Source organism: Adonisia turfae CCMR0081 (assembly GCF_011009555.1).
GTDB lineage: Bacteria > Cyanobacteriota > Cyanobacteriia > Phormidesmidales > Phormidesmidaceae > Leptothoe > Leptothoe turfae.
The window spans coordinates 5,210,286-5,254,849 of the sequence record NZ_QXHD01000004.1; the positions used below are offsets into that span (position 1 = coordinate 5,210,286).

Consider the following 44,564-nt stretch of genomic DNA (forward strand, 5'->3'; position numbering starts at 1 on the left):
AATAGGCCAGGCGATCGCTCGGGTAGCCTGGGTCAAACGGGACATAGGCGGCACCCGCTTTAAGAATGCCTAAAATGCCCACAATCATTTCCAGGGATCGCTCAATACAGATGCCAACTAAGGTGTCTGGAGTAATGGTGAGACGTTGTAAATAGTGGGCGAGTTGATTGGCACGTTGGTTTAGGAGGCGATAGGTTAGTTGAGTGCCTTCGAAACTAATTGCGATCGCATCAGGTGTTCGTTCTACCTGTTGTTCAAACAGCTGATGTAGGCAGACTTGAGGATAATCAACAGCAGTATTGTTCCAGGTCGCTAATAACTGATGTAATGATTGCGTTGTCAATTGATTTATCCTCCAAACCCTGAGAAATTCGCCCCTTCGGTCTATATTTTAGATGTAGGCATTTGACTGATAAGCAATGCCTTAACGTCTTCTGCAGACTGCTGTAAACATTGCGTAAATTGGTTGATCGACTCTGACCAACTGGTAACGACACAGAGAAAACAATCACCCATCAAAATATAACTAAAGCCATAACCGTCAGGGGTATCCGGTGCAAAGGAACCTGGATACATCCCCCTCTCTATATCTTCTTTCGCCCCCATAAACTTAGTTAGAAAAGACTCCATAAACCCAGTGGTGGCTACAACACTTTTGGTCAGAACTTGTGTATACGCCTTATCCTGAAAAATCTCAGGCATAAATTTTTGTTGTTTGGCTAGTTCATGAAGGGCGAATAAATGTCGATCCACTCCGTAGCCAGACATACAAAGAGATTTTCGCTGATCATGCTTAGCCATAGCCTGGCAAAGAGCTGCGTAACCGTCTTCAGCATTAGCCCCCTGTTCAAAACATTGAATCAAGTGCAATGACTCTGGGGTAACCGGACGTAAAACCTCTGTGCGCCCATAACGAAAATGTCGAGTGGACACGGGTTGATAAATATTATCCACCTGGCCATGGCAACGGGCATAGGCCAGCTGCAAAATCAGTTGAGCAATCGCCTCTGGATTCTTAAATTGATGTCGAGCAATCAAGTCCTCACCTAACCCTTCAATGGTTAAACTGCGAAACTGAAACGTCTGCGACAGTTTATCGAACTCCGATTTCGCCCGTTCTATGGATTGTGTCAGCTCGTTACTGAGCACCCATTCTAACCTGGTAGGTGACTGCATCAGTTTATCTTGTGCTTGTGCAGGATAAACTGATGCAACCAGTTGTTGATCTAGAAAAGTATCAATGTATTTGCTTATATCTCTTAGCAATCGAGCAATTAATAAACTATCCACAGGGGCATGATCCACATTTGCCCCCCATTTGCATCCAGGGGTAACAATTAATTGTAAGGTTTTATCAAACCAGCGATTGCTACCATTTCCATACAGAGTTTGCTGACTCCATGTTTCTAATGTATCTGGGATTTCATGGTCTAAACAAAGGATAAACAGGGCAGCATCTATTGCTTTCAGTGCGGTTGCATTAGATAAAGCCAATGCAGACCTAAAAACTGCCCATTCTGTACGATGTAGGGTTGTTAATAGCCCAACGGTTGGTATTTCTTCTTTGGGAGCACTCAGAATATCATCAATCTGTCTCTCCACTTGCTGAACTAACGTGTCAGCTTTATTTAAATCGATGGTGACAACATAGAACTGACTGTCATAGGCAACAATAAAATGCTCATTAGCTAACGGTGATAAAGTCTGGTGTTGGGTTGGAGTATAGAGGTTATCTTGGGCAATTTTAGGAATCCGATTGGTGCGGAAGAGCCTGGCGTACTGACACATACAGAGGTGGATATCACCTACTTTGTCGGGTTCTAAGGTACCATTTTTAATTTTCAGGTAAAAGTGGAGGACACCACTGCTTAATAATGCAATTTGTCGAGACCACTTAAGCTCTGAGACTTGTGGTGAAGCTTCAAACAATAAATTATAATTTTGGAAAACAGATAGGGGTTTTCGGATAGACAGAAACTCTTGTTCTCGGAAGTCATACATGTACCCCTTTGTTGTTGAGTTATGATGAATTTCCAGGAGCTTTTGTAGCTTAATGCCTCTGCCAGTGAGGAATTTCTCGACCGCTGCTTGGGTCTTTCTTTGTTCTGGTTCTGTTAAAAACGGTGTGACAATTTCCAGGTAGCGATCGCAGGTTTCCGCCAAAGAAGGTAATGGTATCTTAGGCAGATCAGCTACACTATCTGACTCACTGACTGCATTACTGTCATGCGATATGGGCGTTTTAGCAGAGTCAATGGAGAAAATCTTAAGGTTTAACTGCTGATGGGCAAATTGGGCCAACGCCAATACACTGGCTTTTCCCGTAAATTGAGTAACCGGAATATCTAACCGTAGCTGGACTTGTAATCGGTTACGGAATTCAACGGCCATGAGTGAATCCATGCCCAGGTCAAAGAAATTCTCATCTGGATTTGGCAACTGAGCCAGGCCGAGAATCCGTTGTAGCTCTCCTTGAATATGACGCAACAACAAGGAGGCGCGGTCAGATGGGAGGGCGTTTCGCAGTTGTTGAACCAGCTCACTCTGGCCAGTGAGCGTGGGTAGGGAGATCAATTGACTCAATATCGGAGAGCGCACTCCCCCCAAGTGGCGACCCATGCGATTCCAGTCGACATCCAGGACTATCCCGGTGGAGGTGTCGGTTGCCAGTAACTGTGCCATTGCCTGGTGGGCGTCCTGAGCTTGTAGGGGGACCAGTCCCCGTTTGACTACGTTGGCACGCACGTTGGCATTAGCGGCCATGCCAACATTGGCCCACGGTCCCCAGTTTATGCTGGTGCCGCAGCGCCCCAGCGCACGACGATGCTGGGCCAGACCATCGAGGAATCCATTGGCGGTGGCATAATTGCTCTGTCCTGCAGACCCCAACGTGGATGCTACTGATGAATAGAGGACAAAGAAATCTAAGTCATGGTGAACCGTGGCCTGGTGTAGATGCCAGGCACCTTGCACCTTGGGGGCAAGCACCCGAGCAAAGCGTTCAGGTGTTTGTTCACTGATGCTACCGTCATCAAGAATCCCAGCGGCATGGATCAGGCCAGCCAGATGTGGCCATTTTTGGCCAAAGCCGTTGATCAGTTCACTCACTTGCTCCGGATTGGTGACATCCGTTGCTTGGACTTCAATGGTGCCGTCATAGGTTTGTTCAAGTTCAGTAAGCTGTTGTCGAATGGCTTCATCAGCGTCCCGCCGACTGCTGAGCACCACATGCTGGGCTCCCTGTTCCAGAAGCCACTGGCAAGCCTGGAAACCTAAGGCTCCTAATCCGCCAGTAATGAGATAACTGCCATCGGCTCGGATATTCAGCGACTCAGCGACGTCGAGTTGAGTACGGTCGAGTTGAATGCGAGTGAGTCTCGGCACAAAGATCAGTTCTTCCCGCAGTACACACTGTGACTCCATGGAGTGCATTAAACCTGCAGACAAGGAGACAGTATCAAGGCTGTCAACATCCAGTAGCCGTAATCCGAGTTGCGGTTGTTCAATCTGGATAGTTCGGCCAAGGCCCCAGAGTGCAGATTGAGCCGGTGCTACATCGGCTGTGGCATCCACTGTTATGGCCCGTTGAGTTATCAGCGTTAGCCCATGGGGTAGAGGCACATCCTGAGTTAGCAGTGTCTGAACCACCTGAAGAATGGTATTAGCATTCTCCTCAACCTCAGCGGTCATATCGTCCATATTGACGGTACTGATCAGCACAATGCCTGTCAGGGCAGCATGCTCCGTGGGGTCTGGGGCTATCCCTTGAGTGAGCAACTCTGCCAATTGTTCAGGTAAACCACACAACACCGACTGTTCTTGGGCCGCTAACTGCTCACTCAGGGTGGCACAACCATCGACCTCGCCCAAGATAAGCCATGGTGCCATGGTGGTTTCAATATTGACTGTCTGATTGCGAACGACGGGTTGCCATTGGGTCTTATATAACAACTGCGTTGTTGATTGAACTTGCTCTCGCAGCAGGTTATCACTAGCTGCTCGCTTAATAACAAAGTTTTGGATGCCGCCGAATACGTTACCTTGCTCATCGACAAACGTGAGATGCGAGGTTATTGTCTGCTCCGTGGCATCAATTTCGCTGATCTGGGCATAGCAGAATAGATGGGAGGGGGCAGAGCGCTGTAGCTCAAGCTGGCCATATCGCAGGGGTAGATAGAGCCCACCATCTAAAGTCTCATCCATGGCACCAAAGAGGGTTTGGGTACAAGCATCTAACAAGGCTGGATGAATCGGCTCGATTTGTTCGGCAGCTACCAGTGCCTCAGGCAACATTACTTCAGCCAGGGATTCACCAGTTCTCCCCCATAGCTGTTGAATCCCTCGAAATGCAGGGCCGAATTCGAGGCCAGTGGCCCCTAAATGCTCATACATCTGATCCACTGAGTGAGATGGGAGATGAGATTGGAGTTGTTCAAGATCGATGTATTTATTGATGAATTCAGAACCTGAGGAGGCGAGACCAATACAGCCATAGCTATGGAGTTGCCAGGTTCCGGCTTGGGATAATGTGCGGCTATAAATGGTGAAGCGTTGCTGTTCACCCTCTCCTCCTGTTTCCAGGTGTAGCTGGAGTTCACAGAGTTCCGATACCAGCAGAGGCCGCTCAAAGATCACATCGTGCAGTTGAGTAGGATCTTGCTGCGAGGCCATTGCCATGACGGCAAAGGCAGCTCCGGGCATAATTGTGTTTTGGTACACCTGATGATCGGCTAGCCACCCTTGATTGGGTGCGAATTGCTGGCTATAAAGTGTTGCTCCGCTTGCAACTTCGGTTTTGATACCTAAGAGAGGATGCATTGCCTGGCCTGGCAGTGTGCGTTGTTTGGTGACCTCAACCCAATAGCGTTGACGCTGGAAGGGATAGGTGGGCAGAGTAACTTTTTGAGGGTCATACCCTTGATAGATTCCAGACCAATTGATCCTGGCTCCTTTGACATAGAGCTTACCCAGGCTTTGCAAGAGGATTTGCCAATCATTTCCTTGCTTTGGATATAAACTAGATAGCCAGAGATAGTCTCCAGTGGGTAGACATTGTTGTCCCATGCCCATGAGTATGGGTTTAGGGCCAATTTCTAAAAAGACTTTATGGCCCTGCCCTGCTAAGGTGGCCATGCCCTCCGCAAACCGCACGGGCGATCGCACATGGTTAACCCAATAGTCAGGTGTTGCCAGGTGTTCTGTGACGTATTGACCAGTCACATTGACAACCATGGGTAGCCGAGGTTTTTGGTAACTGATTTGCTCGGCGACAGAGCGAAACTCCGCCAGCATGGGTTCCATTAACACTGAGTGGAATCCATGGGAAACCCTCAGGGGGGTGACTTTGATTTGCCGGGCTACACACACAGCTGTGATCTGTTGCAGATCGGTTAGCGGACCTGAAATAACAGTATTATTGGGGCTGTTTAATGCTGCGATCGCAACAGACTCCAACCCCTCAGCCTGCAGCATAGCGTTAATCTTTGTACCAGAGGCCATAACAGCAACCATCCCCCCTTCCCTGGGCAGAGCTTGCATAAGACGGCCACGGGCTGCAATTAGCTTCAGACCATCGTCAAGGCTGAAAACCCCAGCAATACAAGCCGCTACATATTCCCCCACACTATGGCCCATGACGACATCAGGCTGAATACCCCAAGATTTCCAAAGTTGACAGAGAGCATATTCAATTGCAAAGAGGGCGGGTTGTGTAAAGGCCGTTTGATTGAGCAACGCTTTTATTGCTTCAGGATCGGTAGCCGAGTAAAGAATCTCCAGTATGGACCGGTCTAGATGAGGCTTTAAGATCGCATCACACTGCTCCATACTCTGACGGAAGATGGGTTGGGTTTTATAGAGTTGCTGTCCCATCCGAAAATATTGAGACCCCTGACCACTAAATAAAAACGCAACTTTGGGTTGAGATGCCGTGACTGCCAGCACACCCTCAGTAATGCCAGGAGCTGTTTCTCCAGCACGAAAATCTTGCAGTTTTTGTTGTAAATCACTGATTGAGTTTGTCGTTACCACCAGACGATGATCAAAATGCGATCGGCCTACGTTGGTGGTGTAACAAATATCTGTCAGATCCAACTCAGGATGCGTTTTCAAATAGCATTGATAGCTGGCTACCAATGCTTTAAGAGCTTGATCTGTTTTTGCCGATAGGGTGAGTAAATTGAGGGGCCGTTGCTCTGGTGGATGGTGCGACTGGAGAGAATCTGGTAGCCGTTTTCCAGATTGAACCGGTGCTGATTCTAAGACAAGGTGGGCATTGGCTCCACCAAACCCAAATGAACTGATACCCGCCAGGATGGGGCCGTCTTGGTCGGGTAAGTATTCTAATTCCTGTTGCACTCGAATCGGCAGCTTGTGAAATTTGATATGGGGATTAGGGGACTCAAAGAGTGCCTGAGGCGGAACTTCACGCTGCTTGAGTAACAGGGCGACCTTGATCAAACCCGCAATGCCAGCGGCAGCCTCTAAGTGACCAATATTGGCTTTTACCGCCCCAACACGACAGATATCACCTGGCTGCCGCCCCTCGGCTAGCACCTTGCCCAAAGACTTTAATTCAATATAGTCGCCGAGCTTGGTGCCGGTACCGTGGGTTTCGACATAGTGCACTTGACTGGGGAGTACATCTGCATCCCGATAGGCCGCCCGCAACACGGCCTCCTGAGAGACAGGGTTAGGGGCTGTAATCCCATTGCTGGTGCCATCTTGGTTGATGGCGCTGCCCCGAATGACGGCATAGATGCGATCGCCCTCCGCCAGCGCCTGACTCAAGGGCTTCAAGACAACAATCCCCACCCCTTCACTGCGGACATAACCATCTGCACGGGCATCAAACGTTTTACACCGGCCATCTGCCGCCATAAAACCAGCCTTCGAGAAGCTAACCGTACTGGAGGGAAGCAACAGAATATTAGCCCCTCCTGCGATGGCCAGGGGAGATTCACCCCTCCAGAGACTTTGACAGGCTAGATGAACTGCCACTAACGACGACGAGCAAGCCGTATCAATGGCCATGCTCGGACCTGTCCAATTAAAGAGATAAGACAGGCGATTTGCCACAATTGAATTAGCCGTGCCAATGGCGGCATGGGGTTCATTTTGAGTATGGCCCCAGGTCAACACAGAATAATCATGGGTACTAATTCCGGTAAAAACACCCACGGATTTCCCTGACGTCTGTTGTGGAATAATATTGGCATTTTCGAGCGCTTCCCAGGCCACCTCCAACAAGAGCCGCTGTTGCGGGTCCATGTTGATGGCTTCACGGGGAGAAATATTAAAAAATTGTGGGTCGAATTGATCCACCTGGGGCAAGAAACCACCCCAACGGGTATTCATTTTGTCAGGCTTGGCGGGATCTGGATCGTAGAATGCATCAATATCCCATCGAGAGTCGGGGATCTCGGTAATTGCATCTCCACCCCGCCTGAGTAACTCCCAAAAGGCTTCTGGATTTTCACTGCCTGGAAACCGGCAACTAAGCCCGATGATCGCGATAGGGTCTTTTCTGGTCTCAACACTCACTTAACAAGTACTCCCGATCTGATGTCCAAAATTCTTGTTCAACGGTGACTACGTTGACTGGCTGGCCTCAAATGTCACAGGCAATGACTTCAGTCCCCTCAAAACCAGGTTTTTTCGCCACTTCAAAGGTTCAGGAGCCAATTTAAGATGCAGTAATTTCTGAATCATTGTGTTAATCGCGATCTGACCCTGTATCCGGGCTAAAGCAGCACCCAAACAATAATGAATCCCCGATCCAAACGGAATGGGTTGGCCCTGATGACGGAGAAAATGCAATCGATCGGGTTCTGAGAATTGATGTGGATCTCGATTGGCAGCGCCAAGGGCTAAAAAGATTCTTTCGCCAGCTCTGATTGTCTTACCACCAATGTCTAGATCACTCGTAGCCATGCGCGCTAGGAATTGAACCGGGCTATCATAACGCAGTAGTTCTTCTACCCCCTTTTTGATCAGTGTTGGCTCCTGTTTAAGCTGTTTAAGCTGCTGAGGATGATTGAGAAGGGCTAGCATACTATTCCCAATCATGTTTTCCGTTGTTTCTTGCCCCACACTAAATAACATCAAACAGAACCCTAAGAAATCTTCCTCAGAAAGAACATTACTGTGGGTTTGCGTTCTCAAAAGCTGACTCAATAAATCAGAACCCGGACTTTTTTTTCTCTGTTCAATCAAGGTTTGAAAGTAACCTTTAAAGGCCTGAGCAGCCTCCTCCATACGACCATAGCCTCTTAAAGAAATGGGCTGATCAAAAACTCGAAACAAAGTGTACGACCATTGCGTAAGCTGAGTCTGGTCTTCTGAAGGGATATCAAGTATTGTAGAGATCACTAATGTGGGTAAGGGGGCGGCCAGGTCTGACATAATATCCATTCTCCCCTGATCTAGGACGTTAGCAATTAGCTGATCCACAATAGTTTGAATCTGAGTGCGAAGTTGCTCAACCGCAGCACTAGCAAAATAATTGCTCACCAGATTCCGAAAGTGGGTATGATCTGGGGGATTTTGGAAAAATAACCAGGCCCCAATCGTTTGTTGCAAATGGGCAAAGTTTTGTCCGGACTCTAGATAAGCCGCTTTCTGACCCAATCGATCTGGCAAATTGTCAACTTGAACCCGATGATCACTCAAAATAGCCTTGACATCAGCATAACGAGTGAGCACCCAGGCTCCCGTAAAACTGGCGGTTTGATGAACTGGGTCCTGCTCTCGTAATTGTTGAAAAAAGGGGTAGGGGTTAGCTCGAAACTCTGGTAAAAATGGATTAAACTCGATCACGGCCTAATCCCCCTCAACAAAGTATTCCGCTAGTTTCCTAATACTGGGATATCGCCAGAATACATCAGGTTCGATTTCATCATTCAGCCAGTCTTCTAATTCTCCTGTTAAGTTGAGGGCTACGGATGAATCTAATCCATAATCTGCAAATGGCAGGCGTGGGTCGATCGTGCTTGGTTCTACCTTTAAATATCGAGCTAAATTCTGGATTAACCAGTCTTCAATCGCTGCTTTTGTAACTGGTGCTTGGGCCGTCGCACTCTCTTTCACCTGCCGTTCCTCCTCTAAACAAGGCGTGGTTGATGTACTCTGCAAAGAGTTCACTGGAAAGTGAGATCGTCCAACAACATTTAAGGTATTCTCCAAAAAACGATCACGGCAGATGTAGCGTTGAATCTTGCCGCTGGATGTTTTCGGTAAACTTCCAGCTTTCAAGAGAATGACTTCTGATACTTGTAGCTCATAGTGCCGTGAAATAGCCTGACGAATCGCATTCATTACCGACTCAGCATCCAGGTCTTTGATCGCAGTACGCTCTACTTCATGCAAAATAATTAACGCCTCAGCCCCCTCTAGGTCGACTGAAAAAGCTGCACTACCATGAGGGCGCAAGGCTGGGTGACTTCGGGTTGCAACATACTCGATATCTTCAGGAGCATAGTTCTGACCTCGAATGATAATGAGATCTTTAAGGCGTCCTGTAACAAAGAGTTCGCGCTCTACCCAAAAGCCTAAATCACCGGTTCTGAGAAAAGGTGATTCAGTGTGTTCACCAATCGCTGTACGAGTCGTCTCACCCAAGCAAGCCTTAAACGCCGTTGCCGTTTCCTGCTGCCAGTAGCCCTGGGCCACACTTGGACCCCGCACCCAAATCTCCCCAACTTGTCCTGCTGCACAGATATCGTGACTCTGAGGATCGACAACCACAACATCCATATCATTTCTAGCTGGGCCGCACCCGACTAGACTCTGGGCTAGATTTTGATCAATGTCTGGTGTACCAGGCTTATGAAATTTGGGTGGCTGCAGCCGATTACCTCCAGTCACCATCAAGGTCGCCTCTGCTAGACCATAGCAGGGATAAAATGCCTCTGATCGAAAGCCACAGGCTGAAAATTTAGCCGAAAACTGTTGTATTGTTGCAGGTCGTACTGGCTCTGCCCCTGTGAAAGCAACGTCCCAAGAACTCAAATCGAGATGATGTAGCTCCTCTGGCTTTATCCGTTGCACACAGAGATCGTACGCAAAGTTCGGTCCTCCGCTGGTTGTTGCCTGATAATCAGAGATCGCTTGCAACCAACGGATTGGTTTTTTCAAAAATGCAGTGGCTGGCATCAACACAACTGGGAAACCAACGAAGAGGGGTTGAAGAATGCCACCGATTAAGCCCATGTCGTGATATGGAGGCAGCCAAATGACACCCTGGCTCTGGGGAGTATGACCAAAACCAGCCTGAATCTGAGTTAGATTGTGCTGTAAATTGGCATGGCTGATCATCACGCCTTTGGGGGAGCCAGTGGAGCCTGAGGTATATTGCACGAATGCCAGGGTTTCTGGTGCAATATCTAACGGCGGCCAATCAGCTCCAGTCTCGTCAGCCCATTGGTCAATCGCAACGCAGCGTATTTGTTCGAGCTGAAGTTCTTGACAGTGCGATCGCACTTGCTCAAGCTGATCCTGAGTTGTTAGAACTAGGGTAGGTTCTGCATCATGGGCGATCGCAGCCAGGCGCTCCAGATGTTGTGGTCGGCGCACAGGATATGTGGGAACCGCAATCACGTTAGCCAGTAGGCATCCTAAGAATGCCATAACAAACTCTAACCCAGGCGAAAAAAGCAGTAGCGCTCTGTCTCCAGGGGCTGTGAGTGAGCGTAATCTAGCCGCGATCGTCTGTACCCGATCGCCCAGTTGCTGATAGGTTAGACTCGCCGTCTCGGCTTCACCATTATTTAGAAAAGTATAGGCACGTTGACTGGGAAATTGATGAACATGCGACAGGAAAATTTCAGGCAAATTAGCCTTCGACACCGATTGAGGAAACGGCTCAATATCCGTTTTAACCGGTTGGATGTCTTCGAAATTTTGATGTTGCATCAGATATAAGCATCCATCTTTTCATTGTTGCAATTCTATTATCTCGGAGATCCCTGGCAGAAAAAATCCCGAAAAGTTCAGATTTATTCAGATAAAAGTTCAGGTTTATTCAGGTGTTTGAGAAATAGATGATTAAGGTTACCCCACAGGCCTATGCAGATCACGCGGTGCAACGTCACACCGAGACCGTTTGAGAATCACCCAAAAACTTTTCTAAAGAAAGATTCTTACCTTCAGGGGATAATCAGTACTAACACCAACAGAACTACTCTAATTAGAGCTGGTACGGTTACAACTGTACTTTCACTGAATTGTATTTGATTGCTTTTATGCACTCTATCTGTTACCTTTCCGCTTAAGGGTATTGTTAGTCACTTCACACACATAGCCGATGCTACAGTCGCTAGCAGAAAAGTTACAGAAATCTAAATAAAAAATCAAGAATCAAAAAAGGGTAAATATGGCTGTATCTAAAAATGAGAATTTAGATCTTTCTTATGTGGGTTGGGATGATACAGCCAGGGAGTACTCGTGCAATCAGTGTATTCATCAGTTATTTGAAACACAAGTTATAAAGACACCTGATGCGATCGCATTGGTGTTTGGGCAACAGCAACTAACCTATCAGCAATTAAATGACAAAGCTAATCAATTAGCCCACTATCTAATAGACCAGGGGGTTGGACCAGAAGTGCTCGTAGGATTGTGTTTAGAGCGATCCATTGACTTGATGGTTGGACTGTTGGGGATTTTGAAAGCTGGGGGAGCCTATGCCTCCTTTGACCCTAGCTATCCTCAAGAAAGACTCCAGTTTATGGTTGCCGATACTCAGGTATCAGTCATAGTAACCCAAAGCCATTTGTTATCCAGATTACCTGAGCATTCGGCAGTCGTCATTTGTTTAGATACCGATAGCACGGTCATTTCTCAGAAGAGTCAGTCTAACCCTCTCACTCAAGTTACCCCTAACAATTTAGCCTATATTATCTATACATCTGGATCGACTGGAACTCCAAAAGGGGTGATGATTGAACATCAGACTGTGAGAAATTTCACCCAATCTATTACAGCAAAATATTGTCTTTCGTCGTCGGATCGCGTTCTACAATTTGCCTCAGTCAGCTTCGATACATCTGTTGAAGAAATTTACCCCTGTTGGCACGCAGGAGCAACTCTGGTATTGCGCACAGAGGATATGAATGACATCGCGACACTTATTCAAAAGTGTCATGATTGGCAGATCACTGTTTTAAACCTGCCAACAGCTTACTGGCATCAAATCTGTTCTCAATTTTCCGAATCTCAGATCACCCTTAATCCATCGCTTCGACTCGTGATTATTGGTGGAGAAGGTGCTGATCCAGAACAAGTTCGACGCTGGCTCGATCATTGCGGTGATTATCCTCAGCTTGTCAACAGTTACGGTCCTACAGAGGTGACTGTGGTAGCCACAACCTGTCACCTTTCCAAGGTAAAAATTCTCAACTGGCAAGGGAGTGAAACCTCGATTGGTAAACCCTTAGCTCATATCAAAACCTATATTCTGGATCCATCGCTACAACCTGTCCCTAAGGGGATGAAGGGAGAATTATATGTGGGCGGTATTACCCTGGCGAGGGGCTACCTCAATTTACCAGAGCTAACCACAGAAAAGTTTATTGCTAACCCCTTTGGGCCTGGAAGGCTCTATAAAACAGGCGATCTCGCCCGGTATGCCCAGGATGGCGATATTGAATATCTGGGTCGTGTAGACTATCAGGTCAAAGTTCGAGGGTTTAGGGTAGAACTGGGTGAAATCGAAACGGTCTTGAATTGTCACCCTCAAGTCAAACAAGCAGTGGTGATTACAACCCGTCAGGCTGCCCATCACACAAAAATAATTGCCTATTTTGTTGCTTCTCAGCCGTCTCCATCTCCTTTGCAACTGCGTGAGTTTCTCCAACAGAAGCTACCGGAGTATATGATCCCAAGCGCATTTGTGGCCTTAGATGTTTTTCCTCTCACACCCAATCGCAAAGTAGATCGCCGAGCCCTGCCACGACCTGATAGGAACAGTCTGCCGGAAGAGCAATACATTGCCCCCGATACTCCTCGTGGCGAAATCATCGCTAGAGCCTTTGCCGAGGTGTTAGACATCGACAAAGTTGGTATATACGATAATTTCTTTAACCTAGGTGGACATTCTTTATTGGCCATTCAGTTAGTGTCACGCCTCAGACGAACTTTTGAGGCCAATCTCTCCATTAGAACCATTTTTGAAGCGCCGACTGTTACCCAGCTAGAGCAAAGGATACATCAGCTTAAAAATGCTGCCAGTAACCATCAGGCTTTCTCCATACCTCGTGTTGATCTCTCTGGTGCTGACAAATCACGACAGCAGTATCCGTTATCCTGGGCTCAAGAACGATTATGGTTTTTAGATCAACTTGAAGGCTCCAGTGCAACTTACAATATATCTGAAGCATTTTTGCTCCAAGGATCGTTAGATCTTCATGCTTTGCAACAGGCACTCTCAGCAATAGTTAATCGACATGAGATCTTACGAACCAGCTTTCAAACCGTGAATGGTGTCCCTGTTCAAGTAATACAAGCATCAACCACCATAAATATTGAGCAAATTAACTTGCAAACTTTAACAGGTGATGAACAAGCAAAAACTTTAAACCAGCAGATTCAGCAAGCGGCTGCGACTCCATTTAATTTAGAAGTCGCTCCCCTGCTGCGATGTTCTGTGTTTCGGCTGGGTACATCATCCTATACCCTTCTCTTTACCCTGCACCATATTGTTTCTGATGATTGGTCAATGGGGGTTATGATGCAAGAACTCTCGGCCCTATATCAGGCATTTTGTTTAGGAGCCCCTTCACCGCTGACCGACCTACCGATTCAGTACACAGACTTCGCAGTATGGCAGCAGCAGCAAATACAATCCGAAACCCTTAAAACGCAACTCCAGTACTGGCAAAATCAACTTGCAGATGCGCCGGACCTATTATTATTGCCAACTGATCGCCCTCGTCCAGCGGTGCAAACCTATCAGGGAGCCAGTCAACAGTTTCTCCTGGATAGGGACCTGACTCAACAACTAAGGCGGTTATCGCAACAGCTGCAGGTCACCCTATTTATGATCTTGCACAGTGCATTTGCCACATTGCTCTACCGCTATAGTGGACAAACCGATATCTTAATTGGGTCTCCTGTTGCCAATCGCAATCATCCTGGACTAGAGCCGTTAATTGGCTTCTTTGTCAATACTCTGGTTTTAAGAACTCGCTTTGAGAACAACCTTAGTTTTGAGACCTTATTAACTCGTTTTCGAGAAACAGCCCTCCAGGCATATGAGCACCAAGGTGTCCCTTTTGCAAGAGTAGTAGAGGCCTTGAACCCCCAACGGAGTTTGAGCCACTCTCCTCTATTTCAGGTAATGTTTGCATTGCAAAATGCACCGCTGGACGACCTGGTACTTCCAGGGATAACCTTGAGTGAGTCTACGATAGAAAACACAATCTCTAAGTTTGATCTCACCTTATCCATCACTGAAAGAGAGAACCAATTAACCTGTGAATGGGAATACAACACAGACTTGTTTGATGCCTTAACGATCCAACAGATGGCGGCTCATTTCAGTAATTTGCTTTTTGCTGTAGTGATGGACCCTCAAAATTCTGTTAGCAAATTGCCCTTACTTAATGAAATTGAACGTCATCAGGCTCTAGTTACCTGGAACGATACCCAATGCCACCTTTTGCAAGAACAATGCATTCACTGGCTATTTGAGGCACAGGTTGTTAAAACCCCCGATGCTGTAGCCATTGTATTTGAGCAAGAGCAGCTCACCTACCGGCAGCTGAATCAAAAGGCCAACCGGCTGGCCCATTATCTGCAAGCACAGGGCGTAGGACCAGAGGTTCTGGTTGGGATATGTGTAAACCGATCAATTGATATGGTCGTGGCGTTGCTCGGGATTTTGAAAGCGGGTGGGGCCTATGTCCCGCTCGACCCAAACCATCCCTCAGAGCGGCTTCACAGTATCCTGACTGATGCACAGGTATCTTTACTGGTGACTCAAGCTTCATTGTACAAACAATTCCTCTCCCTTAAAAGCTCAGTTGTTTGCCTGGATGACCAGGCATCGATAATTGCCAAACAATCGCCTGAAAATCTAGATAATAGCGCAGCTTCACACAATTTAGCCTATGTTATCTATACCTCGGGTTCAACAGGACAGCCTAAGGGGGTTCAAATTGAACACAAATCGGTGGCCAATCTCCTATGCAGTTTTCAGGAGACTTTAGGAATAGATCATTCCGACCGTCTAGCTGCAGTAACAACCATAGCCTTTGATATTGCCACATTGGAGATTTATCTGCCCCTCATTAGTGGCGCTCAACTATGGCTTATTCCCCAGAATGTGGCACAAGATGGACAACAACTTAAGCATAAACTGCTTGAAATCCAGCCCACAATTATGCAGGCAACTCCCGCCACATGGCAAATGTTGTTGTTAGCTGGATGGGATGCAATCTCAACAGATATGATGATCTTATGTGGTGGTGAAACCCTGCCTCCTGAGATTGCCCGTCAGCTCTTGCCCCGTAGCAAAAATCTGTGGAACTTATATGGACCCACAGAAACAACTGTCTGGTCAAGCCAGTTCTGCGTTTCACACTCTAGCTTAGATGGAAAGGCTCATACTCAATTAACGATTCCCATTGGTTCCCCCATCGCCAATACTCAGGTTTATATCCTGGATGCAGAATTATGCCCTGTCCCCAAAGGAGTGATTGGTGAGTTATACATTGGGGGAATGGGCGTGGCCAGAGGTTATTTAAACCGTTCCACACTGACCGCAGAGAAGTTTATTCCTAACCCCTTTGGCTCCGGACGACTCTATAAAACAGGAGATCTCGCCCGATATGCCCAGGATGGCGATATTGAATATCTGGGTCGTGTGGATTATCAGGTTAAAGTTCGAGGATTTAGAATAGAACTGGGTGAAATCGAAACCGTCCTGAGTAGCCATCCTCAAGTCAACCAAGCAGTGGTAATTACTGTAGAAGAAGAGATGCCTGAGGATAAAAGACTAGTGGCCTATATCTGTCCCTCTCTCTATCCTCCAGAGCATTCACCGACCGACCTCCGAAATTTTCTCAAACAAAAGCTGCCGGATTATATGATTCCAAGTACATTCGTAACCCTGGAGGATTTTCCCCTCAACCAAAATGGAAAAATAGATCGGAAGGAACTCTCTTTATTGGACATAGGCCAAAGTCAAGGCACCCACAACCAGCCTGAGACAGTCCCTCGTAATTTTATAGAACAAACATTGGCTAAAATTTGGCAAGATTTATTATGTAAAGAGAGCATTGGCATCCAAGATAATTTCTTTGAACTAGGCGGGCATTCTCTAAAAGCCATGCGTTTAATGGCTCAAATTGAACAATATTTTCAAATCAATTTACCCCTAGCCACATTATTTCAGCATCCCACCCTTGAAGAACTCGCAGCTGTTTTAGGATCTACCTCGTTTCAACCAAATTGGTCTCCCCTGGTACCGATTCAACCTAACGGTTCAGCGATTCCATTATTTTGTGTCCCCGGTGCTGGCGGCAATGTGCTCTATTTTTACCCCCTTGCCAGACACCTGGGTACCGATCAACCCCTGTATGGACTACAGGCTCAAGGTCTGGATGGGGAAACACCTCCTCTCCAAAGTATTGAAAGCATTGCGGAACAATATATTCAAGCGATTCAGACAGTTCAACCTGTAGGCCCCTATGTGTTCTTGGGACATTCCTTTGGTGCTCAGGTGGCTTTTGAGATGGCGCAGCAGCTTCAGCGTCAAGGACAGTCCATTGGTCGGGTTTTTATGATCGATGCGATCGCACCCTCAGCAACTAATACGACATCATCAGATGTAAGTCGCCAGAAAACCTATGCTGACTGGAATCACACCACGTGGATGCAGCTGTTAATTGGCATGATTGAGGAGCTTTTGGGTGATAGTCTCCAAATCGATGTCGATAAACTCCACTTACTCACCGAATCAGAACAAATCGACACCTTAAAACAACGGCTTGAAATGGCCGAAGTGCTCCCCCCTCAATCGGATAGCAAAATAGTCCGGGGATTGTTTCAAGTATTTCGGACTCAGTTTCAGCTGGATTATAGTCCCAGGTATACATCTCCGACTCCCATCACCCTATTTCAGGCTCAAGAGGCAAGTTTATCCCAGTATGGCCTATCAGAATCATACGAAAATTTGGCTATGGGATGGCAACCCTTCGCAGCAGAAGAGATTGACGTATATACCATTTCTGGTAGCCATGCCTCCATGATGGTTGAACCCCATATCGAAATGTTGGCTCAGAAAATTCTTAAATCTATCGAACAGATCAAAATATCTTAAGTTCTGTCATCCATCTGATTGTCCTCACTATCACCACCAAAATCCAATACCTGCCATGGCAACTTCACCACCCAACACCACCCAACACTTTACGCCCCGTCCGAAGAAATGGGTTGAGACTCCTGACCATGATTGGAATGATTGGCAATGGCAGCTCAAGCATCGGATTAGTGATTTAGAAACAATCTTACAAATTCTCCAACTTACCCCAGAGGAAAAAGCAGGTCTAAATTCAGATCATAGGTTTCGGGTTGATATTACCCCTTACTTTATGAGCTTGATAGACGCAGATAACCCCAATTGTCCGATTCGCAGACAAGTTATACCGTTAGGGAGAGAACTTCTCGCCTTTGAAGGGATGGAGGTTGATAGCCTGGAAGAAGATCAGCATAGTCCTGTGCCTGGTCTGGTGCATCGATATCCAGATCGAGTTCTGATGTTGGTTACCACGCACTGTGCCAGTTACTGTCGATATTGTACCCGAAGCCGGATGGTGGGTGATCCGAAAGCCAGTGTCAACAAACAAGGAATAGATCTTCAGATAGAGTATTTACAGAACACACCTCAGGTTAGAGATGTTCTCATTAGTGGTGGTGATCCACTGACGCTCTCTACTACTTTTCTAAATTATGTGCTGTCTCGCCTGCGGGCAGTTCCCCATATTGAAATTATTCGCATTGGTAGCCGAGTTCCTATCTTTTTACCCCAGCGCATTACCGATGAGTTGTGCAACATGCTACGGCGATACCACCCCCTCTGGCTGAATGTGCATATTAATCATCCGAAAGAAATTACCCCTGAGGCTAGCAATGCCCTGGCAAAACTGGTGGATGCAGGTATTCCCCTTGGCAATCAAAGTGTCTTACTGGCAGGGATCAACGATTCGTTAGCCATTCAAAAAGAACTTGTGCATACGTTAGTGATAAATCGCATTCGTCCTTACTATCTATACCAGTGTGACCTGGTAAAGGGATCAGGCCATTTTCGAACGCCCATCGCTAAGGGCATCGAAATCATGGAAGGCCTGAGGGGACATACTAGTGGTTATGCCGTTCCAACCTATGTAGTGGATGCCCCAGGAGGTGGCGGTAAAATTCCGATTGCACCCCAATATCTTTTGAGTCAAGGGGTTCATCAAGTTGCCTTACGCAACTACGAGGGCTACATCACCGTTTATCAAGAACCTGAAAACTATTTCTCATTCAATCAGGAAGCTCCACTCCCTGAAACTACCGGCGTATCCAGTTTATTGAGTGGACATCAAAAGCACATTAAACCAGAAAACTTTGATCAAGCCCATGATAGGAAAATGAACATCAAAGATAAAACAGTCACATCTGGCTAGTCTGACTATTTTCCCAAACACCTGAATAAATCTGAACTTTTATCTGAATAAACCTGAACTTTTCGGGATGTTTTCTGTCGGACATCTTTAAGATAATAGAACCATAATAATTACAAAGATGGATGCTTATCTCTAATGCGACACCAAACATATTAAGACATCCAATATGCTAAATTGCATATTGGGCCATTAATTAACCTTAGAATCCATGTGAGGTTCTAAAGCTCTTGATTACAGTCATCACACATGTTGTTATCTGTTTTTCGCCCACAACATTGAACGATGAGTGTGATTCATTCAGTGTTACATAATTACATACTGAAGTTTTTAAGACAGGAACGATCCAGTCTTAAAAAAATTTAGTATTTGCAAGCTGTGCGCTGGCCAATCTTGAGTTTTAAGTTGAAAATTTTAGAAATTCTATAGTTTGTTGTTTCGTTCTCAGATTGAGAACGATGGATAGGGCACGCTGTTGTAGATCATTCTGATAAACCCATGGAACTCCCAGGTTCTTCTAATCTTATTGAATTACTAAGCTATCGTGCTGCCTATCAACCAGGTCAAACGGCATATACGTTTCTGCAGGATGGGGAAGTAGAGTCTGACCAGCTCAGTTATCAAGAATTAGAACAACAGGCCCAGGCGATCGCAAGGCAATTATTGCAAATTACGCAACCTGGAGCGCGCGCCTTACTCTTATATCCTCCAAGTTTAAAATTTATAACAGCATTTTTGGGGTGTTTATACGCAGGTATTGTTGCGGTGCCTGCCAATCCGCCGCGACGAAAGCAGCGGCGGTCGCGCTTGGGTGCGATCGCAAACGATGCCCAACCTGCAGTTGTACTCACCACAACCAACATTTGGCAACAGCTCCAAAAACAAAGTGCAGACTATTCTCACATTACCCATTTAGCGGTTTTAATCACGGAAGATATCAAGCCTTCTCAATCGCTGGGTTCCTTGGCAATCCCTGCCATCACTGCCGATACCCTGGCGTTCTTGCAATACACCTCAGGCTCCACCGGGCAACCCAAAGGAGTGATGGTTAGCCATGGGAATGTGCTCCACAATAGCAAACTGATTCAAGCGGTTACCCATAGTTCTGCTGCCAGTCGATCCGTGTCTTGGCTGCCTGTTTATCACGACATGGGGTTGATTAACGGTATTTTTCAGCCGCTGTATGTGGGTTGTCAGTCAATCTTAATGTCACCCACTGCCTTTTTGCAGAAGCCCGTGCGCTGGCTGCAGGCAATCAGTAAGTTTCGGGGCACCCATGGGGGGGCACCGGATTTTGCCTACCAACTCTGTGTACAAAAAATTCGACCTGAGCAAAAGGCAGAGCTGGATTTGAGTAGCTGGACGGTAGCCTACAATGGCGCTGAACCCATTCGAGCGCAAATCATGGCTGAGTTTGCTGCTGCTTTTAAGGATTGTGGGTTTCAGGAACGGGCCTTTATGCCCTGTTATGGTTTGGCGGAAGCGACATTAGGGGTCAGTTGGCACCCCATTGACCAGGTACCAAAGGCTTTGACCGTCAGTACCTCAAGGTTGACTGCGGGACAGATTGAGGTAGTGGTCGAGACTGGGTCACCTCAGACTCAGACTCAATCATTGGTGAGCTGCGGTATTCCTCCTTCAGACTTGAATGTGCGTATTGTTAATCCCAAAACTGGGCAACGTTGTGCTGAGGGAGAGATCGGTGAGATTTGGCTAGCGGGTGAAAGTGTTGCCCAGGGGTATTGGCAACAATTAGACGCAACTCAGCTGACGTTTCAGGCCTATCTAGAGGAGAGAGAGGAAGGGCCTTTTTTGCGAACGGGTGATTTGGGTGGTCTGGTGGCAGGGGAACTGATTATCACTGGACGTCTAAAAGACCTGATCATTATTCGGGGACAAAATTACTATCCCCAAGATATTGAGCAAGTTGCTGAAGCGAGTCATCCAGCACTGCAACCTGGTGGTGGGGCGGCATTTTCTGTTGAGGTGGGAGAACAGGCGCAGCTGGTTGTTCTCCATGAAGTAAAACGCAGTTACCTGCGTCAGCTCAATGGCCCTGAGGTGATCAATGCGATGCGGCGGGCCATCTCAGAAACCTTTGACCTGCAGGTCCAAAGTGTTTTGTTGCTCAAACCCAACGGTATTTTAAAGACATCAAGCGGCAAGATTCAGCGACGCGCCTGCCGCAGCGCATTCTTAAATGGAAGTTTGACGGCGGTGGCCCATGAAGAGTTTGAGGATATTAAAGAGACTCAACCAATGGCAGCCCCCCATGCCGAGTGGTACACGTCTGCCCCAACGACCCAAGACAATAATTCTCATCCCACCGCGTCACAGATTCATCAATGGTTGGTTACTCAGTTAGCTCAACACCTGAACCTTGAGCCCGGTCAAATCAGTGGAGACAGACCACTGGCAGAATATGGCCTCAATTCGGCAACCGCTGTGGGAGTATCAGGAGAATTGCAGGACTGGTTGCAGCGACCGTTACCGGTCACCCTGTTGTATGACTATCCCACCATTGCGGCTCTATCCGAATATCTAAGTGAACCAACGTCCGAAAAAGGCAATGTTCCTACAAAGCTTAGGGGGAGTAAAGGGGCAACGGAGACGCTCACATCTGAGATCGCAATTATTGGCATCGGCTGTCGATTTCCCAACAACATCAATAATGCCGAAGACTTCTGGCAATTGTTGCAGGGGGCTGACGATGTGATCACAACCGTACCATCCACCCGTTGGGCGATTGACAGTTACCCTGGTACCACCCATTATGGTGGTTTTCTTGAACAAGTAGACATATTTGATGCATCGTTTTTCGGTATTGCACCCCGAGAAGCGATCAGTCTAGATCCGCAGCAACGACTGTTGCTAGAAGTGAGTTGGGAAGCCATTGAAGATTCTGTTCAAGCTCCTAGCAGACTCTCCGGGAGAGAGATTGGTGTCTTTATTGGCATTAGCACCCATGACTATACCCGGCTGCTAGAACAAGCTGGAGAAGTGGGCCCCTACTTTGGCACCGGGAACGCCTTTAGTACCGCTGCTGGAAGACTGTCCTATAGTTTGGGCTTGACAGGCCCTAGTGTAGCAATTGACACGGCCTGTTCTTCATCCTTAGTGGCCGTTCATAATGCTTGTCAAAGCTTGCGTCTGGGAGAATGTGAACAGGCTCTGGCAGGCGGTGTCAATCTAATTTTGACCGCTGAGAACAGTGTTGCCCTCTCTGAGGCACAAATGTTAACGCCTGATGGTAAATGCAAAACCTTTGATGCTGACGCCAATGGATATGTTCGCGGAGAAGGTTGCGGCGTGATTCTCCTGAAGCGATTGTCGGATGCATTGAAGGATGGCGATCCAATTCATGCAATTATTCGTGGGTCAGCGGTGAACCAGGATGGTCGCAGCAATGGATTAACGGCCCCTAATGGTTTAGCTCAGCAACAGGTGATCCAGTCAGCCTTGTTGGATGCAGGCGTAATGCCCGCAGAGATTGATTACGTTGAAGCCCATGGCACTGGAACAGCGTTGGGAGATCCCATTGAGTTAACTGCTATACAAACAGTCATGGCTGCCGGGCAATCGTCGGATCAAACATCGGATCAAGCATCGGATCAAGAACAGCAGCCCCTATGGGTGGGGTCAGTGAAAACAAATCTAGGTCATCTGGAGGCGGCAGCTGGGATTGCTGGGTTGATTAAGGTGGTGCAATCCTTGCAACATGGTCAGATTCCGGCTCATTTGCATCTACAGCAACCCACACCCCATTTCGATTGGAATGGTTTACAAGTACCGACTCAAACAAGACCATGGCCGGAGCATCAGACCGGGTCTTGGAAAGCCGGAGTGAGTTCGTTTGGCTTTAGTGGGACCAATGCCCATGTTGTTTTAGAAGCGGTTTCGGAAAAGCCTTCTAGTATCACTTCCCCAGGTATCGACCGTCCGTTACACCTGTTGGGATTATCTGCTGCTACCCCTGAAGCGTTATCAGAGCTATGCCAAAAGTACTGTGACTATCTTGTCACTCATCCAGAGATTAATTTAGCCGATCTTTGCTTTAGCGCTAATGCAGGTCGATCTCACTTTAGACAGCGGTTAGCGCTAACCGCTGTCTCTGTACCCGAGCTGGTAAAGCAATTAAGAAATAACAGCCAGGCATCAGCGACAGTAGGGAGTGGAAGCAGAGCAGGCGTTCAACAGACTCCCAACGTCGCCTTTCTGTTTACTGGTCAAGGTTCCCAGTATGCAGAGATGGGACGAGAACTATATGAGACTCAACCACTATTCCGGCAGATTCTCGACCACTGTAACAACAGTCTACGCCCTTATCTAGATCTAGATATTCTCCAAATCCTTTACCCGAATATATCGGAAGAAGGGAAGGCACAAGGCCAGCCCCTACACATTGATCCAAGGCAGGCACAAGGCCAGCCTCTACAGTCTGATTACACATCTCCCCTTAACCAAACCGCCTATACCCAACCGGCTCTATTTGTCATCGAATACGCCCTATGCCAACTCTGGCAATCCTGGAGCATCAAGCCATCCATTGTTATAGGCCACAGTATTGGCGAAATTGTCGCCGCCTGTGTCGCTGGCGTCTTTAGCTTAGAAGATGGCTTGAAACTCAGTGCCATGCGAGGTCAGCTGATGCAGCAGTTGCCCGCTGGTGGAGCCATGGTTTCGGTAATGGCGGCTGTGGGGCAGGTTAAATCTGTGTTGGCGGCTAAGGATGACGTGACAATTGCCGCCATTAATGGTCCTGAGAGTACGGTGATCTCAGGGGAAGAATCTGCGGTTCAAGCTGTCGCGCAACAGTTGGCAGCCCAAGGAATCAAGACTAAGCAGCTTCAGGTCTCCCATGCCTTCCATTCCCCCTTAATGGCACCGATATTGGATAAGTTTGAGCAGGTGGCCAGACAGATTAGTTACTCATTACCTCAACTCAAACTGATTTCCAATGTTACAGGCCAGGTGGTCACGGATGACGTGGCAACGCCTGAGTACTGGTGTCGTCACATTCTTGCCCCGGTCAACTTTACTACTGGCATGGGATGTTTAGAGTCAGAAGAGATCAACATCTTCCTGGAATGTGGGCCTCAACCGATTCTGTTGGGCATGGGCCGACAATGTTTATCAGAGGATGGGGAGAAAGCCTGGCTACCTTCCCTTAGATCTGGTCAAAGTGACTGGCAGCAGCTACTCTCCAGTTTGGGACAGCTTTATAGTAAAGGTGTAGATATTGATTGGCCTGGCTTTGACCGGGACTATCCCCAACGTCGCAAAGTCTCTCTGCCCACCTATCCGTTCCAACGGCAACGCTATTGGGTTGATACTCCCAAACAGCAGATTCAAACTGCTTCAAACAGTAGTTCCCAGGTCACTGAACTGTTAGACCAAGGAGATATCTCTCAACTCAACCAGCTGCTCTCAACCCAGAATCATTCTCCTATTGCTACAGAGACAATAGAACAGTTGGTCAAAGTCCATCAGCAACAACTGGCTGCTCAATCGATCCAGGATTTGCTGTATGCAGTCCAGTGGCAGCAGCAAGCAGCTCCTGCTATAGACGAATATCAGCCTCACCACTGGCTAATTTTTACTCAATCTGTGGAGCTAGGGGATGCGATCGCATCCCAATTACGCCACCATGGCCAAACCAGTACGTTGGTGACTTTAGCAGAGGAACTGCCCCAGAACAATGACCCCGTTAACTATGTTCTGCAGCCGGATAGTCCTGATGCCTATGCCCGACTATGGACCCACCTAAGCCAGACCAACACCTTGCCAGTTGCCGGTATTCTTTGGCTCCGGAGTCTGGAAGAGATTAATTTAACAGACCTTACTGCAGATGTTCTAGATAGAACAGTCAACCAGCAATGCACCGAATTGCTACAGCTAATGCAAAGCATGGTAACGCAACCTGAACTCTCCCAAACCAAGTTGTGGGTATTGACCCAGGATGGAGTGGCCTTGGAGACTGACCGACCTGCTCTTGTCCAGGCTCCTGTGCGCGGCATGGGGCGCATCTTTGGCCTGGAACATCCCCATCAATGGGGCGGCCTGATCGATCTGGATGGTCAGGCTACGATGGAGCACCATGCCCAATGGCTGACCACCGAAATCTTAACCAATCACACTGAAGAACAAGTTGCCTATCGCAGGAATCATCAACGTTATGTGGCCAGGCTGGTACGCACTCAGCCTAAACCAGATACCCCATTAACAATTGATCCGGAGAGTAGCTATTTGCTCAGTGGCGGGCTGGGTGGTTTGGGGCTGACTGTGGCCCAATGGCTGGTGGAACAAGGGGCTCGTTATCTGGTTCTCGTAAGTCGACAGGGGGCCAATACCCCAGAAAAAGAAGCCGTCATTGCCCAGTTGCGATCGCAAGGTTGTCAGGTTGTTATGCCTGTCGTGGACATTAATGATGCCATGGCGCTGCAAACAACCTTGTCCCCATTATCCGAGTCATGGCCACCCATGCGAGGGGTGATCCATGCCGCTGGGATTGATGGTGACTTACATCCCATTGAGTCATTGAACCAGTCCACACTGGCGAAGACGTTAGCTCCTAAGGTAAAAGGCAGCTGGAATCTGCATCAACTCAGTTTGGAATGGGATTTAGACTTTTTCGTCAACTTCAGTTCGATTGCTGCCGTTTGGGGGTCGGCGCATCAGGCCCATTATGGTGCGGCCAATGAATTTCAGAATCTGTTAAGTCACTATCGACAGGGTCAGGGGTTACCCAGTCTGACGGTACATTGGTCTGCGATCGCAGGCAGTGGCATGGTGAACCAGGCTGACGCCTCCCAGGTAAAACGGCTCTCTGAAATTGGCATTACCCCTCTATCATTGCCCCAAATGACAGCTACCTTAGGACAGTTGCTCAGCACTTCAGCGCAGCAATGTGTAGTGGCCACCGTGGACTGGCAACAATTCAATGCGGTCTATCAGACCGGTCGGCATCGAAGCTTATTAGACCCGTTGGTTGAACCGGAGGCGTTAGCAACCGAGCCTCCGATTCAGACGGATTGGATGGATCAAATTCTGTCATTGCCAAGAGCAGAACAACTTGAGCGTCTAAAGCACACCGTTCAACAAGCAGTGGCCCGTGTATTGGGACTTCCTTCCACGTCTCTGCCCGATCCTCAAGTGGGCTTTTTCGAATTGGGAATGGATTCGCTGATGGCGGTGGATCTGCGCAGCCGCCTGACACAATTGTTAGGAGTGGCCTTACCCACTACGGTGGCCTTTGACTTTCCCAATATTGAACAGCTTAGCCGTTACTTGGCCAGTGAAGTACTAGAACTTACTGATCAATCCCAGAGGAAAACAACGTTACCCCCACAGCGCCAAGCATTAGATGAACCTATAGCGATTGTAGGGATGGGCTGTCGTCTGCCCGGTGGAATTGATTCACCTGAGCAATTCTGGCAGCTGCTCCAAGCCGGTCAGGATGCCCGCAGTGAGATTCCCCCTGAGCGATGGGATATTGATGCTTACTATGATCCAGACCCAGAAGCCACCGGTAAGATGCTCACCCGCTATGGCCATTTTGTCGAAGGTGTGGACCAATTTGACCCCAGCTTCTTTGGTATTTCTCCCCGCGAAGCCGTTGCCATCGACCCCCAACATCGATTGCTGTTAGAAGTCAGTTGGGAAGCCCTTGAGCGCGCCGGACAAAAATTAGAACGTCTCTCCGCAGCAATGGTTGGGGTATTTGTTGGCAATGATGGCCATGACTATGAGCAACTGCTTCAGCAGCATCTACAACAATCTCCCGACAGTCCCCTGGCGACCTACGCAGGTAGCGGCAATCATATCTCCAGTGCCGCAGGCCGACTGGCTTATACCCTGGGGTTTACCGGACCTACCATAACCCTGGATACCGCCTGTTCTTCATCCTTGGTCGCCGTCCATCAAGCCTGCAACAGTTTACGCCTGGGCGAATGTTATATGGCCCTGGCCGGTGGGGTGAAATTACATCTGACCCCCAACGCTTACATTGGCACCTCCAGAGCCAGAATGATATCGGCGGATGGTCGCTGCAAGACCTTTGATGAGAGTGCCGATGGCTATGGTCGAGGCGAGGGCTGTGGCATGATCGTGCTGAAGCGCTTGAGCGAGGCTGAACGGGATGGCGATCCGATTTTGGCGTTGATTCGCGGCAGTGCTGTCAATCAGGATGGCCCCAGCAGCGGATTGACGGTGCCCAATGGCCAGGCGCAGCAACGCCTAATCCAACAAGCCTTGGATCAGGCCAAGGTGCAACCGATAGACGTGAGTTATCTGGAGGCCCATGGCACCGGCACCTCTCTAGGGGACCCGATAGAAGTGAATGCGGCCATGGCCGTTCTAGGAGAAGATCGTAACGCGACACATCCCCTGTGGATTGGCTCAGTTAAAACCAATATTGGTCATTTGGAAGCAGCGGCTGGCATTTCAGGATTGATGAAAGTGGTGCTTGCATTACAGCATCAACAACTCCCAGCCCACCTGCATTTGAACAATCCTAATCCTAAAATTGATTGGCCAGACTGGTTGCAGGTGCCTCAAAAACTGACCCACTGGCATAACCCAGGACAGCAACGTTTAGCCGGGGTGAGTTCCTTTGGCTTTACGGGCACCAATGCCCATGTGGTGATCGAAGAAGCACCGGTGCCAACGGAAATAATTCAGACACCCACAAACCGGCCATCCCATGTGCTAGCAATATCAGCCAAGACTGAAGAGAGTTTGGACCAGTTAGCCCAGTGCTACTGTAAGTATCTTGAAAGTCATCCGCAACAATTACTGGCAGATGTGTGTTTTAGTGCTAGTACAGGACGATTGGCCCATGCCCATCGACTGGCTGTGGTAGCAGAAACCGGAACAGCAGCGGCAGCGCAACTCAGCGCATTTGCTGCAGGACAAGTGGAATCGGAATTGGTTAAGGGGACTCTTAAGACAGCTGAAACACCTAAAGTTGCCATACTGTTCACCGGTCAAGGGTCACAATATGTCAATATGGCCCGAGAACTCTATAATAATCAGCCCACGTTTAAACTAACTTTAGACCGATGTAGCGAGATTCTCAATACCTATCTGGATAGACCTTTATTAGAAATACTCTATCCAGATGAGAGTACAGAAGTAAGCGATGCTCTATTGAATCAAACGGCATATACTCAACCGGCCCTATTTGCCATTGAGTATGCCCTCTATCAACTGTGGCATTCCTGGGGCATTGTCCCTTCTGTTGTGATGGGTCACAGTATTGGTGAACTTGTTGCAGCTTGTATTGCTGGAGTCTTTAGTCTAGAAGATGGTTTGAAACTCAGTGCCACACGGGGCAAGCTGATGCAGCAATTACCTGCGGGGGGAGCGATGGTCTCGGTGATGGCCTCTGTTGAAAGACTTAGTACTTTCATGACAGACAATGTCACCATTGCCGCTATCAATGGACCTGAGAGTACCGTTATCTCAGGTCAAGAGTCTAAGGTGCTAGACATTGCTCAACAGCTTGAAACCCAGGGCATCAAGACCAAACAGCTGCAAGTCTCCCATGCCTTCCATTCGTCCTTGATGGAATCAATGCTGGACGATTTTGAGCAGTTGGCCAGACAGATTAGCTATTCACCGCCCCGACTCAAACTAATTTCCAATGTCACCGGACAGATAGTATCTGAAGAAGTCACGACCCCTGACTATTGGTGTCGGCACATTCTCTCGACCGTCAACTTTGCGGCTGGCATGGAGCGCTTGCAGCAGCAGGACATTAATATCTTCCTGGAATGTGGACCCCAGCCGATTCTGTTGGGCATGGGACGACAATGTTTACCAGAAGATAACGAGAAAATCTGGCTACCGTCTCTCAGAGCAGGCCAAAATGATTGGCAACAGATGCTCTCTAGCTTGAGTCAGCTCCATGTTCGTGGGGTAAATATTGATTGGATTGGTTTTGATAAAGACTATCCCCAACGCCGTAAAATTGCCTTACCCACTTATCCCTTCCAACGGCAACGTTACTGGGTTGACGTACCTAAACATCAAAGTCTGCTCGGTCAGCCCCATCATGTGCTAGTGGGCAACAAATTAGAGTTGGCCTCCACCGGACAAACGATTTACCATCAAACCATTAATCTCATCCAATATCCCTGGATCAATGATCACCGGGTTTATGATACAGCCGTCATTCCAGGGGTGAGCTATATTGCCATGGCCCTGGCAACCCTTGAACTGCCAGCCACGATTGAATCTGTTCATTTCCTTGAGCCTTTATTCCTAGCCTCTCCCAACAGTGAACGGGAAACAGAACTGGTGATACAACCGGCTGAGAAAATGAACTCTTGTCGGGTTGATGTGTTTAGTCGGGATGCAACTCAACAAGACCAGTGGCGACAACATGCCAGTTTGACCGTGCAGGATACCCCTCAATTGTTCTCTCCTCTGCGTGTGGATATTGCCCATTTGCAGGAACAATTAGCCCCGATTACAGCGGATACTCTAAATCAACTCTATGGCAGTATCTCTGTAACCTATGGTCCGATGCTGGCGGTAGTTCAACAGGCCTGGGTGGGGAATGGCATCGCCCTGTCTGAAATTATGGTGCCAGAGGTTCTAGCTTCCCACCTAGCCAATGAACCGATTCATCCGGTCTTGCTCGATGCCTGTACCCGTCTAACCGCAGACCTGGTTGATGTTGACCATGAGCCTGGAGTGTTCTGGGCTCCCTGGCAGGTAGACGAGGCAACCCTGATGCGTCCTGCCCCTCAACGTTTCTATGCCTATGTGAATCAGGCCACACGCATCAATGAACAGTTGCAAACCCGTGCCTATGACATTCATCTGCTCGATGAGACTGGTCAGGCTTTTGGTCGTATTGATGGGTTTACCCTCAAGCGTGCGCCACGGGAGCGTTTCTTAAAGTACTTGCAAGCGGATACCAGTCAATGGCTCTATCAATTGCAATGGCAGGCGTTAGACCTTCAACCTCAAGCAATATTATCTGAGGCGGGTACCTGGTTATTGTTGGTACCTACTGCGCAGTGGGCAGAACAACTAAAAGAAACACTGGTTCAAAAAGGTCAGTCCTGTGTAGTGGTCTCCCTTGGCACAACGTTCCAGCAGTTGGATGACCATCACTATCAGGTCTGTCCCAACCAAGACGATGGGTTTGAGCGACTCTTTCAACAGCTTAATGAGCAAAGTATCGCGCTACAAGGCATTGTGCATTTGTGGAGCTTAACCAGCCACATGGAGGACTTAGCCGACAGCCTGAAGATAACCTGCGGCAGTACTCTACAGTTGTTGCAGGCATTGATATCACAGGAGAAATCTCCTACCCTATGGCTGGTTACCCAGGGTAGTCAATGTTTGAGCAGAGAACAGATTCCTCAAATCCAGCAAACTCCACTGTGGGGTCTGGGGCGGGTGATTGCGCTAGAGCATCCCGAACTGCATTGTCATTTACTTGATTTGGATGAGGAGTCTGCCATTGCGGAAGCGGTGCAACTTTTGGTGAAAGAAGCATTGAGTGCTGACGCAGAGAATCTGGTGGCCTATAACCAGAACCAACGACATGTTGCTCGATTGAAACCCTATGTTGCTGATGTAGAAACCGCCCTTGCTTCTAATCAAGAGAATTGGGTGCAACCGGATGCCAGTTACTTAATTACCGGAGGTTTGGGCGCACTGGGTCTCCAGGTTGCCCAATGGCTGGGACAATCCGGTGCCACCTCCCTGGTGCTGATGGGAAGACGAGCGCCCTCGGAGACGGCTGCAGCCATCATCCATGATCTCAAGCAAGTCGGGGTAACTGTTTCGGTGGTCCAGGCAGATGTGGCGAATGCGGCAAATGTGGCCAGGGTGCTGGATGAAATTGACACCCAGTTACCTCCATTAAAAGGAATTGTTCATGCAGCTGGGGTATTGGCCGATGGCCTGCTGCAAAATCAGAACTGGCCACAGTTTGAACAAGTGATGGCGGCCAAAGTGTTGGGCAGTTGGCATCTCCATCAATTAACTCAGAATAAACCGTTAGACTTTTTTGTTTACTTCTCGTCAGCCGCTTCGTTACTCGGTTCCTTGGGACAAGGGAATTACGCTGCTGCTAATGCCTTTATGGATGGCTTAGCCCATTATCGTCGTGCCCAGGGATTACCGGGCCTGAGTATTAATTGGGGACCCTGGGCAGGGGATGGCATGGCCGCTCAGCTGAACAATTCACAGCTAAGCCGCTTCGAGAAAGCCGGATTCCAACCCTTGAACTTTGAGGTAGGGATCTCCATCTTGCAACAGTGTCTTCAGCTTGAGCTGCCTCAAGTGGGAGTACTGCCCATCAATTGGTCGCAGTGGTCAGCCCAGGGAACAACGGCTACTCAGATGCCGTTGCTGAGAGCAGTGCTTCCTAACAGTTCAAAATCCTCTCAGACAGGGTGGTTACGTCAGCAGTTAGAGACTGTCCCCATGGAACAGCGTCGTGCTTTGTTGATGGACCAGGTGCAGTTACAAGTAGCTCAGATCCTCGGTATTACCGATTCAACCACCCTGGATGTCCACACTGGCTTATTTGACATGGGGATAGATTCCCTGATGATCCTGGAACTGAACAATCGACTACAGACCTGCTTAGGCTGTCAATTGTCGGCTACGGATCTGTTTGACTACAACACCCTGGATGACCTGGTAAATTATCTCGTTCAAGATGTTTTGCAATGGAGTGAGGAGAATCTGGAGAGTCAGCGTCAGACATCGGCTGAGGAACCCAGGAGAGATATGGCCGCATCTGATGGTGCGGCACACTATAGCACTGAACCCATTGCCATCATCGGCTTGGGGTGTCGTTTCCCACAAGCCACCAATCCAACTGACTTTTGGCAGCTGCTAGAGCGGGGAATTGATACCGTCACTGAGGTGCCTGCAGATCGTTGGGACATTGAACAATATTACGATCCTGACCCAGATGTACCTGGCAAAATGTATACCCGCTACGCCAGTTTTCTCTCCGATGTCGATCAATTTGATGCAGCCTTTTTCAAGATCTCTCCCCGTGAAGCCAGGAGTCTTGACCCTCAACATCGATTGCTATTGGAAGTATGTTGGGAAAGCCTAGAAGATGCCGGGGTGTCGCCGCTCTCATTGAAAGGGACTCAAACCGGAGTATTCATTGGCATGATGACCCACGACTATGGACACTTGGCTGCCCAGACCGTAGACGTTCATACTGGTTCTGGCAACGGTGCACCCCTGGCAGCAGGTCGGATTGCCTATACCTTGGGTCTCAATGGACCCACATTGACCGTCGAAACAGCCTGTTCTTCGTCTCTGGTAGCTTGTCATCTAGCCTGTCAGAGTTTACGTAATCAGGAGAGTAACCTGGCCTTAGTGGGTGGGGTTAACCTGATGCTGACACCCGAGATGAGTGTGCTCGAAGCCCAAGCCCAGATGAATTCACCGGATGGTCGGTGTAAAACCTTTGATAATAGTGCCGATGGGTATGGGCGTGGTGAAGGCTGCGGCATTGTTGTTCTTAAGCGCCTGAGTGATGCCCAAGCGGATGGCGATCAAATTTTGGCTCTAGTTCGGGGCTCTGCCGTCAATCACGATGGTTCTAGCAGTGGTTTGACGGTACCCAACGGATTAGCTCAAAAAACGTTGATAGAACAGGCCCTTATCAATGCCAATGTGCAAGCCACTCAAGTCGACTATGTGGAATGCCATGGGACCGGAACCGCGTTAGGAGATCCCATTGAAATCAATTCGTTGGTGAAAGCCTATGGCAAACATCGTGACCAGTTCTCTCCGATAATGATTGGTTCGGTTAAAACCAATATTGGCCATACCGAAGGGGCAGCGGGCATTGCTGGGTTAATCAAAGTGATTCTCTCTTTACAGCATGAGAAGATTCCGCCCCATCTACATCTAAAGCAACCCAATCAACGCATTGCCTGGGACGAAATCCCTGTTGTTGTACCAACAACAATACAGTCCTGGCAGCGTGGAGAGAAATTTAGACTAGCAGGGGTGAGTTCCTTTGGTCTCAGTGGTACCAATGTCCATGTAATTGTGGAAGAAGCACCTGATACTGTGCCCGTGTCAGAATCCATGGAGCGCCCTTGGCATATACTGACCCTGGCAGCCAAAACAGAGAAAGCCTTACAGGACCTGGTTGGACAATATGAGACATATATCAACCATCGTCCAGAGTTAACACTGTCAGACATTTGTTACACGGTGAACACGGGACGAGCCCATTTCAAATACCGTCTGGCTGTAGCTGGGACGTCTTTAGTTGAGGTGTCTGATCAACTGAAACAGCTGAGAGAATCAAATCAGAGAGACGATATCCGTTTAGGACAATCTGGCAATAGTAAGGCTTCACGGTTGGCCATGTTGTTCACTGGCCAGGGGGCACAGTCTGTCAATATGGCTCGTGAGCTATATGAGACTCAACCGACATTCAAACAAAGTCTTGATCAATGTAGTGAAATTCTTAATGCCTATTTAGAGAGACCATTATTGAATGTGCTCTATCCGGATCAGGGCAATATTCCAGACAATGCTCAAGACAATGATTTGCTGAATCAAACGGCGTATACTCAACCGGCCCTGTTTGCGATTGAATATGCCCTGTATCAACTGTGGCAATCTTGGGGAATTAAGCCATCTGTGGTGATGGGCCATAGTATCGGTGAGATAGTGGCCGCCTGCGTTGCGGATGTCTTTAGCCTGGAAGATGGTTTGAAGCTGACTGCAATGCGGGGGCAGTTGATGCAGCAGTTGCCTTCAGGTGGGGCCATGGTTTCGGTGATGGCCTCTCCCGAACAGGTGAATAAACTGATGGTGGAGCATGTCACCATTGCCGCCATCAATGGACCGGAGAGTACGGTGATATCAGGAGAAGAGTCAGCTGTTCTTGCCATTGCGCACCAGTTAGAAACCCAGGGCATTAAGACTAAACAGCTACAGGTCTCCCATGCTTTCCACTCCCCACTAATGGCTCCGATGCTGGCTGAATTTGAGCAGGTGGCCCGGCAGATCAGCTATTCGCTGCCCAAGCTTAAACTAATTTCCAATGTCACTGGCCAGGTGGTTACTGATGACGTCGCTACCCCTGAGTACTGGTGTGACCATGTCCTGGTCCCCGTCAACTTTGTTGCTGGCATGGAGCGTTTACGGCAAGAGGAGATTGATATTTTCCTTGAATGTGGACCTCGACCGATCCTGTTAGGGATGGCACGTCAATGCTTGTCGGACGATAGTGCGAAGGTTTGGTTGCCATCCCTTAGATCTAGCCAAAGTGATTGGCAGCAAATGCTAGCCAGTCTGAGAGAATTGTATGTCCGAGGTTGGGACATCGATTGGTCAGGCTTTGATCAAGCCTATCCCCAACGGCGCAAAGTATCCTTACCCACCTACCCATTTCAACGACAACGTTACTGGGTAGAGACCGCTATAAATGCGACTGTCCATGGCAGTTCACTATCTCAATCAGCGGCTTCTTTAGGGACACACCATCCGCTAATTGCTCAAAAATTCCAATCTCCCTTAAGCAAGGATATCTTCTTCGAATCGCACTTTAGTGTTGAATCAATTCCTTTCCTAGCTGACCACAGAGTATTTCAGCAAGTGGTTGTGCCTGGGGCGTGTTATCTCTCACTCCTGTTAGCGGCTGCCCGCCTCACATTTCCCCAAGGAACATTCCAGATGACCCAGGTGCTCTTTCCCCAAGCCCTGGCCATTGCTGAGGAGCAAGCGCGCACCGTGCAAACTGTTTTGACGCCTCACCAGGAAGGTTGGGAGTTTCAAGTCATTAGCTTTAACCCTTCGTCCAGCGATAGCCCCAGTGCCCTACAGGGCGATGACCATGGGATTCATTCAACCGGAATCTTATCGACGTCCAGTACCAATGGCGAATTTAGCTGGATTGAAATTCAGGCTATTCAGGACCGATGTACCCAGCAGGTAGCCGGGGCTGCCATCTATGAAAGCCTGGATCAACGACATATTCAGTTGGGAACACGTTTTCAGTGGATGGAAACAGCCTGGGTAGGCCAGGGTGAGGTGTTAGGGCAGTTAGTCCGCCCCGACGGATTGCAGGATGATGGCTATGAGCTTTATCCAGGATTGCTGGATGCCTGTTTCCAGGCATTGGTTGCCGTTGGCATCGCTGAAGGTGCGGAGGAAACTATGCAAGGAACGTGGGTGCCATTTCAGATGGAGCGATTCTCCTATTTTGCCCGTCCCCAGGGAGAGCGGTTATGGTGTCATGGTCAGTTGGATCCGGAAAAAGAGATATCGGCTGATCAGCAGGTCTGGAATTTGCAGCTGTTGGATATCAGTGGGCAGGTGGTGGCTCGCATCAACGGATTTGAGGTGAGGCAAGCCAGCCGAGAGGTGATTCTGGGAACGTTACAAGACAATCTTCAGGACTGGCTCTATGAAATCGACTGGCAACCGTCAAAGATAGAGGAGATTACTGTTAGCCAAGAGTCAGGGACCTGGCTAATGTTTGTGCCTGCAGGAACCTGGGGAGAACAGTTGACCGCTGTGATGGCGCAACAGCAACAGCACTGTATTTGTGTTTCACCAGGAGACGATTTTCAGCAGTTAGCAACAGACCACTATCAGGTATGCCCAACCCAGGCTAAGTCATTTCAACAGTTACTAAGGACGATTGCCCAGGCTAACCCTAATCTCAAAGGGGTTGTCCACCTGTGGAGTTTAGAGAGTGATTTAGAAAACCTTGAGGATTCAGAAGATGTATTTGCGAGTCTACAGTTGAGTTGTGAAAGTGCGCTGTATCTGGTGCAGGCGCTAGCATCTGAATTGATAGATGAGCCGCCCCCACTATGGCTAGTGACTCAAAATGCTCAAAGTTTGGGCAATACCCATCAAGTTCAGCAGACTCCACTGTGGGGATTGGGACAGGTGGTTGCGTTAGAGCAGCCCGAGTTGCATTGTCGACTGCTGAATTTAGAAACGGCTTCGTTAAAAGAAGGCAATTGGTCTGTGCTGATTCAGGAATTGTTAAATGCTGACTCCGAAAACCGCATTGCCTATCACCAGGGACAGCGCCATGGGGCAAGACTGAGGCAATTAAACGCGAAATCGCCTGACAGCGCAGTTCAGATTGTTCAACCCCAAGCCAGTTACTTAATTACAGGAGGCTTGGGAGCTCTGGGGTTGCAAGTGGCCCAGTGGTTGGCACAGCAGGGGGCAGAGTCGCTGGTGCTGATGGGGCGACGGTCTCCATCGGAGATGGCTCAAGCGATGATTGAGGATTTGGAAAAAACTGGCATTAAAGTATCTATTGTGCAGGGAGATATTGCTCAGAAAGAGTCTCTTGCGAATATTCTGGGTGAGATTGATCAACAGCTGCCACCTTTACGAGGTATTGTTCATGCCGCTGGAGTTTTGGACGATGGCTTGCTACAGAATCAAACCTGGTCACGTTTTGAACAGGTGATGGCGGCCAAGGTGAAAGGCAGCTGGCATCTCCATTGTTTAACTCAAGATAAGCCGCTGGACTTTTTTATTCTGTTCTCTTCGGCGGCGTCCCTCTTGGGTGCCCCTGGTCAGGGAAATTATGCAGCGGCAAATGCCTTTATGGATGGGTTGGCCCATTATCGCCATGGTCAAGGATTGCCTGCCTTAAGCCTGAATTGGGGACCCTGGGCGACGGGGGGCATGGCACAGCATCTGGAAAAACCTCAACTAGACCGTTTACAGCATTTAGGATTCCAGTCCATTGATATTGATCGGGGCATGGGAGCCATGGCGATAGCCCTCCAGTTGAATCAGCCTCAAGTTGGGGTGATCTCTGTGAACTGGTCCCAATGGTTCGGCCAAACCTCAATGGGAGCAACAGTGGGAACAACAATGCCCGTGCTTAAGGATGTAGCCCCGCTTAAGTCTCCAGGTCTCCAGGAAGGGTGGTTGATTCGGCAGTTGGAAGCGTTGCCTCGGGCCCAGCGTCGTCAGTTTTTGATTGAACGGGTGCGATCGCAACTAGCCCAGGTCCTCGGTATATCAGATCCCACCCAAATCGAACCACAGGCCGGCCTGTTTGATTTAGGCATCGATTCACTCATGATTGCCGAACTCAGACAATGGCTACAGACAGGCTTAAGCTATCGACTGTCCGCAACAGCCCTGTTTAACTACAACAATATTGAGGATTTAGTCGCATACCTGACCCAACAGCTATCGGTATTGGCGGAGGATGAGATACCCGACGATCCACCACCTGCTGCAGCGGGGCCAGATGACTTAGACAACTATGCTGAGGCGCTGGATGATCTTTCAGAAGACGAACTGGCGGCCATGCTCGGCCAAACACTCAGCGAAATTCAAGCGGAGGTATAGGGGATGAACCAACAACAATCGACAAACAACCATCGCTCCTTGCTCAAGAATTCTCTGCTTGAGTTGAAACGGATGCAGACCAAGCTACAGGTGGCAGAGCAGGCCAGAATAGAACCCATTGCCATTGTTGGTGTCGGGTGTCGTTTTCCCAAAGCGCCTAATTTAGAAGCCTTTTGGCAGTTACTTGAACAGGGTGTTGATGCCGCCACCGAGGTACCTAAGGAGCGATGGGATATTGATCAATATTATGCTCCAGAGCCCGGAGTGGCTGGAAAAATGTATACCCGCCATGGCAGCTTCATCACCGATGTGGATCAGTTTGATCCTGAGTTTTTCAGAATCTCTCCTCGGGAAGCTAAAAACTTGGATCCCCAGCATCGTCTGTTGCTTGAAGTCTGTTGGGAGAGTCTTGAGTATGCAGGGTTGTCGCCCCTGGCATTAAAAGGAAGTCAAACCGGTGTATTCATCGGCATGATGACCCATGACTATCAACAGCTGGTGGCCCATTCTACTGATTTGCAATCTGCCTTTGGTACCGGTGCTCCCCTTGCAGCTGGACGCATTGCCTATACCTTAGGTTTAAATGGACCCACGTTAACCCTGGAAACAGCCTGTTCTTCTTCTCTTGTGGCCTGTCATTTGGCCTGCCAGAGCTTACGCAACCAGGAATGTAACCTGGCCCTGGTGGGTGGGGTGAATCTGATGCTGACGCCCCAGGTCAGTGTGTTTGAGGCGCAAACCCGCATGAACTCCGTCGATGGTCGTTGTAAAACCTTTGACCAATCGGCTGATGGCTATGGCCGGGGTGAAGGATGCGGTGTAGTAGTACTCAAGCGGTTATCAGATGCCCAGGCCAATGGCGATCAAATTTTTGCTGTTATCCGAGGATCAGCCGTTAACCATGACGGGGCCAGTAGTGGGTTGACGGTGCCCAATGGATTGGCCCAGGAATCTGTTATCCGTCAGGCCCTAGGCAGCGGCAAGCTAGAGGCATCCCAGGTGGATTATATCGAGTGCCATGGCACCGGCACCCCCCTGGGCGATCCGATTGAGGTGGAGGCCCTGGCCAATGTCTATGGTTCCCAGCGTCCTCAAGATTCTCCCCTGATGATTGGCTCGGTCAAAACCAATATCGGCCATACCGAAGGAGCTGCCGGGATTGCTGGGTTAATCAAAGTAATTCTGTCGTTGCAACAGGAGAAAATCCCTCCCCATCTCCATCTTAAGCAGCCTAATCCACGGGTTGACTGGGAAGAAATGCCGGTGACCGTACCCACAGCAGTAACGCCCTGGGTACGGGGAGACAAGCCTCGGCTAGCAGGGGTGAGTTCCTTTGGAGTAAGTGGCACCAATGCCCATGTGATTGTGGCAGAAGCTCCGGCTGTCCCCATCTCTGATCAAACATCTAATCAGCCAGAGCGGCCCTGGCATGTGCTGACCTTGTCAGCCAAAACTAGAGGAGGGTTGCGATCGCTGATCACCCACTACAGAAAATTCTTAGATCACCATCCAGAGCTAGCCATTGCCAATATTTGCCACACCACTAACCAGGGGCGCACTCACTTTAGTGAGCGCATTGCGGTTGTAGGCAGGTCGGTTGATGAGGTCAGTCAAAAGCTCGATCAATTAGAAGCCAACGGGATAACAGTTAGGGATATCGAAGAATCAAGGGATTCCCTTAACCAGTCTGAAATTGTCTTTCTGTTTACCGGCCAGGGAGCACAGTACAGAGACATGGGCCGAGAGCTATACGAAACCCAGCCACTATTCCGGCAAATCCTCGACCACTGTAACAATATTCTCCGCCCCTACCTAGATCTAGATATTCTCAATATTCTCTACCCAGATATTGCGGAAGAAGGGCAGGCACAAGGCCAGCCCCTACGCATTGATCCAGGGCAGGCACAAGGCCAGCCCCTACAGTCTGATTACACCTCGCCCCTTAACCAAACCGCCTACACCCAACCCGCCCTATTTGCCCTCGCATATGCCCTATGCCAACTCTGGCAATCCTGGGGCATTAAGCCATCCATTGTTATAGGCCACAGCATCGGTGAATATGTCGCCGCCTGTGTTGCTGGAGTCTTCAGCCTGGAAGATGGCCTGAAACTTATTGCCATGCGGGGCAAGCTAATGCAGCAGTTGCCTTCAGGGGGAGCTATGGTGTCAGTGATGGCCTCAGCTAAGCAAGTTAAGGCTGTAATTGCAGATCAGGCCGACGTCACCATTGCCGCCATCAATGGGCCTGAAAGCACTGTGATTTCAGGTGACGCAACCGCCGTTCAAACCATTGCCCAACAGCTTGAAGACCAGGGGATCAAAACCAAACAGTTACAGGTTTCCCATGCCTTTCATTCTCCCTTAATGCAGCCTATGCTGGCCGACTTCAAACAAGTCGCGCAGCAAATCTCCTACTCCATCCCCAAACTCAAACTAATTTCCAATGTCACCGGGCAGGTGATTAACGAAGAAATTGCCACACCAGACTATTGGTGTCGGCATATTCTCGCCCCTGTCAACCTTGTAGCAGGGATAGAGTCTCTTCATCAACAGTGCTTACGACAACAAGACGGTATCTTTTTAGAATGCGGTCCTAAGCCGGTTCTGATGGGCATGGCGCGACAATGTTTTCCCGACAATAAAAGTAACCTGTGGCTACCTAGTCTGAGACCCAATCAAACGGATTGGCAACAGATGCTAAGCAGCCTGAGTGATCTGTATATCAGGGGTGTCGATATTGATTGGGAACGGTTTGATCAAGACTATCCCCAGCGGCGTAAGGTGGCGTTGCCCACATACCCTTTCCAACGACAACGCTACTGGGTAGAAGAGACTACAGAACCAACTCCCCAGGCTAGTCCCGTCCTAACGTCACAGGTAACAGAGCTACTGCATCAAGGCGATGTGGCTCAGCTGACTCAGCTATTGGCTGGCCAGCCAGATTCAGATACCGGGATCTTGGAACGCCTGGTGCAGGTCCATCAACAACAGCTGGCGGCTCAATCTGTTCAGGATTTAATGTATGAATTACAGTGGGTTGTTAAAGATTTAAATAGCCAGGACTTGCCCAATGATGGAATCTCACCCCGTCATTGGATCATTGTTAGCGATTCAACAGAGTCAGGCGCTGCCTTAGTGGAGCAATTGCAAACCTTGGGTCAAACCTGTAGTCGGGTTGTTTTAGACCACACCATTGCAAACCAGGACAACAACTCAGTCTACACCTTGCAGCCTGAGAATCCTGCTGACTTCGAATCGCTCTGGGATCAGGTGAAACAGATAGATTCTCATCCCATTGCAGGGGTTATCTGGCTTGGGGATACAACGGGAGACACCCCAAATCTTACTGCATTGGAATCGGCCATCAATTCTCTCTGTCAGCCCCTGCTATTTTTAATGCAGAGCCTGACGCAGCAACCGGCGTTATCCAATGCCAAGCTTTGGGTGATTACCCAAAATGCGGTTTCTCTGGGAACAGAATTACCCACATTGGCCCAAGGCCCTGTGCGAGGGATGAGCCGAATTTTTGGCCTGGAGCATCCTCAACAGTGGGGGGGGATGGTGGATCTGGATGGTGCTATGACTGTGGCAAAGCAGGCTGATATTCTGATCTCAGAAGTCTTAGGGAATCAAACAGAAGAACAGGTTGCCTATCGCAGTGGGACTCGTTATGTGGCTCGTTTGAGTCAGAGTATCCCCGAGAAAACGACGCAACTCTCAATTTCATCTGAGGGTAGCTACCTGATTACAGGCGGACTGGGGGGATTGGGTCTTGTTGTTGCCCAATGGTTAGTAGAGCAGGGTGCCCGACACCTGATCTTGCTGAGTCGGCGGGGGGCGGATACACCCCAAAAACAAGTGGCAGTGGCCCAGTTGCAGTCGTCCGGGGCAAACGTTGTCACGCCTATCGCAGATGTGGGAGATGAAGCGGCTCTCACTTTAGCGTTACAGAAACTGCCTGAGTTCTCTTCAATAAAGGGTGTGATTCATATTGCCGGTATCGGGGGCGGAGCCCATCCCATCGCTGAGCTGCAACCCACCACACTGCAGCAAACATTGCGCCCCAAGGTAGCCGGTACCTGGAACCTGCACCAGCTAAGTTTGAAGTGGGATCTAGACTTTTTCGTCAACTTTAGCTCCATTGCTTCGGTGTGGGGCTCAGCTCAACAGGCCCATTATGGGGCCGCTAATGAGTTTCAGAATTTGTTGGCCCATTACCGTCGGGTGCAGGGTTTGCCGATTCTGACGGTGAACTGGTCTGCGATCGCAGGAGCAGGCATGTTAACAGATGTGGAAGACCAGCTTATCCAGCGACTATCCCAGTTAGGGGTCACCCCCTTAACACTGCCACAGATGACCGCTGCCTTATCAGTATTGCTGGGCAGTAGCGGCACTCAGCGGGTGATAGCCGCTGTGGATTGGTCGAAATTTGATGCCGTATATCAAGTTGGGCGACCCCGAAAATTGCTAGAGCAGCTGGTGGCGAAACCGGTTGCACAAAGTACACCCCAATCCCGTACACATTTAATCCAACACCTACGGGCCTTACCTGCAGCCCAGCGCGATGAATCCCTACAACAAAACTTGGCAGAGGGCATTGCCCAGGTGCTGGGTTTGCCGGATGGCAAAAAGCTAAAGCCTACCCAGGATTTATTTGAACTGGGTATGGATTCATTAATGGCTGTAGAGCTAAGAAATCGGCTCCAGCAACAACTTGGGGTGGAGATTCCGGTTTCTAAATTTATGGGTGGGGTGAACCTGGCCACTTTAGAAGATGTTATTCGTCAGCAGTGGGAAGACCTTGATTTACTTGATTTAAATGTGGATACGGCAGGACCACAGCCTGAGTTGGCGATTGCGGCCCGATCTGATGCCTCTGGTGAGACATTGACATCTGATGCCCTTACCCAGAAACAGTATCCCCTATCCTTCAATCAACAGGCGCTCTGGTTTATCTGGAACCTGGCCCCCGACAGTTATGCCTATAACGTGTCTTTTCCAGTGCGGCTAATGGATGCCAATAACATTTCCAGCTGGCGCGGTGCATTTCAACAGTTTCTGGAGCGCCATGCCATTCTCCGTAGTTGTTTTCCCAGCTTAGATGACCAGCCCCAGCAACAGATACTGGATGCAAATACCCTGGACTTCCAGGTGATGGATGCCACGGGTTGGGATCAACTAGAGCTGCGGCAACAGGTGACTGCCGCCCATCGCACCCCATTTGATCTAAAGGCGGGTCCTCTGTTCCGAGTCAGGTGCTTTCAGTTGGCGGAGCAGGAAATCCTTCTGCTGATCTCCATGCACCATATTGTCTATGACGGCTGGTCCCTCAGTCTGTTGCTCGATGAGTTGCCCATTCTTTATCGAGTTCAACAAACTCAGCAATCGCTTTCTCTAACTCCCCCCAGTCATACCTATCAAGACTTTGTGCAGTGGCAGCAACAGCTACTGGTCAGTGCTAAGGGAGAACAACTGTGGCACTACTGGCAAACTCAACTTCAGGGGCAACTGCCGGTGCTACAGCTGCCGTTGGATCGGCCCCGACCGCCAGTGCAAACCTACCGTGGCGGCTCATGTCCATTGCACTTGTCCGCAGAACTAACGGGCCAGCTAAAGGCCCTGGCGGAGACCCGAAAAGTTTCCCTGTATACGTTGCTGCTAACGGCCTATCAAGTCTTTCTTCACCGCTATACTCAGCAGGAGGACATTATTGTGGGCTCCCCAGTGGCCGGGCGCACACGTTCAGACTTTACGCAGATCTTTGGCTATTTTCTCAATCTGTTGCCCATTCGGACGGTGCTACAGGGAACGGCCAGTTTTACGGAAATGTTAACCCAGACCCAACACACATTGGGGCAGGCGTTAGACCATCAAGATTTTCCGTTTGCGTTGATGGTGGAGCGATTACAGCCCCAGCGAGATCCTAGTTATTCTCCTATTTTTCAAACGATTTTTATCTTGCAAAATTTCCCCCAGGGACATGTGCTGGCTGCCCTGGATGGCGATAGTCCCCAAAACTGGGGCGGGATTAATGTGCTTCCCTATGATCTGCCGCAATTTGAGGGACAGTTTGATTTGTCCCTGGAAATGGTGGAAAGCAGTGCGGGGTTAACGGGGGCATTTAAGTACAACAGTGATTTGTTTGAGGAAGATACAATCACGCGCATGTTGGGACAGTTTCAAACTATGTTGGCGGCGATCGCTACCAATCCCCAGCAGCCCATTCACCAGCTCCCTCTACTGACTGAGGTAGAACAACATCAACTGTTGGTGCAGTGGAATGATACGGCGGTGGACTATGACCAGCATACGTGCATTCATCAGCTGTTTGAGGACCAGGTAGAACGTACACCGGATGCGATCGCACTCGTCGTTGGCCCAGAACAACTGAGCTATCGGGACTTAAATACCCGCGCCGATCAACTGGCCCATCACCTGCAACGGTTAGGGGTGGGGCCGGAGGTATTGGTGGGCATTTGCGTAGAACGCTCCCTGGAGATGATGGTGGGGCTGCTGGGGATCCTCAAAGCGGGTGGCGCTTACGTGCCGCTAGATCCTGAATATCCGCAGCAACGCCTTGCTTTTATGCTGGACGATGCGCAAATATCGGTGCTCTTAACCCAGGAACGGCTGCTGTCTGTGTTAGCCAACCAGGGGGCGCAAAATCCTGAAACACAGGTAATTTGCTTAGATCGAGATTGGGATACTATTCGACAGGCGACGGTTAATGCAGAAAATTCTGATGCAGAAAATTCCCTGCATGGTTCCGAACTGTCTAAGGCAACACCGGTAACCGCCAACAATTTAGCCTATGTGATTTACACCTCAGGCTCTACGGGGAAACCCAAAGGAGTGATGATTGAACATCGCCAGGTGATTAATTTCTTCATGGCGATGGATGATCTGGTGGAGTCAGGCGATCGCAAGATCTGGCTGGCATTGACCACCATTTCCTTCGATATTTCGGTGCTAGAAATTTTCTGGACCTTGACGGCGGGCTTTCAGGTCATCCTGCAAACCGATTCTAAATATATCTCAGCTGCCGCTAGCCCGAGTCTTCCGTCCCAGCCCCTGGACTTTAGTCTGTTTTACTTTGCCAACAACAGTCAGACCATTAATGCTGCAGACCAGTATCGACTGTTGCTGGAAGGGGCCAAGTATGCCGATAACAATGGATTTACCGCTATTTGGACCCCAGAACGCCACTTCCATGAATTTGGCGGGACTTACCCTAATCCGGCGGTGACCAGTGCGGCGATTGCTACGGCCACCCAACGGATTCAAATCCGGGCTGGCAGCGTGGTGCTGCCTCTCCATGATCCGTTGCGGGTGGCGGAGGAGTGGGCCTTTGTGGATAACCTATCCAACGGCAGGGTCGGTCTTTCGGTGGCTAGCGGCTGGCATCCCAATGATTTTGTGCTGGCTCCGGAGAATTATTGCGATCGCAAAGCCATTATGGCCGAGAGTATCACCACTCTACGACAACTTTGGCAAGGGGAGGCGATCCCTCGCCCCAACGGCACCGATGACACCATTCAGGTTCGCACCTATCCC

Annotated in this window: 7 protein-coding genes and 1 pseudogene; 4 read left to right on the plus strand and 4 right to left on the minus strand. The window is 49.1% G+C overall.

Annotation, left to right across the window (positions count from 1 at the left end; genetic code table 11):
• The 4 genes and pseudogenes from DXZ20_RS26265 to DXZ20_RS26280 all read right to left on the minus strand — a co-directional run.
• Positions 1-331, minus strand: a pseudogene (locus tag DXZ20_RS26265) (AMP-binding protein); the annotation flags it as partial.
• A 53-nt stretch (positions 332-384) separates the two neighbouring features.
• Positions 385-7,542: a type I polyketide synthase gene (locus DXZ20_RS38590; RefSeq protein ID WP_163702042.1), complete on the minus strand. Its 7,158-nt coding sequence runs from the start codon at positions 7,540-7,542 to the stop codon at positions 385-387.
• 48 nt (positions 7,543-7,590) lie between these two features.
• Positions 7,591-8,817, minus strand: a complete 1,227-nt coding sequence (locus tag DXZ20_RS26275) for a cytochrome P450 (RefSeq protein ID WP_163702044.1) — start codon at positions 8,815-8,817, stop codon at positions 7,591-7,593.
• Positions 8,818-8,820: 3 nt separating this feature from the next.
• Positions 8,821-10,911 (minus strand): AMP-binding protein, encoded by a 2,091-nt coding sequence (locus tag DXZ20_RS26280; RefSeq protein WP_163702046.1) that lies wholly within the window; start codon positions 10,909-10,911, stop codon positions 8,821-8,823.
• Between the two features lie 460 nt (positions 10,912-11,371).
• On the opposite strand from DXZ20_RS26280, the gene DXZ20_RS26285 reads away from it, so the two are divergent.
• From DXZ20_RS26285 to DXZ20_RS26300, 4 genes are all read left to right on the plus strand, one after another.
• Complete coding sequence (locus DXZ20_RS26285) at positions 11,372-17,320, plus strand: amino acid adenylation domain-containing protein (RefSeq protein WP_163702048.1); 5,949 nt, start codon at positions 11,372-11,374, stop codon at positions 17,318-17,320.
• Between the two features lie 55 nt (positions 17,321-17,375).
• A complete protein-coding gene (gene kamA, locus DXZ20_RS26290) occupies positions 17,376-18,665 on the plus strand; it encodes a lysine 2,3-aminomutase (RefSeq protein WP_163702049.1) in 1,290 nt (429 codons plus the stop codon).
• A gap of 495 nt (positions 18,666-19,160) precedes the next feature.
• The gene (locus tag DXZ20_RS26295; protein WP_163702052.1) at positions 19,161-37,010 is read left to right on the plus strand and encodes a type I polyketide synthase; all 17,850 of its coding nucleotides are present in this window, start codon (positions 19,161-19,163) and stop codon (positions 37,008-37,010) included.
• Between the two features lie 3 nt (positions 37,011-37,013).
• Positions 37,014-44,564 (plus strand): type I polyketide synthase (locus tag DXZ20_RS26300; RefSeq protein ID WP_250565936.1); only part of this gene is annotated, 7,551 nt, incomplete at its 3' end.

Bases quoted from the DNA above. Each gene is read 5' to 3' on its own strand.
- DXZ20_RS26280 (WP_163702046.1), bottom strand. From the start codon at position 10,911: ATGCAACATCAAAATTTCGAAGACATCCAACCGGTTAAAACGGATATT.
- DXZ20_RS26285 (WP_163702048.1), top strand. From the start codon at position 11,372: ATGGCTGTATCTAAAAATGAGAATTTAGATCTTTCTTATGTGGGTTGG.
- kamA (WP_163702049.1), top strand. From the start codon at position 17,376: ATGGCAACTTCACCACCCAACACCACCCAACACTTTACGCCCCGTCCG.
- DXZ20_RS26295 (WP_163702052.1), top strand. From the start codon at position 19,161: ATGGAACTCCCAGGTTCTTCTAATCTTATTGAATTACTAAGCTATCGT.